Annotated in this window: 56 protein-coding genes and 2 other RNA genes (2 of these 58 running past the window's edge); 44 read left to right on the plus strand and 14 right to left on the minus strand. The window is 66.4% G+C overall.

From position 1 onward, the window contains the following. Positions 1–65: the beginning of an excinuclease ABC subunit UvrB gene (gene uvrB, locus AC2EBS_RS05165; RefSeq protein WP_484727290.1), read on the minus strand. The gene continues 2,059 nt to the left of window position 1, outside the view; only the first 65 of its 2,124 coding nucleotides appear in the window; the start codon lies at positions 63–65; its stop codon lies beyond the left edge, outside the window. 149 nt (positions 66–214) lie between these two features. Between uvrB and AC2EBS_RS05170 the strand changes: the two genes are divergently transcribed. The 9 genes from AC2EBS_RS05170 (at position 215) to AC2EBS_RS05210 (ending at position 6,336) form a co-directional block, all read left to right on the plus strand. After that, entirely contained in the window at positions 215–1,417 is a 1,203-nt protein-coding gene (locus AC2EBS_RS05170; RefSeq protein ID WP_484727291.1) for an amino acid aminotransferase, read from the plus strand. A 132-nt stretch (positions 1,418–1,549) separates the two neighbouring features. Next, positions 1,550–2,857 carry a polyhydroxyalkanoate depolymerase gene (locus AC2EBS_RS05175; RefSeq protein ID WP_484727292.1) on the plus strand — a complete coding sequence of 436 codons (1,308 nt, stop codon included), beginning with the start codon at positions 1,550–1,552 and terminating at the stop codon, positions 2,855–2,857. After that, a complete protein-coding gene (gene rsxB, locus AC2EBS_RS05180) occupies positions 2,854–3,528 on the plus strand; it encodes an electron transport complex subunit RsxB (RefSeq protein WP_484727293.1) in 675 nt (224 codons plus the stop codon). Before AC2EBS_RS05175 ends, rsxB begins: the two co-directional genes overlap by 4 nt. 43 nt (positions 3,529–3,571) lie before the next feature. Then, entirely contained in the window at positions 3,572–4,210 is a 639-nt protein-coding gene (nth, locus tag AC2EBS_RS05185; RefSeq protein ID WP_484727294.1) for an endonuclease III, read from the plus strand. A 73-nt stretch (positions 4,211–4,283) separates the two neighbouring features. Next, positions 4,284–4,505, plus strand: a complete 222-nt coding sequence (zapB, locus tag AC2EBS_RS05190; protein WP_484727295.1) for a cell division protein ZapB — start codon at positions 4,284–4,286, stop codon at positions 4,503–4,505. Beyond that, complete coding sequence (locus AC2EBS_RS05195) at positions 4,502–4,810, plus strand: cell division protein ZapA (RefSeq protein ID WP_484727296.1); 309 nt, start codon at positions 4,502–4,504, stop codon at positions 4,808–4,810. The genes zapB and AC2EBS_RS05195 overlap by 4 nt, the downstream gene beginning before the upstream one ends. A 27-nt stretch (positions 4,811–4,837) precedes the next feature. Beyond that, a non-coding RNA gene (gene ssrS / locus AC2EBS_RS05200) (6S RNA) lies at positions 4,838–5,022 on the plus strand. Next, positions 5,012–5,524, plus strand: a complete 513-nt coding sequence (locus AC2EBS_RS05205; RefSeq protein ID WP_484727297.1) for an EVE domain-containing protein — start codon at positions 5,012–5,014, stop codon at positions 5,522–5,524. The genes ssrS and AC2EBS_RS05205 overlap by 11 nt, the downstream gene beginning before the upstream one ends. Further along, positions 5,521–6,336, plus strand: a complete 816-nt coding sequence (locus tag AC2EBS_RS05210) for a sulfite exporter TauE/SafE family protein (protein WP_484727298.1) — start codon at positions 5,521–5,523, stop codon at positions 6,334–6,336. The genes AC2EBS_RS05205 and AC2EBS_RS05210 overlap by 4 nt, the downstream gene beginning before the upstream one ends. Positions 6,337–6,352: 16 nt before the next feature. Here AC2EBS_RS05210 and AC2EBS_RS05215 read toward each other — a convergent pair whose 3' ends face one another. After that, positions 6,353–7,270 carry a GGDEF domain-containing protein gene (locus AC2EBS_RS05215; protein WP_484727299.1) on the minus strand — a complete coding sequence of 306 codons (918 nt, stop codon included), beginning with the start codon at positions 7,268–7,270 and terminating at the stop codon, positions 6,353–6,355. Positions 7,271–7,634: 364 nt separating this feature from the next. Here AC2EBS_RS05215 and AC2EBS_RS05220 point away from each other — a divergent pair, with 364 nt between their 5' ends. From AC2EBS_RS05220 to AC2EBS_RS05245, 6 genes are all read left to right on the plus strand, one after another. Next, positions 7,635–8,081, plus strand: a complete 447-nt coding sequence (locus tag AC2EBS_RS05220; RefSeq protein ID WP_484727300.1) for an OsmC family protein — start codon at positions 7,635–7,637, stop codon at positions 8,079–8,081. A gap of 25 nt (positions 8,082–8,106) precedes the next feature. Further along, the gene (locus AC2EBS_RS05225; RefSeq protein WP_484727301.1) at positions 8,107–9,312 is read left to right on the plus strand and encodes a BaiN/RdsA family NAD(P)/FAD-dependent oxidoreductase; all 1,206 of its coding nucleotides are present in this window, start codon (positions 8,107–8,109) and stop codon (positions 9,310–9,312) included. 191 nt (positions 9,313–9,503) lie between these two features. Next, a complete protein-coding gene (gene rpsU, locus AC2EBS_RS05230; protein WP_007833691.1) occupies positions 9,504–9,716 on the plus strand; it encodes a 30S ribosomal protein S21 in 213 nt (70 codons plus the stop codon). A 142-nt stretch (positions 9,717–9,858) separates the two neighbouring features. Then, complete coding sequence (locus AC2EBS_RS05235; RefSeq protein ID WP_484727302.1) at positions 9,859–10,305, plus strand: GatB/YqeY domain-containing protein; 447 nt, start codon at positions 9,859–9,861, stop codon at positions 10,303–10,305. Between the two features lie 266 nt (positions 10,306–10,571). Beyond that, entirely contained in the window at positions 10,572–11,186 is a 615-nt protein-coding gene (locus AC2EBS_RS05240; RefSeq protein ID WP_484727303.1) for a TRAP transporter small permease subunit, read from the plus strand. A 9-nt stretch (positions 11,187–11,195) separates the two neighbouring features. Further along, complete coding sequence (locus AC2EBS_RS05245; RefSeq protein ID WP_484727304.1) at positions 11,196–13,025, plus strand: TRAP transporter large permease; 1,830 nt, start codon at positions 11,196–11,198, stop codon at positions 13,023–13,025. A gap of 98 nt (positions 13,026–13,123) precedes the next feature. Here the strand turns inward: AC2EBS_RS05245 and AC2EBS_RS05250 are convergent, their stop codons facing one another. Then, positions 13,124–14,203, minus strand: coding sequence for a TRAP transporter substrate-binding protein (locus AC2EBS_RS05250; protein WP_484727305.1), 1,080 nt, complete (start codon positions 14,201–14,203; stop codon positions 13,124–13,126). 215 nt (positions 14,204–14,418) lie between these two features. Next, the gene (pmbA, locus tag AC2EBS_RS05255; RefSeq protein WP_484727306.1) at positions 14,419–15,816 is read right to left on the minus strand and encodes a metalloprotease PmbA; all 1,398 of its coding nucleotides are present in this window, start codon (positions 15,814–15,816) and stop codon (positions 14,419–14,421) included. Positions 15,817–15,918: 102 nt separating this feature from the next. Between pmbA and yjgA the strand changes: the two genes are divergently transcribed. The 3 genes from yjgA to AC2EBS_RS05270 are packed head-to-tail and all read left to right on the plus strand — an operon-like array spanning position 15,919 to position 17,556. Continuing rightward, the gene (gene yjgA / locus AC2EBS_RS05260; RefSeq protein WP_484727307.1) at positions 15,919–16,467 is read left to right on the plus strand and encodes a ribosome biogenesis factor YjgA; all 549 of its coding nucleotides are present in this window, start codon (positions 15,919–15,921) and stop codon (positions 16,465–16,467) included. Continuing rightward, positions 16,460–17,068: a molybdopterin adenylyltransferase gene (gene mog / locus AC2EBS_RS05265; protein ID WP_484727308.1), complete on the plus strand. Its 609-nt coding sequence runs from the start codon at positions 16,460–16,462 to the stop codon at positions 17,066–17,068. Before yjgA ends, mog begins: the two co-directional genes overlap by 8 nt. 8 nt (positions 17,069–17,076) lie before the next feature. Further along, a complete protein-coding gene (locus AC2EBS_RS05270; RefSeq protein WP_484727309.1) occupies positions 17,077–17,556 on the plus strand; it encodes an FKBP-type peptidyl-prolyl cis-trans isomerase in 480 nt (159 codons plus the stop codon). A gap of 131 nt (positions 17,557–17,687) precedes the next feature. On the opposite strand, the gene cysE is transcribed toward AC2EBS_RS05270, so the two are convergent. Both cysE and AC2EBS_RS05280 read right to left on the minus strand, forming a co-directional pair. Beyond that, positions 17,688–18,464: a serine O-acetyltransferase gene (gene cysE, locus AC2EBS_RS05275; protein ID WP_484727310.1), complete on the minus strand. Its 777-nt coding sequence runs from the start codon at positions 18,462–18,464 to the stop codon at positions 17,688–17,690. A 64-nt stretch (positions 18,465–18,528) separates the two neighbouring features. Then, positions 18,529–19,260: an RNA methyltransferase gene (locus AC2EBS_RS05280; RefSeq protein WP_484727311.1), complete on the minus strand. Its 732-nt coding sequence runs from the start codon at positions 19,258–19,260 to the stop codon at positions 18,529–18,531. Positions 19,261–19,417: 157 nt separating this feature from the next. Here AC2EBS_RS05280 and AC2EBS_RS05285 point away from each other — a divergent pair, with 157 nt between their 5' ends. Then, positions 19,418–20,383, plus strand: a complete 966-nt coding sequence (locus tag AC2EBS_RS05285; RefSeq protein ID WP_484727312.1) for an inositol monophosphatase family protein — start codon at positions 19,418–19,420, stop codon at positions 20,381–20,383. Positions 20,384–20,457: 74 nt separating this feature from the next. Here the strand turns inward: AC2EBS_RS05285 and AC2EBS_RS05290 are convergent, their stop codons facing one another. Beyond that, positions 20,458–21,537 (minus strand): hypothetical protein, encoded by a 1,080-nt coding sequence (locus AC2EBS_RS05290; protein ID WP_484727313.1) that lies wholly within the window; start codon positions 21,535–21,537, stop codon positions 20,458–20,460. Positions 21,538–21,631: 94 nt separating this feature from the next. On the opposite strand from AC2EBS_RS05290, the gene mutS reads away from it, so the two are divergent. From mutS to AC2EBS_RS05340, 10 genes are all read left to right on the plus strand, one after another. Next, positions 21,632–24,250: a DNA mismatch repair protein MutS gene (gene mutS, locus AC2EBS_RS05295; protein ID WP_484727314.1), complete on the plus strand. Its 2,619-nt coding sequence runs from the start codon at positions 21,632–21,634 to the stop codon at positions 24,248–24,250. Beyond that, positions 24,247–25,101 (plus strand): alpha/beta hydrolase, encoded by an 855-nt coding sequence (locus tag AC2EBS_RS05300; protein WP_484727315.1) that lies wholly within the window; start codon positions 24,247–24,249, stop codon positions 25,099–25,101. Before mutS ends, AC2EBS_RS05300 begins: the two co-directional genes overlap by 4 nt. Before the next feature lie 62 nt (positions 25,102–25,163). Continuing rightward, positions 25,164–26,807, plus strand: a complete 1,644-nt coding sequence (gene pyrG / locus AC2EBS_RS05305; RefSeq protein ID WP_484727316.1) for a CTP synthase — start codon at positions 25,164–25,166, stop codon at positions 26,805–26,807. Positions 26,808–26,823: 16 nt separating this feature from the next. Then, entirely contained in the window at positions 26,824–27,681 is an 858-nt protein-coding gene (gene kdsA / locus AC2EBS_RS05310) for a 3-deoxy-8-phosphooctulonate synthase (RefSeq protein WP_484727317.1), read from the plus strand. A gap of 63 nt (positions 27,682–27,744) precedes the next feature. After that, positions 27,745–28,032 (plus strand): DUF1330 domain-containing protein, encoded by a 288-nt coding sequence (locus AC2EBS_RS05315; RefSeq protein WP_484727318.1) that lies wholly within the window; start codon positions 27,745–27,747, stop codon positions 28,030–28,032. Positions 28,033–28,082: 50 nt separating this feature from the next. Further along, on the plus strand, positions 28,083–29,369 hold the full coding sequence (gene eno, locus AC2EBS_RS05320) for a phosphopyruvate hydratase (protein WP_484727319.1): 1,287 nt from the start codon (positions 28,083–28,085) through the stop codon (positions 29,367–29,369). 148 nt (positions 29,370–29,517) lie between these two features. Beyond that, positions 29,518–29,787: a cell division protein FtsB gene (gene ftsB / locus AC2EBS_RS05325; RefSeq protein WP_484727320.1), complete on the plus strand. Its 270-nt coding sequence runs from the start codon at positions 29,518–29,520 to the stop codon at positions 29,785–29,787. Positions 29,788–29,810: 23 nt separating this feature from the next. Then, entirely contained in the window at positions 29,811–30,446 is a 636-nt protein-coding gene (gene pnuC / locus AC2EBS_RS05330; protein WP_484727321.1) for a nicotinamide riboside transporter PnuC, read from the plus strand. Positions 30,447–30,450: 4 nt separating this feature from the next. Further along, on the plus strand, positions 30,451–31,134 hold the full coding sequence (locus AC2EBS_RS05335; protein ID WP_484727322.1) for an AAA family ATPase: 684 nt from the start codon (positions 30,451–30,453) through the stop codon (positions 31,132–31,134). Between the two features lie 84 nt (positions 31,135–31,218). Next, positions 31,219–32,907: a bifunctional metallophosphatase/5'-nucleotidase gene (locus tag AC2EBS_RS05340; protein WP_484727323.1), complete on the plus strand. Its 1,689-nt coding sequence runs from the start codon at positions 31,219–31,221 to the stop codon at positions 32,905–32,907. Between the two features lie 36 nt (positions 32,908–32,943). Here the strand turns inward: AC2EBS_RS05340 and hslO are convergent, their stop codons facing one another. Together hslO and AC2EBS_RS05350 are read right to left on the minus strand one after the other, a co-directional pair. Next, positions 32,944–33,900: an Hsp33 family molecular chaperone HslO gene (hslO, locus tag AC2EBS_RS05345; RefSeq protein WP_484727324.1), complete on the minus strand. Its 957-nt coding sequence runs from the start codon at positions 33,898–33,900 to the stop codon at positions 32,944–32,946. Positions 33,901–33,907: 7 nt separating this feature from the next. After that, positions 33,908–34,432: a gamma carbonic anhydrase family protein gene (locus tag AC2EBS_RS05350; protein ID WP_484727325.1), complete on the minus strand. Its 525-nt coding sequence runs from the start codon at positions 34,430–34,432 to the stop codon at positions 33,908–33,910. Positions 34,433–34,508: 76 nt separating this feature from the next. Here AC2EBS_RS05350 and AC2EBS_RS05355 point away from each other — a divergent pair, with 76 nt between their 5' ends. Beyond that, positions 34,509–35,303 carry a ferritin-like domain-containing protein gene (locus AC2EBS_RS05355; RefSeq protein WP_484727326.1) on the plus strand — a complete coding sequence of 265 codons (795 nt, stop codon included), beginning with the start codon at positions 34,509–34,511 and terminating at the stop codon, positions 35,301–35,303. Positions 35,304–35,405: 102 nt separating this feature from the next. Continuing rightward, on the plus strand, positions 35,406–36,305 hold the full coding sequence (locus tag AC2EBS_RS05360; RefSeq protein WP_484727327.1) for a DMT family transporter: 900 nt from the start codon (positions 35,406–35,408) through the stop codon (positions 36,303–36,305). Between the two features lie 185 nt (positions 36,306–36,490). Here AC2EBS_RS05360 and AC2EBS_RS05365 read toward each other — a convergent pair whose 3' ends face one another. Next, positions 36,491–36,961, minus strand: coding sequence for an Lrp/AsnC family transcriptional regulator (locus AC2EBS_RS05365; protein ID WP_484727328.1), 471 nt, complete (start codon positions 36,959–36,961; stop codon positions 36,491–36,493). 172 nt (positions 36,962–37,133) lie between these two features. Here AC2EBS_RS05365 and aptA point away from each other — a divergent pair, with 172 nt between their 5' ends. The 13 genes from aptA to chrA all read left to right on the plus strand — a co-directional run bounded on the left by aptA (position 37,134) and on the right by chrA (position 53,534). Next, a complete protein-coding gene (aptA, locus tag AC2EBS_RS05370) occupies positions 37,134–38,453 on the plus strand; it encodes an omega-aminotransferase AptA (protein WP_484727329.1) in 1,320 nt (439 codons plus the stop codon). A gap of 59 nt (positions 38,454–38,512) precedes the next feature. After that, complete coding sequence (locus AC2EBS_RS05375; protein WP_484727330.1) at positions 38,513–39,823, plus strand: NAD(P)/FAD-dependent oxidoreductase; 1,311 nt, start codon at positions 38,513–38,515, stop codon at positions 39,821–39,823. Further along, a complete protein-coding gene (locus AC2EBS_RS05380) occupies positions 39,820–40,617 on the plus strand; it encodes a gamma-glutamyl-gamma-aminobutyrate hydrolase family protein (protein ID WP_484727331.1) in 798 nt (265 codons plus the stop codon). The genes AC2EBS_RS05375 and AC2EBS_RS05380 overlap by 4 nt, the downstream gene beginning before the upstream one ends. Before the next feature lie 87 nt (positions 40,618–40,704). After that, positions 40,705–42,072: a glutamine synthetase family protein gene (locus tag AC2EBS_RS05385; RefSeq protein WP_484727332.1), complete on the plus strand. Its 1,368-nt coding sequence runs from the start codon at positions 40,705–40,707 to the stop codon at positions 42,070–42,072. A gap of 20 nt (positions 42,073–42,092) precedes the next feature. Next, on the plus strand, positions 42,093–43,505 hold the full coding sequence (locus AC2EBS_RS05390) for an aspartate aminotransferase family protein (RefSeq protein WP_484727333.1): 1,413 nt from the start codon (positions 42,093–42,095) through the stop codon (positions 43,503–43,505). A gap of 118 nt (positions 43,506–43,623) precedes the next feature. Beyond that, positions 43,624–44,754 (plus strand): polyamine ABC transporter substrate-binding protein, encoded by a 1,131-nt coding sequence (locus AC2EBS_RS05395; protein ID WP_484727334.1) that lies wholly within the window; start codon positions 43,624–43,626, stop codon positions 44,752–44,754. A gap of 40 nt (positions 44,755–44,794) precedes the next feature. Continuing rightward, positions 44,795–45,904, plus strand: a complete 1,110-nt coding sequence (locus AC2EBS_RS05400; protein WP_484727335.1) for an ABC transporter ATP-binding protein — start codon at positions 44,795–44,797, stop codon at positions 45,902–45,904. Positions 45,905–45,925: 21 nt separating this feature from the next. Continuing rightward, the gene (locus AC2EBS_RS05405; protein ID WP_484727336.1) at positions 45,926–46,888 is read left to right on the plus strand and encodes an ABC transporter permease subunit; all 963 of its coding nucleotides are present in this window, start codon (positions 45,926–45,928) and stop codon (positions 46,886–46,888) included. Further along, the gene (locus tag AC2EBS_RS05410; RefSeq protein ID WP_484727337.1) at positions 46,885–47,736 is read left to right on the plus strand and encodes an ABC transporter permease; all 852 of its coding nucleotides are present in this window, start codon (positions 46,885–46,887) and stop codon (positions 47,734–47,736) included. The genes AC2EBS_RS05405 and AC2EBS_RS05410 overlap by 4 nt, the downstream gene beginning before the upstream one ends. 61 nt (positions 47,737–47,797) lie before the next feature. Next, positions 47,798–49,177 (plus strand): DUF3138 family protein, encoded by a 1,380-nt coding sequence (locus tag AC2EBS_RS05415; protein WP_484727338.1) that lies wholly within the window; start codon positions 47,798–47,800, stop codon positions 49,175–49,177. A 7-nt stretch (positions 49,178–49,184) separates the two neighbouring features. After that, on the plus strand, positions 49,185–50,699 hold the full coding sequence (locus AC2EBS_RS05420) for an aldehyde dehydrogenase (RefSeq protein WP_484727339.1): 1,515 nt from the start codon (positions 49,185–49,187) through the stop codon (positions 50,697–50,699). Between the two features lie 150 nt (positions 50,700–50,849). Then, complete coding sequence (gene glnT, locus AC2EBS_RS05425) at positions 50,850–52,175, plus strand: type III glutamate--ammonia ligase (protein WP_484727340.1); 1,326 nt, start codon at positions 50,850–50,852, stop codon at positions 52,173–52,175. Between the two features lie 153 nt (positions 52,176–52,328). Then, positions 52,329–53,534 (plus strand): chromate efflux transporter, encoded by a 1,206-nt coding sequence (gene chrA, locus AC2EBS_RS05430; RefSeq protein ID WP_484727341.1) that lies wholly within the window; start codon positions 52,329–52,331, stop codon positions 53,532–53,534. A 64-nt stretch (positions 53,535–53,598) separates the two neighbouring features. Here chrA and ssrA read toward each other — a convergent pair. From ssrA to ompA, 4 genes are all read right to left on the minus strand, one after another. Beyond that, positions 53,599–53,967, minus strand: a transfer-messenger RNA (tmRNA) gene (gene ssrA, locus AC2EBS_RS05435). Between the two features lie 13 nt (positions 53,968–53,980). Then, entirely contained in the window at positions 53,981–54,625 is a 645-nt protein-coding gene (gene gph / locus AC2EBS_RS05440; RefSeq protein ID WP_484727342.1) for a phosphoglycolate phosphatase, read from the minus strand. Between the two features lie 69 nt (positions 54,626–54,694). Continuing rightward, positions 54,695–55,405, minus strand: coding sequence for a bifunctional 2-polyprenyl-6-hydroxyphenol methylase/3-demethylubiquinol 3-O-methyltransferase UbiG (ubiG, locus tag AC2EBS_RS05445; RefSeq protein WP_484727343.1), 711 nt, complete (start codon positions 55,403–55,405; stop codon positions 54,695–54,697). A gap of 84 nt (positions 55,406–55,489) precedes the next feature. Continuing rightward, on the minus strand, positions 55,490–56,065 hold the 3' portion of the coding sequence (ompA, locus tag AC2EBS_RS05450) for an outer membrane protein OmpA (protein WP_484727572.1). It continues 78 nt past the right edge of the window; only the last 576 of its 654 coding nucleotides appear in the window; its start codon lies beyond the right edge, outside the window; the stop codon is at positions 55,490–55,492.

The following is a 56,065-nucleotide window of genomic DNA, read 5'->3' on the forward strand; positions in this document are numbered from 1 at the left end:
TCGCCTTGAGGCGCGTCCTGAGCTGCGTCGGATGAGGTGGCAACAGAGACGGGAACAGCTGGCATGCGGGGCAACCCTTAGACGGTGGCGCGAACCACCCTAAAATCACGACCTGTCCTGCGCAGGCTGCGAACCCTACAGCGTAGCGCAGGCGCTCACGGCGAGCCGCGAAGGGCCGCCACCGCTCATGCCAACGTCCTGTCAGGAAACATCCATGTCCTTGTTTGCCGCCGTCGAAATGGCCCCCCGCGACCCGATCCTGGGCCTGAACGAGCAGTTCGCCGCCGATACCAACCCCGCCAAGGTGAACCTGGGCGTGGGCGTGTACTACGACGAGAACGGCAAGCTGCCGCTGCTGAAGTGCGTGGCCAAGGCCGAGGCACAGATGCAAGCCGACCCCAAGGCCCGTGGCTACCTGCCGATCGACGGTATCGCCGCCTACGACAAGGCCGTGCAAGGCCTGGTCTTCGGCGCCGACAGCAAGGTGCTGGCCGACAAGCGCGTCGCCACCGTGCAGGCCCTGGGCGGCACCGGCGGCCTGAAGATCGGCGCAGATTTCCTCAAGCGCCTGAACCCCGGCGCCAAGGTGTTGATCTCCGACCCGAGCTGGGAGAACCACCGCGCGCTGTTCACCAACGCCGGCTTCCCGGTCGAGACCTACCCCTACTACGACGCCGCCAAGCTGGGCATCAACTTCGACGGCATGCTGGCCACGCTGAACGCCGCGCCGGCCGGCACCGTGGTCGTGCTGCACGCCTGCTGCCACAACCCCACCGGCTATGACCTGACGCCCGAGCAGTGGACCCAGGTGGTCGCCGCGGTGAAGGCGCGCAATCTGGTCGCCTTCCTGGACATGGCCTACCAGGGCTTCGGCGAAGGCATCGCCGAGGACGGTGCCGTGGTGCAGCAGTTCGTCGCCGCCGGGCTGGACTTCTTCGTCTCGACCAGCTTCTCGAAGAGCTTCTCGCTCTACGGCGAGCGCGTCGGCGCGCTGAGCGTGGTCTGCGAGTCGGCTGAAGAAGCTTCGCGCGTGCTGTCGCAGCTGAAGATCGTCATCCGCACCAACTATTCCAACCCGCCGACGCACGGCGCCCAGGTGGTGGCCACCGTGCTGTCCACGCCCGAGCTGCGCCAGCTGTGGGAGGACGAGCTGGCCGGCATGCGTCTGCGCATCCGCGCGATGCGCCAGGCCCTGGTCGATGCGCTGAAGGCCGCCGGCGTCAGCGCCGACCTGAGCTTCGTGACCCGCCAGAAGGGCATGTTCAGCTACTCGGGCCTCTCCGCTGCCCAGATGCAGCGCCTGCGCAGCGAATTCGGCGTCTATGGCGTCGATTCGGGCCGCATCTGCGTGGCGGCGCTCAACGAGAAGAACCTGCCGGCTGTCGCGAAGGCGATGGCCACGGTGATGCGCGGCTGAGACAGTCGGCCTCGCTGAGGAGTTTTGCCGGGTTTGCCAAGCGGCGAACCCGGCGTATGCTGCAATGCACAAATTCTGGCACTATGGTTGCCGCAAGCAGCCCTGCCCCACATCAGACTCCGAGGTCCGCCCATGCTGTACCAGCTCTATGAAACCCAGCGCGCGCTGCTGAGCCCGTTCGCCGAGTTCGCCAGCGCGTCGGCCAAGCTCTACAGCCATCCGCTGTCGCCGTTCGCGCACACGCCGCTGTCGCCCCGCATGTCGGCAGGACTCGACCTGTTCCACCGCCTGGCCAAGGAATACGAGAAGCCCGAGTTCGGCATCCGCGGCATCGAGGTCGATGGCGTCGAGGTCGCCGTGCAGGAGCTGGTGCCGATGGAGAAGCCCTTCTGCCGGCTGCTGCGCTTCAAGCGCTACACCGACGATCAGAAGGTGCTGGCCAAGATGAAGACGCAGCCCACCGTGCTGGTGGTCGCTCCGCTGTCGGGTCATCACAGCACGCTGTTGCGCGACACGGTCAAGCAGCTGCTCAAGGACCACAAGGTCTTCATCACCGACTGGACCGACGCGCGCATGGTGCCGCTGGAAGTCGGCCCCTTCCATCTGGACGACTACATCGCCTATGTGCAGGAGTTCATCCGCTTCATCGGCAGCGACTGTCATGTGATCTCGGTCTGCCAGCCGACGGTGCCGGTTTTGGCTGCGATCTCGCTGATGGCCAGCAAGGGCGAGACCACGCCGCGCTCGATGACGATGATGGGCGGCCCGATCGACGCCAGCAAGAGCCCGACGGCGGTGAACAACCTGGCGATGAACCGCAGCTTCAGCTGGTTCGAGACCAACGTCATCTACCGCGTGCCGACCAACTTCCCCGGCGCCGGCCGCCGCGTCTACCCGGGCTTCCTGCAACACACCGGCTTCGTGGCGATGAACCCCGACCGCCACGCCAACTCGCATTACGACTACTTCCTCGATCTGGTGCAGGGCGACGACGAAGGGGCGGAAGCGCACCGCCAGTTCTACGACGAGTACAACGCCGTGCTGGACATGCCCGCCGAGTACTACCTGGACACGATCAAGACCGTGTTCCAGGACTTCGCGCTGATCAATGGCACCTGGGTGGTCGACGGCCAGCTGGTGCGCCCGCAGGACATCAAGGGCACTGCGCTGCTCACCGTCGAGGGCGAGCTGGACGACATCTCCGGCGCCGGCCAGACGCGCGCCGCGCATGACTTGTGCAAGAACATCGGCCCCGAGCATCAGTACCACTATGTCGCCGAGGGTGCCGGCCATTACGGCATCTTCTCGGGTCGGCGCTGGCGCGAGCGTGTCTATCCGCAGGTGCGTGACTTCATCGCCAAGTACGACCATCCGGGCGCAGCCGTCAACGCACTCGGCACAGCCTCCGCCGCACGCAAGCGCGGCGGCCGCCGCGCTTGAGCGAGGCAGCGGTCGCGACAGCGACGCTGGTCGAAGCGATCGACCGCGTCCTGCCGCAGACGCAATGCACGCGCTGCGGCTACCCGGACTGCCGCAGCTATGCGCAGGCGATTGCCGACGGCGAAGCCGAGATCAACCAATGCCCGCCGGGCGGCGCCGAAGGCGTGGCGCGGCTGGCTGCCGTCACCGGCCGCCCGGCCCTGGCACTGAACGATGAATGCGGCAGCGAAGGCCCGCTGACGCTGGCGGTCATCGACGAGGACTGGTGCATAGGCTGCACGCTGTGCATCAAGGCCTGCCCGGTGGACTGCATCGTCGGTGCGCCCAAGGCCATGCATGTGGTCGTGGCCGCGCAGTGCACCGGCTGCGAGCTCTGCATCCCCGCCTGCCCGGTGGACTGCATCAGCATGCGCCCGGTCAGCGGCACTGCGACAGGCTGGGCAGCCTGGAGCGCGGCGCAGGCCGACGAGGCGCGCGAACGCTACCAGTGGCGCAGCGTGCGCCTGGCGCGCGACAAGCGCGAGAACGACGAGCGCTTGCGCCTCGAGGCCGAGGCCAAGCTCGCCAACCTGCCAGCCGTCTCGCACATCACCGACCCACAGCAGCTGGACCGCAAGCGCCAGATGATCGAGGCAGCACTGGCCCGCGCCCGCGCGCAGCGCAAGACCTGAACCTCGGCGCCCCGGCGCTGCTGCTTGGGCACAATCGCCGCCCATGAACAAGCAAGAGATCCAGGGCTTCTTCGCGACGCTGAAGGCGGCCAATCCCTCACCGCAGACCGAGCTGGAATATGCCAGCGTGTTCGAGCTGCTCACCGCGGTGCTGCTCTCGGCCCAAGCGACCGATGTCAGCGTCAACAAGGCCACGCGCAAGCTCTTCGTCGTCGCGAACACGCCGCAGAAGATCCTCGCCCTCGGTGAGGACGGCCTGTGCGAGTACATCCGCACCATCGGCCTGTACCGCAGCAAGGCCCGACATCTGCTGCAGACCTGCCGCATCCTCGTCGAGCAGCATGGCGGCGAGGTGCCGGGCACGCGCGAAGCGCTCGAGGCCCTGCCTGGCGTCGGCCGCAAGACCGCCAATGTGGTGCTGAATGTCGCCTTCGGCGAGCCGACCATGGCGGTGGACACGCATATCTTCCGCCTCGGCAATCGCACCGGCCTGGCCCCCGGCAAGACGCCGCTGGCCGTCGAACAGGGCCTGCTCGAGCGCGTGCCTGCCGAGTACCTCGTCGATGCCCACCACTGGCTGATCCTGCATGGCCGCTACGTCTGCCAGGCGCGCAAGCCGCAGTGCGGCGTCTGCGCCGTGCGCAGCTATTGCGACCACGGCAAGCAGCACGGGAAGGGCTGAGCGCTCGCCCTACAATGCCGGCAAAAATCGGCAACCAAGCAGCGCCGCACCGATCCACCCCATCTAGGAAGCCATGCCAAGCATCACCGCGCTCGTCGACCGGGTTGAACGGCTGCTGCTGCGCCACGCCGAGCTGCGCCGCACCAATGAGCTGCTGGAGCAGCAAGTGCAGGCCCTGACACAGGAGCGCGACAGTCTGCGCTCGCGCCTGGCCGCAGCGCGCCAGCGCATCGACGCCCTGCTCGACCGGCTGCCGGTCGAGGGCACGGAACCCGGGAAGAGCAACGAGTCATGAAGCAGATGGAAGTCACCATCATGGGCCAGAGCTACCTGCTCGGCTGCCCAGAGGGCGGTGAAGCCGCGCTGAGCCGCGCCGTCGCCCAGGTGGACCGGGAGATGTGCGCCATCCGCGACGCCGGCCGCATCAAGGCGCGCGAACGCATCGCCGTGCTGGCAGCACTGAACCTGGCCTACCAGTTGGCCGAGCAGCCCGTGGTTGCCGGTACGAACGCCGATGCGAGTGCCCCCAGCACGGCCGAGTTGGCGGCACTGATCGACCGGCTGGACGCAGCATTGGGCGTGGACGGCCAGTTGCTCTGAGGGAATCGGCCCGCGGGCTTAGAATCCGCTCGTCCATTGCGTTCGCGTGGGTCCTATATTTCCTTGAACCGATGCTCTTGCGAGCACGGGCTTGGAACATCGCCTGACTGGTGTGATCGTCTCGCGTCAGATGAACCCGAAGTCTCGCTGACCTCGCCCACCTGAATCCCCTGGGTTCAGGAATGCGGCCCACGGCTCGCGATGGACACCCTCCCTTCGACGCCCGCCGCCAGCCATCTCCCCTTGAACTACTGGTTGATGAAGTCCGAGCCCGACGAGTGCTCGATCGACGACCTCGCTGCTGCGCCGGGCGCTCGCGTGCCTTGGACAGGCGTGCGCAACTACCAGGCGCGCAATTTCATGCGCGATGCGATGCGTATCGGCGACGGCGTGCTGTTCTACCACTCGTCCTGCCCGCAACCGGGCATCGCTGGCCTGGCTGAAGTTGCCAGCGATGCCTATCCGGACGCCAGTCAGTTCGACCCGCAAAGCCCCTACTTCGACACCAAGTCCAAGCCCGAGTCGCCGCGCTGGCTGCATGTCGACGTGCGCCTGCGCCGCAAGACCCGCCTGTTGGGCCTGGCCGAGATGCGCGCCGATCCGGCGCTTGCCACGATGCAGGTGCTCAAGGCGGGCAACCGTCTCTCGATCACGCCGGTGACGCCCGAGGAGTGGCATCACATCGTCTCGCTACTGGACGCACATCCACGATGAACCTCGACCTCACGCTTCTCGCCGAACTGCTCGCGCTGGGCATCTGTGCCGGCTATCTCGCCGGCCTGCTGGGCATAGGCGGCGGCATGCTGATGGTGCCGTTCCTCACCTGGATCCTGTCGCAGCGCGGCGTCGATGCCGGCATGGCAGTGAAGATGGCCGTCGCCACGTCAATGGCCACCATCATGTTCACCTCGATCTCCAGCGTGCGCGCGCATCACAAGCGTGGCGCAGTGCGCTGGGATCTGGTCGCAGGCCTGGCGCCGGGCATCGTGCTCGGCGGACTGATCGCCGGCGCCGGCATCTTTGCGCTGCTCAAGGGCACGGCACTGGCGCTCTTCTTCGCGGCATTCGTCGGCTTCTCGGCCATGCAGATGCTGCGCAACAAGAAGCCCAAGCCGAGCCGCCAGATGCCCGGTACCGCCGGCCAGATCGGCGCCGGCACAGGCATCGGACTGCTATCCGGCCTGGTCGGCGCCGGGGGCGGCTTCGTCTCGGTGCCCTTCATGACATGGTGCAACGTGCCCATGCACAATGCCGTGGCCACCAGCGCAGCCCTGGGCTTTCCGATCGCGCTGGCCAACACCGTCGGGTATGTGATCGGCGGTTGGAACCTCCCTCCCGCCTTGCCCGGCGCCTTTGGCTATCTGTTCCTGCCTGCACTCGTGGTCATTGCCGCAGCCAGCGTAACCATGGCCCCGCTGGGTGCACGTTCGGCCCACGCGCTGAATGTGGTTCAGCTCAAGCGGGCCTTCGCCTTCCTGCTGTTCTCGCTGGCTGCCTATATGCTCTACAAGGGCCTGACCGGCTGAGGCATCAAGCTTCAGCTCAGCCCAAGCCGAAGGGGATAGGCGCCAGCACGACCTGATTGCCGCCGCGGCGCTGTGCCTCGTGCACCGCCTTGTCCACCGCGGCGAGCAACTCGTCCTGCTTGGACGCGGTGTGCGGGAAACTCGCCACACCCATAGACAGCGACATGCCGAGGTCAGCGCCGTTGAGCACCACGATCTGCGAGGCACATTGGCGGCGCAGCTGCTCCATGCGAGCGTGCGCGGTCGCAAGGCCGACGCCAGAAAGCAGCACCGCGAAAGTCTGCTCGCCGATACGACAGGCTGCATCCATGGCGCGTGTGTTGGCGCGCAGCATGCGGCCCAGGCCCTCGAGCAAGCGTTGGTGAGCCTCGTCACCCAGCGCACGCCCAGATTCGGGCATAGGATCGAGCGCGATCAACACCAGCGCGAACTCGCGATGCTCGCGGGTGGACAGGTCGATCTCGCGCAAGAGCTGATCCTCGAACTGCGCACGCAGGTAGAGGCCGGAGAGCTCATCGCGACCAGTGCCGCGCTCCATCTCCCTACGCATCTGCTCCAGCGCGCGCTGTTGCTGCTCCAACTGGCCCAGCGCGCGTTGCAGATGGACTTCGCGCTGGCGCTCTTCGGTACGCTCCTGCCACATCGCCAGGATGTGGTCACCGCCCAAAGCGGAACGCGTCACCGTGAACTCCCGCCGCCGGCCATGCAGCTCCAGCCTGTGCTCGCTGACCACCACAGTGCGCTGCGCCATCACCGACTGCTCGATCCGCCGCATCGCGACCACCTCGTCTGGTCGCATCAGCTCGGCATCGCTGGAGCCGGTGATGCCCAACTCGCCGCGATCGAATAGCGCCGCCATGCCCGGACTCGCGTGGACATAGCGCCCTGTGGCCAGCGACTTCACCGCTACCAGCACACCGAGCGGTTCTGCCATGGATACGAGCAGCCCGGCGGCCTCGCCGGCCGAAATGCCCGCAAGGCCAAGCCACTGACCGGCGCTGCTGGCTGCGCCTGCGCTAAGTTGTTCGGCAGAAGAAACCATCTGGATCTGTTTGCTGGAATAGTGGCTCGCCAGGCACGCGACATGCGATGCCTGAGTGCCGACCAATCTTCAGGGCTGGCGAGCTGCAGGGCAAGCGCCCGGTATCCCTTGTTCTAACGGTGCCACCCGCGGCGCTGCGCATCGTAACCAAGAAGCGACACACCCAACATCTCGCGGCGCCTGCTCCCCCCCGGAACAGGCACCCGTGCGCAGCGCTTGTGCCCCCCTAGAATTCGGCCACACTCTGGGAGACGCAATGTCGGCAGATTTGGTCAAGGTGGTGCTGGCACAACGCAGCGACTACCAGTTCGAGAATGAATTCGGCGACGGCACGCCAATGCTGCTGACCGACGAACCCGCACCGCTAGGTCAGGGTCTCGGTCCGTCGCCAATGCAACTGCTTGCTGCTGCAGTGGGGAACTGCCTGAGCGATTCGCTGCTCTTCGCGCTGCGGAAGTTCAAACAGCAGCCTGAGCCGATTCGCTGCGAAGTGCTGGCGCGTACCGGTCGAAACGAAGCCGGCCGGTTGCGGGTTCAGAGCATTGAGGCCAAGCTGACTCTGGGTGTGGCCGCCGCGCGACTCGATCATCTGGATCGGGTGCTGGCGCAGTTCGAGGATTTCTGCACCGTCACGCAAAGTGTCGGCCAGGGACTGTCAGTCACCGTGAGCGTCTTCGATGCCGACGGGAGGCAGCTGAAGTGAGCAGCGAACCGCCCTGCGCGCACTGATGCGGCATTTCGATCTTGTCGTCGTCGGCGCGGGCGCCGCGGGCCTGTTCTGCGCCAGTGTCGCCGGCCAGCGCGGGCTCAAGGTGCTGGTGATCGACCATGCCAGCAAGCTCGCCGAGAAGATTCGCATCTCCGGCGGCGGCCGCTGCAACTTCACGAACCGGGACGCCGGACCAGCGCACTACCTTTCCGAAAACCCTGCGTTCTGCCGCTCGGCACTGGCGCGCTACACCGCGCAAGACTTCATCGCGCTGGTCAAGCGTCATGGCATCGCCTTTCACGAGAAGCACAAAGGCCAGCTGTTTTGCGACAACTCGAGCGAACAGATCATCGAGATGCTGGTGCGCGAGTGCGCGGTCGGGGGCGTGGAGCGCTGGCAGCCTTGCAGCGTTGCAGACCTGCGTCCCGTGGACGGTGGCTTCGAGCTTGAAACCAGCCGAGGCCTGCTGCGCTGCACGCGCGCGGTGGTTGCGACAGGCGGCCTGTCGATTCCTAAGATCGGCGCCAGCGACTGGGGCCTTCGGCTGGCCGCACGGCTGGGCCATCGAATCGTGACACCTCGGCCTGCCCTGGTGCCGCTGACCTTCGATCCGGAGCTATGGGCACCATTCGCCGATCTGGCCGGCCTGTCCTTGCCGGCGATTGTCACGACTGGCAGCGGCAAGCAACGCGGCCAATTCTCCGAGGATCTGCTCTTCACGCATCGCGGGCTCAGCGGGCCCGCCATCTTGCAGATCTCGAGTTACTGGCAGGAAGGACAGCCGCTGGTGATCGACCTCGCCGCCGGCCACGACCTTGGCGAGCAGCTCCGTGAAGCCAAGAATGGATCGAAGCGCCAACTCGGCACCGAGCTGGCGCAGCGCCTGCCGGCGCGCCTGGCCCAGACCTGGCTGACCCGCCTTGGCCTGGACTCAGCACGGCCGATGGCGGAGTGCAAGGACAAGGACCTCGCGCAGGTGAGCAACCAGCTGCAGCAGTGGCAACTGCTGCCCAGCGGCACCGAAGGTTGGCGCAAGGCCGAGGTGATGCGCGGCGGTGTTGATACCCGGGAGCTGAGCTCGCAGTCGATGGAGAGCCGGCTTGTGCCTGGCCTGCATTTCATTGGCGAGGTGGTCGACGTGACCGGTTGGCTTGGCGGCTACAACTTCCAGTGGGCCTGGTCCAGCGCCGTCGCTTGCGCCCAGGCTATCCCGCCACCGACCTGAAGTCTGGCCGGCGCACATACTGTGCACCTGAGTATTCTGTGGCTATAATCCGCGTCTTTGCTGGCAAACCCTGCGCGTCGATTCGCATTGGCAACGATGGCGGACTCCGGATACTCCGCCGCAGCGTTGGCGATCCAGATGGATCAACAACCTGGCGAACACCGAGCGCATACTGAAGGAACCCCTTTTTCATGACCACCATTCGCGTCAAAGAGAACGAGCCGTTCGACGTGGCCCTGCGCCGCTTCAAGCGCACCATTGAAAAACTCGGCCTGCTGACCGACTTGCGCGCTCGCGAGTTCTACGAGAAGCCCACGGCCGAGCGCAAGCGCAAGAAGGCAGCCGCCGTGAAGCGCCACTACAAGCGCGTGCGCAGCATGCAGCTGCCGAAGAAGCTGTACTGATCCTCTCCGGAACAGCTCGGTGATTGCTGGCCTGTAGGCCAGCAATACCCACAGCGAACAAGCCCGCGCAGGACGCTGCAGCGGGCTTTTTCATTTCTGCAATCGAACCTCCCTACGCATCGTTCGCCGACAAGGAATCCACATGAGCCTCAAGGAACGCATCACCGAAGACATGAAGAGCGCGATGCGCGCCAAGGACAGCGAGCGGCTGTCCACCATCCGCATGCTGCTGGCTGCCGTCAAGCAGAAAGAAGTCGACGAGCGCATCGAAGTGGATGACGTCACTCTGGTGGCCATCGTCGACAAGCTGATCAAGCAACGCAAGGATGCCATCACCCAGTTCGCCGCTGCCGGGCGTGACGACCTCGTCGCCAAGGAGAGCGCCGAAGTCCAGGTGCTCGAAGCCTACCTGCCGCAGCGGCTGCGTGCCGACGAAGTGGCTGCAGAAGTGAAGCTCCTCGTCGCAGAGTTGGGTGCCAGCGGACCGGCCGACATGGGCAAGGTGATGGCCGCAGCCAAAGCCAAGCTCGTCGGCAAGGCCGAGATGGCTGTCGTCTCTGCAGCGGTCAAGGCCGCACTGACGAACTGAGACCCCTCCCCGCGCGAGGACACGACGCCACAAGGCCTCGCACGAGGAAAAAAAACTAGCTGACGCCTCAGGGCATCCATCAGCCAGCGGTCAGTTTGGACGCCTATAGTGCCGCGCCCGCCCCCACAGCATGCAAGCGATGGGGGATTCACGTACTCGAACGGACCGACGCACTTCTAGAATGCCGCGTCCGCAGCCAGCCGCCGGGACGCGCGCGCCATCAGGCCCTAGACCGCGTCAACACCACATAGAGACAAGAGGATTCCGTGCAAGCCCTGTTAGCCCTCTCGAAAGCCATCGACCGCATCGGCGAGTTGGTGGGATCCCTGATCCGTTGGCTGGTGCTGGCTGCAGTGCTGATCAGCGCCGGCAATGCCATTGTTCGCAAGGCCTTCGACATCAGCTCCAATGCCTACCTGGAGATCCAGTGGTATCTCTTCGCGGCAGTCTTCATGCTTGGCGCCGGCTATGTCTTTCTGAAGAATGCGCACGTGCGCATCGACTTCATCTCCTCGCGGCTTTCGGTGCGCACCAACACCATCATCGACATCTTCGGCATCGTGCTGATCGTGTTTCCGCTGTGCTGGCTGATGGTCGATCTGGGCTGGCCGCTGTTCCATCGCGCCTGGGTCTCTGGCGAAGTCAGCTCGAATGCCGGCGGTCTGATCCGCTGGCCGGTGCTGCTGCTGCTGCCTTTGGGTTTCGCGCTGCTGGCACTGCAAAGCATCTCTGAACTGATCAAGCGCGTCGCCTATCTGACCGGTCATCGCAGCGAGCCCTTCCCGCTCGAACACGAAAAGACCGCCGAGGAAAAACTGGTCGAGGAATTGCAGGCTCAGGCCGCAGCCGAGCAAGCAGCCCAAACCAAGCCCGCCCGCTGAGAGCCCCAGATGACCGCCTTTATCGCCCAGAATTTCGTACCGCTGCTATTTGCCGGTCTACTCGTCCTTCTGCTGCTCGGCATCCCGGTCGCTTTCGGCCTGGCCGCGACTGGACTGCTGTTCGGCGTCATCGGCATCGAGGTCGGACTGTTCCCGGCCAATATGTTCGGTGCCCTGCCCTTGCGTGTGTTCAACATCATGTCGAACGACACCTTGCTGGCGATTCCCTTCTTCACGCTGATGGGCATCATCCTTGAGAGATCAGGGATGGCCGAGGACCTGCTGGAAACCGTCGGCCAGGTGTTCGGACCGCTGCGCGGCGGCCTCGCGATCGCGGTGATCCTGGTTGGCGCTCTGCTCGCCGCCACCACCGGCGTGGTCGCTGCCGCTGTGATCTCGATGGGTCTGATCTCGCTGCCCATCATGCTGCGCTATGGCTACAACCGCACCATCGCGACAGGAGCCATCACCGCTTCCGGCACACTGGCGCAGGCGATCCCGCCATCGTTGGTGCTGATCGTGCTGGCGGACCAGCTGGGCCGCTCGGTGGGTGATATGTATGCCGGCGCCTTGCTGCCGGGTCTGCTACTGGTCGGTCTGTACCTGGCCTTCATCGTCGCTGTCGCGATCATCAAGCCTGACTGGGTGCCGGCACTCCCCGAGGAAGCGCGCATCTACCGCGAAAGCAGCGGCGCCAGTGGCCACAAGTCGCTGCTGGTGTTGATGCTGATCGCAGGCGCTGCAGGCTGGATCTGGTCGACCGTTCACGACAGCGTCTTCAAGCAGCTCATCGAGCGCCCCAACGCCGCGCCGGGAGACGAGATCTTCATCATGTCGATGACGGTCGCTTCCTTCCTGGCGCTGGGTCTGGCCACGATCAACAAGCTCACCGGCATGGGCCTGCTGTCCAAGCTGGCTGAACGCGTCACCTTTGTGCTGATCCCGCCGCTGGTGCTGATCTTCCTGGTGCTGGGCACGATCTTCCTGGGCGTCGCGACGCCCACGGAAGGCGGCGCGATGGGCGCGGTCGGCGCGCTGCTGATGGCGCTCGCGCGGCGCCGCATGCCCTTGAAGCAGTTGACCCAGGCGCTCGACAGCACCGCACGGCTGTCCTGCTTCGTGCTCTTCATCCTGATCGGCTCGACCGTCTTCAGCTTCACCTTCAATGCCGCAGACGGCCACTTCTGGGTGGAGAACCTGTTCAAATCGCTGCCCGGCGGCGCGCTGGGTTTCCTGATCGTCGTGAACACGCTGATCTTCATCCTTGGCATGTTCATCGACTTCTTCGAGATCGCCTTCATCGTGATCCCGATGCTGGCCCCGGTGGCCGAGAAGCTGCTGCCTGCCCTGCTGCCCGGCGTGCCCGTCGACGCAGTGATGATCTGGTTCGGCGTCATCGTGGCGATGAACCTGCAGACCTCCTTCCTGACGCCGCCCTTCGGCTTCGCGCTGTTCTATCTGCGCAGCGTCGCGCCGAAGAAGGACTACAAGGACCGCATCACCGGCAAGACGATTCCCGCCGTCACCACCGCGCAGATCTACAAGGGTTCAATCGCCTTCATCATCCTGCAGGTGATCATGGTGGCGGTGATCATCGCCAAGCCGGACCTGGTGATCGGCGGCATTGCACAGACGCAGAAGCTCGACGACGCGGCAGTGCTTGAGCAATTGCAGGGGCTGGGCGGCCGCGACGAGCACAGCGACGAGGCCCAGCCGGCAGCCGACGCCGCCAGCGACCCGCTGGCTGCTCCGGCCGCACCGGCGCCGGCAGCCAGCGAGTTCGACCCGATGGCCGGCCTGCTCGACGCCGTCAAGAAGGACGAGGCAGCGAAGAAGTAAGCGCCGGGCGCATCCCGCCCCAAAAGAAACGGCCCCGCGTTGCGGGGCCGTTTTATTTGGCGGCCCGCCTGAAGTGCGGGCCGCGGCGGCAAGGGCGCTTACAGGCGCTGCTGCTGCATGAAGTCGTCAAAGCCGGCTTCGGCGAAGCGGAACCAGAGGTTGGAATCGCGACGGAAGGCTGCGTAGTCGTCGTAGATCTTCTTCCAGGCCGGATTCTTGCTGCTCAGATCGGCATAGGTCGCCTGCGACTCCTTGAAGGCCGCATCCAGCATGTCCTTGGGGAAGCGGAACAGCTTGGTGCCACCAGCAACCAGACGCTTGAGCGCCGCGGGATTGCGAGCATCGTAGCGAGCCTGCATCACCGTCGCAGCCTCGAGCGACGCCGCCTCGATCATGGCCTTGTACTCGGAAGACAGCGAGTTGTAGGCCTTGGTGTTGACGTAGAAGTCAAGCTGCGGGCCACCTTCCCAGAAGCCGGGATAGCCATAGAACGGCGCCACCTTGTTGAAGCCCAGCTTCTCGTCGTCGTAAGGACCGACCCACTCGGCCGCATCGATGGTGCCCTTCTCGAGCGCCTGGTAGATCTCGCCGCCCGGAATGCTCTGCGCGACAGCGCCCAGCCGGCCGAAGATCACGCCGCTGAAGCCACCGGTGCGGAACTTCAGACCCTTGATGTCCGCGAGCGACTTGATTTCCTTGCGCCACCAGCCGCCCATCTGGGCGCCGGTGTTGCCGCCGACGAAGTTGATGATGTTGTAGTTCGCGAGGAACTCGCGCATCAGCTTCAGGCCATTGCCCTCGATCATCCATGCGCTCATCTGGCGGCTGTTCAGGCCGAAGGGAATCGCGCAGCCCAGGGCAAACGTCGGGTCCTTGCCGAAGTAGTAATACGGCGCGGTGTGTGCCATCTCGACGGTGCCGTTCTGCAGCGCATCGACCTGACCGAAACCGCCAACCAGTTCGCCCGACGGATGGACCGAGATCTGGAACTTGCCGCCGCTCATGTCATGGATGGACTTGGCGAAGGTATCGGCAGCACCGAAGATGGTGTCCAGCGCCTTGGGAAAGGCGGAAGTCAGGCGCCAGCGGATGGTGGCCTGAGCGTGCACGGCCGGTGCGACACCGGCAGCAAGCACGCCAGCCAAGCCGGCTTGGCGAACGAAGGAACGACGTTCCATGGAGGGTCTCCTTGTTGGTTGAGGGTACGGTGGCCCGCGCGATTCTAGGAGTCGCGTTTGCCGGTGCCTGACGGGAAAAACCCGCGCGATCTTGCGTCGGCCTGCTCCCGGCAAGGCAGGGCCGCAAGCCTAGCAAAGGCAGGCGCGAAATGGCTTGCACGACGCTGACAACAGGGCCAATTGCGCCCAACTGAGCGGCCCCAGCCGCGCCGCACTTAGCTGCCGGCCAGCTTCATGCGCGCGATCAGCACCGAGCCCACGGTCTTGGTGCCCATCGTGTAGGCGTCGGTGCCAATGCCGACGATGTCCTGGAACATCTGGCGCAGATTGCCGGCGATGGTCACCTCGTGCACCGGATAGGCGATCTCGCCGTTCTCGACCCAGTAGCCGCTGGCGCCACGTGAGTAGTCGCCGGTGACGTAGTTGACGCCCTGGCCCATCAGCTCGGTGACGAAGAGGCCACGGCCCAGGCGGCGCAGCATGGTCTTCAGATCGTCGCCTGGCGCGGTGAGGCGGCTCGTCATGCGCAGGTTGTGCGAACCGCCGGCGTGGCCGGTGGTGCGCATGCCCAGCTTGCGCGCCGAATAGGTGGACAGGAAATAGCCCTGCAGCACGCCGGCCTCAACCACGCTGCGCGGCCGTGTGACCACGCCCTCGTCGTCGAAGGGTGCACTGCCCTTGCCCTTGCGCTCGTGCGGATCCTCGTTCACGTCGATGTGAGAAGCCAGCACCGGCGTGCCCAGGCTGTCGACCAGGAAGCTGGCGCGACGGTACAGCGCGCCACCGCTGGTGGCCTGCACCAGCGAACCGAGCAGGCCGGCGGCCAGCGTGTTCTCGAACAGCACCGGCACCTCGGCCGTCGGCACCTTGCGGCCCTTCAGGCGCGACAGCGCCCGCTCCGCCGCATAGCGACCCACCGCCTCCGGCGAGGCCAGATCGGCCGCATCGCGCATCGAGCTGTACCAGGCGTCACGCTGCATGTCGGCGCCGCGCCCGGCGATGGGCGCCACGGAGATCGAGTGGCGCGAGCTGGCATAGCCGCCGCGGAAGCCGCGGCTGTTGCCGGCGAAGAAGTGCGACTGCTGCGCCGAGACGGCGCCGCCTTCGGAATTGGTGATGCGACGGTCGGTGGCGAATGCCGCGTCCTCGCAGCGCATCGCCAGCTGCGCCGCCTGCTCGGCATCGACGGCCCAGGGGTGGAAGAGGTCGAGCTCGGGCCGCGCCGAGGCATCGAGCGACAGGTCCTCGACATCGGGCAGGCCGGCCACCGGGTCCTCGGCGGTGAAGCGCGCGATATCGAAGGCGGCGCGCACCGTGTCCTTCAGCGCCTGCGCCGAGAAGTCCGAGGTGCTGGCATTGCCGCGGCGCTGGCCCACGTAGACCGAGATGCCCAGCGACTTGTCGCGGTTGCGCTCGACGTTCTCCAGCTTGCCGCGGCGCACCGAGACCGACAGGCCGCAACCTTCGGAGACCTCGGCTCCCGCGTCGCTGGCGCCGAGGCGCCTAGCCTCGGCGAGCACCTCCTCCACCAGCTCGCGGAAGCGCTCCTGGCTGTAGGCGAAACCGTTGCTGCCGGCTTCGGCATGGGGGGCGGAGGACGAAGACAGAGTCATGGAATCGGCAGGCCTGATGGCCGGAATACGGATGTGGGCGACAATCATACGGGCCGCGCGATGCCCCCTGTCGGTAGTGCGCGCCGCCCTTCAGAACCAGCGATGAACCATCAGCACGACTTCCAAGACGAAGGCGAGGACGACGTCTTCGACCGCCCCAGCAAGAGCCAGAAGAAGCGCGACATGCACGAGCTGCAGTCGCTCGGCGAGGATCTGCTCACCCTGCCCTGGGATCGCATCGAGCCCCTGGGCCTGCCCGAAATATTGATGGACGCGCTGCGCGCGGCCAAGAAGATCACCGCCCATGAAGGCCGGCGCCGGCAGATGCAGTACATCGGCAAGCTGATGCGCCAGGTCGATGCGGAGCCGGTGCGCGAGGCGGTGGCCGCCTTCAAGCTGGGCCATGCCAAGGACAGCCTGGCGCTGCACGAGAGCGAACGCTGGCGCGCCGAGCTGATCGCGGGCGACGAGGCGCTGCAGCGCTTCATCGCCGAGCATGCGGGCTGCGACGTGCAGCAGCTGCGCAGCCTGGTGCGTGCCGCGCGCAAGGATGCCGCCGGCGCACCCGAGCAGCGCAATGGCCGCGCCTTCCGCGAGCTGTTCCAGTTCATCAAGGCCGAGCAGCTGCGCACGGGGAGCGACGATGAGTGAGCAGGCCTTCGAGCCGGTGCGCATCGGCATCGTCTCGATCAGCGACCGCGCCTCCAGCGGCGTCTACGAAGACAAGGGCCTGCCCGCGCTGCAGGACTGGCTGACGCGCGCGCTGCACAACCCCATCGCCTTCGAGCCGCGCCTGATCCCCGACGAGCGGCCGCTGATCGCGCAGACCCTGCGCGAGCTGGTCGACGAAGCGAGATGCGATCTGGTGCTGACCACCGGTGGCACCGGCCCGGCGCTGCGCGACGTGACACCCGAGGCCACGCTGGACGTCGCCGACAAGGAGATGCCCGGCTTCGGCGAACAGATGCGCCAGATCTCGCTGCGCTTCGTGCCCACCGCGATCCTGTCGCGCCAGGTGGCGGTGATCCGCGGCAAGGCGCTGATCATCAACCTGCCCGGCCAGCCCAAGTCCATCGCCGAGACGCTGGAAGGCCTGAAAGGCCCGAACGGCGAATCCATTGTCAGCGGCATCTTCGCCGCCGTGCCCTACTGCATCGACCTGATCGGCGGCCCTTACCTCGAGACCCGCGAGGAGCTGGTCAAGGCCTTCCGTCCCAAATCGGCCCAGCGCCCCAGCCCTAACAAGACCTGATCAACAAGATGAAGATCCAGAAAGACACCATCGTCACGCTGCAGCTCAAGGTGGCCGATGGCCAGGGGCGCCTGATCGAAGCCTCCAAGGAGCCCGCCGCCGTGCTGATCGGCGGCTACGGCAACACGCTGCCTGCCATCGAGGCGGCGCTGGAAGGCCAGGAGGCCGGATTCCAGGCCACGCTGAACCTCAGCCCCGAGCAGGCCTTCGGCCCGCGCGACGAAAGCCTGCTGCGCAGCATCGACAAGAAGGACTTCCCTCCCGGCGTGAAGGTCGGCGGCCAGCTGGAGATCCGTGACGACGCGAGCGGCGAGTTCAAGCTCTACCACGTCGCCAAGATCAAGGGCCCGCAGGTGCTGCTCGACGGCAACCATCCCCTGGCCGGCATGAGCCTGAAGGTCAGCCTCAAAGTGCTGTCGGTGCGCTCTGCCAGCGCCGAAGAAATCGCCCACGGCCACGCCCACGGCGACCACGGGCATCATCACTGAGCAAGGACCGAGGACAAGCCCTGCGGCTTGTCCGACGCCTTGCGAAGGACTGTCCCTGTCTCGCAGGGACAGGCTGAGCCCACCCGAGGACAAGCCCTTCGGCTTGTCTCAGCCAGCGAAAAGCGGACCGGCTACTTGACCAGCCGGCTCAACTCCGCCGCATCGAACTTCTCGCTCTGCTGCGCATCGACCGGCACACAGTCGCCCACCGGCTGGCTCCCTGCCGCCGAGAGCTTGCATACCGCCTGCCAGAGCAGCGCGATCTGGTGCTCGTGGCCGGCGGCGCTGTCGATCAGGCCCTTCATCGCCTGCGCCACTGGATCGTCGCCCTGGGTGACACCGTAGGCCGAGAAGCCCATGCGCGCCGCTGCTTCCTCGCGCTGCGCATCAAGCTTGGCCTCGATGATGCGCGCGGGGTTGCCCACCGCGGTGGCGCCCGGCGGCACCGGCTTGGTCACCACCGCGCCCGAGCCCACCTTGGCGCCGGCGCCGACGGTGAAGCCACCCAGCACGCAGGCATTGGCACCGATCACCACGCCGCGCTCCAGCGTCGGGTGCCGCTTGGCGCCCTTCACCAGCGAGGTGCCGCCCAGCGTCACGCCCTGGTAGATCGTGCACTCGTCGCCGATCTCGGCCATTTCGCCGATCACCACACCCATGCCGTGATCGATGAAGACACGGCGGCCGATCTTGGCGCCCGGGTGGATCTCGATGCCGGTGAGCCAGCGCGTCAGGTGCGAGATGAAGCGACCCAACCACTTCAGCCCATGCGTCCAGCACCAGTGCGCGCGCCGGTGCAGCACCAGCGCATGCAGCCCCGGATAACACGTCAGCACCTCCCAAGCCGACCGGGCAGCCGGGTCGCGCTCGAGGATGCAGGCGATGTCTTCGTGGAGGCGCTTGAACATGGGTTGAAGGATCTTGTTGTTGGAATTCGTGGGCGAACACTGCAGTGCAGTCTAGCCGTGGCCCTCAGTCCTTGCCCACGCTGGCGGACTTGACCATGGCCCGCGCGATGCCGCGCAGGATGTGCACCTCCTCGGCGGTCAGCTGCGCGCGGTTGAAAAGCTGGTTCAGTCGCGGCATCAGTTTCTTGGGCGAGGCCGGATCCAGATAGCCGATCGCCTCCAGCCCCTGCTGCAGATGCGCGAGCAGCCCCTGCACCGCCTGTGCGTCAGCCAGTCGCGGGTCCGCCGTGCGTGGCTGCACCGCGAAACCGCCCAGGGCCTGCCGCCAGTCGTAGGCCAGCAGCTGCACCGCCTGCGCCAGGTTCAGCGAACCGTAGTCGGGATGGGTGGGAATCGACAGCACCGCATGGCAGCGGTAGACGTCCTCGTTGCTCATGCCATAGCGCTCGGAGCCAAACACCAGTGCCAGCTTGTGCTTCTGCTGCTGCGCCAGTTCGGCGAACAGCGCGCGCGGCTCACGCGTCGGCGGGCCGAAGTCGCGCGGCGTCATCGCGGTGGCACAGGCGAAGGTCACGCCGTCCAGTGCCTGCTCCAGCGTGTCGACGATGCGCGCGCGCGCCAGGATGTCGGCCGCGCCGCTGGCCATCGCCACCGTTTCCTCCTGGCACAGCACATCGGCAAAGCGCGGCTGCACCAGCACCAGTTCGGAGAAGCCCATCACCTTCATCGCGCGCGCGGTGGCACCCACATTGCCGGGGTGGCTGGTCTGGATCAGGACGAAGCGTGTGGAATCCACAGATGGAACAGCGGCCAAGGCGCGCCGGCTCGGCTAAAATCCGCGATTATCGGGGGCCGGCATGGCCGATCAGAGTTCGATGCAGCTCAGCCCCAACGCTCTTTCCCTCCGCCAGCCACCTCATACAGCCTTCACTCACGCAGGGCCGATATCTGCCATGACGCAAGCCGCACTTCATCCCATGCTCAACGTCGCCATCAAGGCGGCACGCGCTGCCGGCGCCATCATCAACCGCGCCTCGCTGGACCTTGACCTGCTGAAGATCAACGCGAAGTCGCCCAACGACTTCGTCACCGAGGTGGACCACGCGGCCGAGGAAGCGATCATCGACACGCTGCTGCAGGCCTATCCCGACCACGGCATCCTGGCCGAGGAGTCGGGCCGCACGCGTGGCAACAAGCATTCCGAGTTCGTCTGGATCATCGATCCGCTGGACGGCACGACCAACTTCATCCACGGCTTCCCGGTCTATGCGGTGTCGATCGCGCTGGCGCACCGCGGCGTGATCCAGCAAGCCGTCGTCTACGACCCCAGCCGCAACGACCTCTTCTACGCGACCAAGGGCCGCGGCGCCTTCCTCAACGACAAGCGCCTGCGCGTCTCCAAGCGCACCCGCATGAGCGACGCGCTGATCGGCACCGGCTTCCCCTTCCGCCGCGGTGACAACTTCAAGCGCTATGTGAAGATGTTCGAGGAGGTGATGACCCAGTGCGCCGGCCTGCGCCGCCCCGGAGCCGCTGCACTCGACCTCTGCTACGTGGCCGCCGGCTACTACGACGCCTTCTTCGAGACCGGCCTGAACCCCTGGGACGTGGCCGCAGGTTCGCTGATCATCACCGAGGCCGGCGGCCTGATCGGTAACTTCACCGGCGAGGCCGACTTCCTGAACCAGCGCGAAGTGGTCGCCGGCAGCCCGAAGATCTACGGTCAGCTGGTGCAGATCCTCGCGCCCTACACCCGCGTGATCAAGGCCGAGGAGGCCGGTGCCGAAGGCGCCGACAACGCCAAGCCGGATGCCGCTGCCGCCGTGGCTGAAGCTGCCGCCAAGGGCGAACCAACCAAGAAGCGCGGCCCGGTGCGCATCAAGAAGGCGGATATCGCCGGCGACGACGCGCCGGTCTGAGCCACGACGCCCGAACGCTTGCTTCAGAGCCCTCTTCGGAGGGCTCTGCTGTTTGCGTCATCGACGACTTGACGTCAGCGCTGACCATCGACGCTGATGGACCTCAGGCCCGCCCGCTCGCGCTGCACGCGGAAACCGGCGAAGGGCTCGAGCCGGCCATCTGCGGCTGCGTTGTAGAGCCCGAGCAAGGTCACATTGCTCTCGCGCCAGCCAACGCCGGCATGGCCGAGCAGCGCCACAAACCAACGGCCGTCCAACTGCAGCGCAAAACGCTGCAGGTCCGCATTGGAAAAGCCCGCGGTGAAGACATCGGCTGTGGATTGCCTCGCCTCTGCCGCAGGAAACTCGGGCGGTGACATCAGATTCACACCGGCGAGCGCGGCCAGCGTAGCCGTATCGGGCCGGTGCGCCGGCTCTGGTGGTTCAAAGCGGCCTGCATGGGCCCGGGATCGGTCGTAACGTTCACCCAAGCTCAAGCCCGCTGCTGCTGCCCGTTCGCAGAAAGCCTGCGTTCCCCGACAGCTCATGCCATCCAGCCGATAGGACTTGCGAAAGGCGACGTGCAAGCTGCAGGCTCGCCCCCACTGCGCACCGTCCCATACCGACACCTGGTATAGCTCGTCATCACTGAGCTGGCTCTCTCCACCATGGACGAGGAACACGGGCCGGCCCATCAGCTCGGCCAGCGAACCCGCCCGCGTCCAGCAGGGATGTGCGTCACCGTCGAGAACCGGCGGCCGTGGCAATTGGCGCCAACGCCCCATCCGATCCAGTTCGACGAACAGCGAGCTCTGGCAGCGCGCCGTGCCCTGGACTGAATACAGATGCACCAGCGACTGCCCAGGCAGCCGCTCGAGGCTGACGGGCGCGCGCGGACCGACCGCCAGTGCATCGCGCAGAGCGGAGTCGGCCAGCAGCGCCTGCTCGATGGAGCCATTCGCCGACCAAGCCGCGCGCCCCCCAGCCAGTTCCTCGGCCAGCCTCAGCCGCTGCCGAATCGGTCCGGGCGGCTTGAGCCAGTCCGCCTCCGGCAGACCACGAACCTCGTCCGCCAAGCGCCTGCACAAGGATGCGTCAGCTGCGTGGACCGACGCACCCGCGAGCAGCAGCGCCGCCAGCAGCAGGCGCCACGCGCCGCGTTTAAAACTGCACATCCTCCGGACCTCCCTGAGCCCTGTTGCGTCAAGCTTAAACTCACGCCTGCACGCAAAGCCCTCGCCCGAGGGCTTTGTTCATGTTGATCGCCCGATGAGCCAGCAGCCCCCACAAGACTTCGCCGACCACACGCCGATGATGCAGCAGTACCTGCGCATCAAGGCCGAGCATCCGGACATCCTGGTCTTCTACCGCATGGGGGACTTCTACGAGGTCTTCTTCGACGATGCGCGCAAGTGCCATGCGCTGCTAGACATCACGCTGACGCAGCGCGGCCAGAGCGCCGGCCAGCCGGTGGTGATGGCCGGGGTGCCGGTGCATGCGCTGGAGAGTTATCTGGCCAAGCTGATCAAGCTGGGCGAGGCGGTGGCGATCGCCGAACAGGTGGGCGATGTGGCCACGGCCAAGGGCCCGGTGGAGCGCAAGGTGGTGCGCGTGGTCACGCCGGGCACGGTTACCGATACCGAGTTGCTGGCCGACAAGCAGGACTCGATCCTGCTGGCCGTCGCGGCGCAGGGCAAGACGCTGGGCCTGGCCTGGCTGTCGCTGACCAAGGGCGAGCTGGGCCTGTCGGAATGCGGCGAGCGCGAGCTGCCCTCCTTCCTGGCCCGCATGAGCCCGGCCGAGGTGCTGGTCGACCGCGAGCGCCAGCCGCAGGCGGTGCTGGCCGCGCGACTGCCGATCACCAACCGGCCGAGCTGGCAGTTCGACACGCAGCTTGGCATGCGCAAGCTCTGCGAGCAGCTGGGCGTCGCCAGCCTGCAGGGTTTCAATGCGCAGGACCTGGGCGCCGCGCACGCCGCGGCGGCTGCGCTCTTGAGCTATGCCGAGCACACGCAGGGCCGCGCGCTGGCGCATGTGAAGAGCCTGCAGGTGCAGCGCAGCTCCGAGCTGCTCGATCTGCCGCCAGCCACGCAGCGCAATCTGGAACTGACGCAGACCCTGCGCGGCGAGAGCTCGCCGACGCTGCTGTCGCTGCTGGACAGCTGCCGCTCCGGCATGGGCAGCCGCATGCTGCGGCACTGGCTGCTGCATCCGAAGCGCGAGCGCAGCGAAGCGCTGGCGCGTCATGCCGCGATCGCCGCGCTGATCGAGGGCGGCTTCGAGCCGCTGCGCGAGGCGCTGCGCCATGTCTCCGATGTGGAGCGCATCGCCGCGCGCATCGCGCTGCGCCAGGCCCGGCCGCGCGAGCTGACCGGCCTGCGCGCCACGCTGCAGAGCCTTCCCGAGCTGTGCCGCACGCTGCCGACAGGGGACAAGGGAAGCGCCCTGATCAACGCACTGGCCGGCAGCCTGACGCCCTCGCCGCATATCGAGGAGCTGCTGCGCCGTGCCATCGCCGAGGAGCCGGCGGTGCTGCTGCGCGACGGCGGCGTGATCGCCGGCGGCTTCGACGAGCAACTCGACGAGCTGCGCGGCATCGCGCAGAACTGCGACGCCTTCCTGCTCGATCTGGAGGCGCGCGAGCGCGCCCGCACCGGCATCGCCAATCTGCGCGTGCAGTACAACAAGGTGCACGGCTTCTACATCGAGGTCACGCAGGGCCAGGTGGACAAGGTGCCGATGGACTACCAGCGCCGCCAGACGCTGAAGAACGCCGAGCGCTACATCACCCCCGAGCTGAAGGCCTTCGAGGACAAGGCACTGTCCGCGCAGGAGCGTTCGCTGGCGCGCGAGAAGCTGCTGTTCGAGATGGTCATCGACCAGCTGGTCGAAGAGCTGCCGGCGCTGACCGCGCTGGGCCGCGCGCTGGCCAGCCTGGATGCGCTGGCCGCGCTGGCCGAGCGCGCCGCAACGCTGAACTGGTGCCAGCCCGAGTTCGTCAACCAGCCGGCGATCGACATCGCGGCCGGCCGCCATCCGGTGGTCGAGGCGCGGCTGCGCGAGACCGGTGCCGGCGAGTTCATGGCCAATGACTGCCGGCTCGATGCGCGCACGCGCATGCTGGTGATCACCGGCCCGAACATGGGCGGCAAGAGCACCTTCATGCGCCAGGTGGCGCTGATCTGCCTGCTCGCGGCGATCGGCTCCTATGTGCCGGCGACGAGCTGCCGGCTCGGGCCCATGGACGCGATCCACACCCGCATCGGCGCGGCGGACGACCTGGCCAATGCGCAGTCCACCTTCATGCTGGAGATGACCGAGGCCGCCGCCATCCTGCACAGCGCCAGCGAGCAGTCACTGGTGCTGATGGACGAGATCGGGCGCGGCACCTCGACCTTCGACGGCCTGGCGCTGGCCGGCGCCATCGCCAGCCATCTGCACGACAGGACGCGCGCCTTCACGCTGTTTGCCACGCACTATTTCGAGCTGACCGAATTCCCTGCCAGGCATGCGCAGGCGCTGAACTGCCATGTCGCCGCAGTGGAGAGCGGTGAGGACATCGTCTTCCTGCACGAGATCCAGCCCGGCCCGGCCAGCCGCAGCTATGGCGTGCAGGTGGCGCGCCTGGCCGGCATGCCGACCAGCCTGGTGCGCCAGGCGCGCGCCACGCTTGAGGCGCTGGAGAGCAAAGCAAGCGAGAGCCAGGCGCAGATCGACCTCTTCGCCGCGCCGCCTGAGCCTGAGCCCACGGCCGAAGCGGCCGCCACTGTCACTGCCGAGACCGCAGCGTTGCTCAAGGCGCTGCATGATCTGGACCCCGACGCGCTGAGCCCGCGCGAGGCGCTGGACGCGCTGTACCGACTGAAGACCCTGAGCACCAAGACATGAGCCCCACCGCGACGCCGCTGCCAAAGACCCTGGTGTTCTCGCATGCCAACGGCTTCGGCGCCGGCTGCTACCGCGTGCTGTTCGAGATCTGGCGCGCCGCCGGCTGGGAGGTCTTCGCGCTACCGCAATACGGCCACAACCCTGCCTACCCGGTGACGAGCAACTGGCCGCACACGCGCGACGAGCTGATCCACTTCATCGAGCGCGAGGTGCAGCCGCGCATGGCCCGCCCGGGGCCGGTGATGCTGGCCGGCCATTCGCTGGGCGGCATCCTCAGCCTGCTTGCCGCGACGCGCCGGCCCGATCTGGCGCAGGGCGTGGTGATGCTCGATTCACCCATCGTCAGCGGCTGGCGCGCGCAGAGCATCCGCGTCGCCAAGGCCACCCGGCTGATCGAGCGCATCTCGCCGGGCAAGGTCTCACGCCAGCGCCGCCACGAATGGCCCTCGCGCGAGGCGGTGCATGCGCATTTCGCCGAGAAGCACAAGTTCGCGCGCTGGGATCCACGCGTGCTGGCGGACTATGTAGCCAGCGGCTTCGAAGAGCGCAGCGACGGCAAGACGCACATGCTGTTCCGCCGCGAAATCGAGACCAAGTTCTACAACACCCTGCCCCACCATCTGGACCGGCTGCTGGCGCGTCGCCCGCTGCGCTGCCCGGTCGCCTTCGTCGGCGCCACACAGTCCGAGGAGCTTCGCCAGGCCGGCGCGGCAGCGTCCAAGGCGCTGGCGCGCAAGCATTTCGTCTGGTTCGAGGGCAGCCACCTCTTCCCCTTCGAGCGGCCGGAAGACACCGCCGCGCTGGTGCTGCAACTGCTGCAAGCCCTGAGGGCCGAGCACGGGGTGGTCTGAAGCGCATCGCTATAATCGCGCTTTACCACCACAGCGTTCCTGCATCGGGGGCGCTGCAAGACATGACCAAGTACGTCTTCGTCACCGGCGGCGTGGTGTCCTCACTCGGCAAGGGCATCGCTTCGGCCTCTCTGGCTGCCATCCTCGAATCGCGCGGCCTCAAAGTCACCCTCATCAAGCTGGACCCGTACATCAACGTGGATCCGGGCACGATGTCGCCCTTCCAGCACGGCGAGGTCTTCGTCACCGACGACGGCGCTGAAACCGACCTGGACCTCGGCCACTACGAACGCTTCATCACCACGCGGATGAAGCGCAGCAACAACTTCACCACCGGCCAGATCTACAAGTCGGTGCTGGAGAAGGAGCGGCGCGGCGACTACCTGGGCAAGACGGTGCAGGTGATCCCGCACATCACCAACGAGATCCAGGACTTCATCAAGCGCGGCGCCGGCGCCGGCACGCCTGACGCAGTCGATGTGGCCATCGTCGAGATCGGCGGCACCGTGGGCGACATCGAGTCGCTGCCCTTCCTGGAAGCGGTGCGCCAGATGAGCCTGAAGCTCGGCCCGACCAACACCGCCTTTGTGCACCTGACCTATGTGCCGTGGATCGCCGCGGCCGGCGAGCTCAAGACCAAGCCGACGCAGCACACGGTGCAGAAGCTGCGCGAGATCGGCATCCAGCCTGACGCGCTGCTGTGCCGCGCCGACCGCCGCATCCCGGACGACGAGCGCGAGAAGATCTCGCTGTTCACCAATGTCCCCGAGTACGGCGTGATTTCGATGTGGGACGTGAACACCATCTACAAGGTGCCGCGCGTGCTGCATGAGCAGGGCCTGGATCAGCTGATCTGCACCAAGCTGCAGCTCAACACCAAGAGCACCGACCTGAAGCGCTGGGACACCCTGGTGCACGAGGTCGAGAACCCGGCCAAGCAGGTCACCATCGCGATGTGCGGCAAGTACACCGACCTGAGCGACTCCTACAAGTCGCTCAACGAGGCGCTGCGCCACGCCGGCATTCACAACCACGCCGGCGTGAAGATCGAGTACGTCGATTCCGAGATGCTGACCCAGGACAACGTCGAGCAGCTGGCGCAGTTCGACGCCATCCTGGTACCCGGCGGCTTCGGCAAGCGCGGCGTCGAGGGCAAGATCCTCGCCGCCCAGTACGCCCGCGAGCACAAGCTGCCCTACCTGGGCATCTGCCTGGGCATGCAGGTCGCCACCATCGAGTACGCCCGCCACATGGCCGGGCTGGAAGGCGCGAACTCCACCGAGTTCGACCCCGAGACCAAGCATCCGGTGATCGCGCTGATCGACGAGTGGCAGGACGCCGACGGTTCGATCCAGAAGCGCGACGCGAACTCGGACCTCGGCGGCACGATGCGCTTGGGCGCGCAGAGCTCGGACGTCAAGCCCGGCACGCTGGCCTATGACATCTACGGTCCGGTGGTCACCGAGCGTCACCGCCACCGCTACGAGGCCAACGAGCATTACCTGGACCGCCTGCAGCAGGCCGGCCTGGTGATCTCGGCCATCACGCAGCGCGAGAAGCTCACCGAGATCGTCGAGCTGCCGCGCGAGGTGCATCCCTGGTTCGTCGGCGTGCAGTTCCACCCGGAATTCAAGTCCACGCCCTGGGACGGCCACCCGCTGTTCATTGCCTTCATCAAGGCAGCGCTGGATCACAAACAGGCCTGAGAGGAAGTCTTTGCCCATGAAGCTGTGCAATTTTGAGGTCGGCATCGACCGCCCCTTCTTCCTGATCGCCGGCACCTGCTCGATCGAGGGTCTGGAGATGTCGCTGGAAGTTGCGGGCCAGCTCAAGGAAGCCTGCACGGCGCTGGGCATCCCGCTGATCTACAAGGGCTCTTTCGACAAGGCCAACCGCTCCTCCGGCAGCAGCAAGCGCGGTGTGGGCATGGCCGCTGGCCTGAAGATCCTCGACGAGGTGCGCCGCCAGCTGCAGCTGCCCATCATCACCGACGTGCACGATGAGTCGCAGGTCGCCGAGGTCGCCAGCGTGGTCGACGTGCTGCAAACGCCGGCATTCCTGTGCCGCCAGACGGATTTCATCCGCGCGGTGGCCAAGTCGGGCAAGCCGGTCAATATCAAGAAGGGCCAGTTCCTCGCGCCCTGGGACATGAAGAATGTCATCGACAAGGCACGCGAGGCCGCGCGCGAAGCGGGCCTGTCGGAAGACCGCTTCCTGGCCTGCGAGCGCGGCGTCAGCTTCGGCTACAACAATCTGGTGGCCGATATGTGCAGCCTAGCCGAGATGCGCAAGTCCGGCGCGCCGGTGGTGTTCGACGTGACCCACTCGGTGCAGAAGCCCGGCGGTCAGGGCACGACCAGCGGCGGTGCCCGCGAGATGGTGCCGGTGCTGGCCCGTGCCGGCGTGGGCGCCGGCGTGGCGGGTCTGTTCATGGAAACCCACCCGCGTCCGGCCGAGGCCTGGTCCGACGGCCCCAATGCCGTGCCGCTCAAGCACATGAAGGCACTGCTCACGCAGTTGGTGGCACTGGACCGCGTGGTCAAGTCCCAGCCGCTGCTCGAGAACGACTTCAACGCCTGAGTTGAAGTCATTTCGCCAGAACGACTTCGCCGGCTGAACCCCACACTGAAGACCCCGCAGACCATGGCCGCCTACATCATTGCCGACGTCACCGTCACCGATCCCGAGCAGATGGCCAAGTACCGCGAATGGTCCACCAAGGCCATGCAGGAGCATGGCGCCGAGGTGCTGGTGCGTGGCGGCGAGTTCGAGGTGCTGGAAGGCCCCTGGACGCCCAGCCGCCTGGTGCTGCTGAAGTTCCGCGACCGCGCGCACGCCAAGGCCTTCTATGAATCGCAGACCTACCAGCACGCCAAGTCGCTGCGCGAGAACGCCGGCGTGATGCGCATGGTGGTCGTGGACGGTGTCTAGCCGCGTCGCCAGCCAACGCAAAGAATTCCCAACCTTTCGGAGACCCAAGAATGAGTGCCATTGTTGACATCGTCGGCCGCGAGATCCTCGACAGCCGCGGCAACCCCACCGTCGAGTGCGACGTGCTGCTGGAGTCCGGCGTGATGGGCCGCGCCGCCGTGCCGAGCGGCGCTTCCACCGGCTCGCGCGAAGCCATCGAGCTGCGCGACGGCGACAAGGGCCGCTACCTGGGCAAGGGCGTGCTGAAGGCCGTCGAGCACGTCAACACCGAGATCTCCGAGGCCGTGTTGGGCCTGGACGCGTCCGAGCAGGCTTTCCTGGACAAGACCCTGATCGACCTGGACGGCACCGAGAACAAGAGCCGCCTGGGCGCCAACGCGATGCTGGCCGTCTCGATGGCCGTGGCCCGCGCCGCCGCAGAAGAAAGCGGCCTGCCGCTGTACCGCTATTTCGGCGGCATGGGCGGCGTGCAGCTGCCGGTGCCGATGATGAACGTCATCAACGGCGGTGCCCACGCGAACAACTCGCTGGACCTGCAAGAGCTGATGATCGTGCCCGTGGGCGCGAGCAGCTTCCGCGAAGCGCTGCGCTGGGGCGCCGAGGTCTTCCACGCGCTGAAGAAGATCCTGCACGACAAGGGCATCTCCACCGCCGTCGGCGACGAAGGCGGCTTCGCCCCCAGCGTCGAGAGCCACGAGGCCGCGCTGCAGATGCTACTGGAAGCCATCGACAAGGCCGGCTACACCGCCGGCGAGCAGATCGCGCTGGCGCTGGACTGCGCCGCCAGCGAGTTCTACAAGGACGGCAAGTACGTGCTCGAGGGCGAAGGCGGCATGCAGCTGACCGCCTCCGAGTGGACCGACATGCTGGCCACCTGGTGCGACAAGTACCCGATCATCTCGATCGAAGACGGCATGGCCGAGGGCGACTGGGACGGCTGGAAGATCCTCACCGATCGTCTGGGCAAGAAGGTGCAGCTGGTCGGCGACGACCTGTTCGTCACCAACACCAAGATCCTGAAGGAAGGCATCGAGAAGGGCATCGCCAACTCCATCCTCATCAAGATCAACCAGATCGGCACGCTGACCGAGACCTTCGCCGCCATCGAGATGGCCAAGCGCGCGGGCTACACCGCGGTGATCTCGCACCGTTCTGGCGAGACCGAGGACTCGACCATCGCCGACATCGCCGTGGGCCTGAACGCCGGCCAGATCAAGACCGGTTCGCTGAGCCGCTCGGACCGCATGGCCAAGTACAACCAGCTGCTGCGCATCGAGGAAGACCTCGGTGACATCGCCGTCTACCCGGGCCGCGCTGCGTTCTACAACCTCCGTTGACGCCCCTCCCCCTGCTCGCTTCGCTCGCCCCCTCAAGGGGGCACGCCCGCAGGCCCGGCAAAGCCGGATCCTCGGGCGTCGCGCGGTCAATGCCGTTCGTGGTGAATAGCCGGAGAGCATCCATTCGGACCGCCGCTACACTCCAAGCGTGAGAGTCCTCAGCCTGATCCTGACCGCCTTCCTGGTCGTCATCCAAGCCCAGCTCTGGTTCGGCAAGGGCGGTTTCGCCCGTGTCGTGCAGCTGCGTGGCGAGGTCTCCGCGCAGCAGGCTGCCAACGAGCAGGCGCGCGCGCGCAATGCGCAGCTCAGCGCCGAGCTGCGCGACCTGCGCGAGGGCCTGGAGATGGTCGAAGAGAAGGCGCGGCTCGAACTGGGCTTGGTCAAACCCGACGAGATCTTCGTGCAGCTGCGACGCTGAGTTCACTGCCCACGCAACGCTCCATGGACGCGCTGCTGCAGTCCCTCGCCCCGCTGTTCGCCCCGGCGTTTGTCGCCTTCGGCAGCCCGATCAGCTGGACCGAACTCATCGCCTTCGTGCTGGCGGTGTGGATGGTGATCTGCAATATGCGCGTGCATGTACTGGCCTGGCCCCTGGCGCTGATCAGCTCGCTGCTCTACTTCCTGCTGTTCTGGAGCGGCAAGCTCTATGGCGAAGCCGCCCTGCAGATCGTCTTCGCCACGCTCGCGCTATGGGGCTGGTGGCAATGGCTACGCGGGCGCGATGAGCACGGCCACGCCCTGAAGGTGCGCATGATGAGTACACGCGCGCGCTGGGCTGCGCTGCTGCTGGTGCTCGCCGCCTGGCCGATGCTGGGCCTCTTCCTGGACAGCCAGACCGACTCGCCGGTGCCCTACTGGGATGCGCTGCCCACGGTAGCCAGTCTGCTCGGGCAATACCTGCTGGGCCGCAAGTACCAGGAGAACTGGGGCGTGTGGGTTCTGGTGAATGCTGTCAGCGTGACGCTGTTCGCCTACAAGGGCTACTGGCTCACGGTACTGCTCTACGCTGCCTTCATTCCGATGTCCATCGCCGGCTGGCGCGCCTGGCAGCGCCATTTGCTGCCTCGGCAGGCCTGAGGCCATGGCGGACCAGGCGCTGCGCATCGCCATCGTCGGCGCGGAGAGCACCGGCAAGAGCACGCTCGCCCAGGACCTGGCCCTGCGCCTGAAGGCGGACACCGGGCTGAGCTGCGCGTATGTCGGCGAGCAGCTGCGCGACTGGTGCGAGCGAGCCGCCCGTACGCCGCGCGCCGACGAGCAGGCGGCCATCGCCGGCGCGCAGGCGGCCGCCATCGACGCTGCGGCCGCCATGCACGATCTGGTCATCTGCGACACCACCCCGCTGATGACCGCCATCTACAGCGAGCTGCTGTTCGCCGACCTGAGTCTTCACGACAGCGCTCTCGCCTACCAGCGGCATTGCGCACTCACCTTGCTCACGGCGCTGGATCTACCCTGGGTGGCTGACGGACTGCAGCGCGACGGCCCGCATGTACGGCAGCCGGTCGATCGCGCGCTGCGCAGGGCGCTGTCCGGCGCCGGACTGGCCTGGTCCGTGGTCGCCGGCTCCGGACCCGCCCGCCTCGAAGCCGCGCTGAACGCCATCACGCCCTTGCTGCAGCACAGGCAAAGCCCGCGCCGCGGCCTGTTCACAAGGCTGCAACAGCGTCAGCAGAGCATGCCCGAGCTGGCCTGGTTCTGCCAGGACTGCGATGTGCCCGAGTGCGAGCACCTGAGCCTGCGTCGCCATCAGCGCGTGGGCTGAACGCCTCTACGCTTGACCCTGAACCCTGCGCCGAGCACACTGCGCCCGCCACCAAGCGCCAACGTTTGCCACTGGAGCCAATCGATGATCCGCCGCCTTCGCCTGCCAACCTTCCTGCCGCTGCTGGCTGCCGGCCTGCTGGCCGCCTGCGCGCCGCTGCAGCCCACTCAGGCACCTGTGACGCCGCTGGCGCTCAAGGTGCTGGCCATCAACGATTTCCACGGCAACCTCAAACCTTTCCCGGGCGGCATCCGCATCCGGGACGAACAGGACGCGAGCAAGAGCGTGACCGTCCCCGCTGGCGGTGCCGAACACCTGGCCACCGCCGTGGCCGAGCTGCGCAAGCGCAATCCCAACCATGTCTTCGTCGCCGCTGGCGACCTGATCGGCGCCAGCCCGCTGCTGTCTGCGCTCTTCCACGACGAACCCACCATCGAATCGCTGAGCCTGATGGGGCTGGACCTCAGTGCGGTGGGCAACCATGAGTTCGATGCCGGCCGCGACGAGTTGCTGCGTCGCCAGTACGGCGGCTGCCATCCCCTGCAGGGTTGCAAAGGCCCGACGGAGTTCAAGGGCGCGCGCTTCAAGTATCTGGCCGCCAGCACCTGGGACGAGCGCACCGGCAAGACGCTGCTGCCGGCCTACGACGTGCGCCACTTCGAGGGCATACCGGTCGGCTTCATCGGCTTGACGCTCAAGGACACGCCGCAGCTCGTCACACCGGCTGGCGTGGCCGGCCTGCGCTTCGACGACGAAGCCGAAACCGTCAATAAGCTGGTGCCCGAACTGCGCGCCCAGGGCATCGAATCCATCGTCGTGCTGATCCACGAAGGCGGCTACCCCACTGGCGACTACAACGAGTGCCCGGGCATCTCCGGCCCCATCGTCGACATCGTGAAGAAGCTCGACAAGGCGGTGGACCTCGTCGTCACCGGCCACACACACCGCGCCTATCAGTGCCAGATCGATGGCCGCCTGGTCACCAGCGGCGACAAGTACGGCACCATCGTCAGCGAGATCGATCTGCAGATCGACCGCAAGACCCGCGACGTGCTCAGCGCCAAGGCCAACAACGTGATCGTCCGCACCGCACAGTTCGCCAAGGACCCGGCGCAGACGCAGCTGATCGCCGCCTACGAGAAGCTGGCCGATCCGCTAGCGCGACGGGTGATCGGCCGCATCGACGCCAGTTTCACGCGTGAGAGCAGCCCGGCCGGCAGTACGGCCCTGGGTCAACTGATAGCCGACGCCCAGCTGGCCGCCACCGCCGCGCCGGCCGACGGCGGCGCCGTGGTCGCCTTCACCAACGCTGGCGGCGTTCGCGCCGACCTGCAGCGCAGCGCCACCGGCGAAGTCAGCTATGCCGAAGCCTACGCGGTGCAGCCCTTCACCAATATGCTGGTGACGATGACGCTCAGCGGCGAACAGATCGCAACGCTGCTCGAGCAGCAGTGGCGCGCCAGCGACGGACGCAGCATCTCGCCGCTGCAGGTTTCCAAGGGTTTCAGCTACGCCTGGGACAACAATCGCCCGGTTGGCAGCCGCGTCGTGCCCGGCAGCATCCGCCTCGACGGCAAGCCGCTGGACCCCAAAGCCGACTACCGCGTCACGGTGAACAGCTTCATGGCCAGCGGCGGCGATGGCTACCGGGTGCTCAACGAGGGGCGTGACCGCCGTACCGGCCTGATCGACCTGGAAGCCTTGGAACGCTACCTGAGCAGCCAAACCAGCCTGCGCCCGTCCGCCCTGGACCGCGTCACGCGCCTGAACTGAACGCCGAACGCCGGCGCGCTGCCGGCGCAATGGCGATCATTGCAGCGTGCGGTGATCGGGCTGCGCGGGCTTGCCGCTGAACAAGCCCGCAACATCGACGGCATCGAAGCGGTAATGCTTGCCGCAGAAGTCGCAGCCGACCTCGACATCGCCGCGCTCGACGATGATGCCGTCGACCTCTTCGCGGCCCAGGCTGACCAGCATCGCGCCGACGCGCTCGCGCGAGCATGAGCAGGCAAAGCGCGGACGCTGCGGTTCGAAGCGCTGCACGCGCTCCTGCCAGAACAGGCGGTGCAGCACCGTGTCCGCATCAAGCTGCAGCAGCTCCTCGCGCTGCAGGCTGCCCGCGAGGATGGAGACGCGGTTGAAGGCATCAGCCAGCTCCTCGCTCAACTCCGCATGGGTGCTGCCGCCCAGATTGGCCTCGCCCTGCACCGGCAGATGCTGGATCAGCATGCCGGCGGCGACCTGGTCGTCGGCGGCAAGCACCAGCTTGGTCTGCAGCTGCTCGCTCTGCAGCATGTAGTGCTCGATGACCTCGGCCATGTGCTGCAGCGGTCGGCCGTTCTCATCCTGCAGCGGCACGATGCCCTGGTAGGGCTGCTGGCCGGGCAGCTTGTCCTTGGGGTCCAGCGTGATCGCGCAACGACCCTGGCCGTGCACATTGAGCAGCTGCTGCAGGCCGGCGCCCTCGGCAACCTCGCCCACCACCTTGGCGGTGGCGCGATAGCTCAGGTCCTGCTGCACCTCGACGACGGCCAGCTTCACCGGTCCGTCGCCCATGATCTGCAGCACCAGCGCGCCGTTGAACTTGATGTTCGACTGCATCAAGACGGCAGCAGCGGCCATTTCGCCCAGCAGACGACGCACCTCGGCCGGGTAATGCTGATCCGGCTCGCGACGGCTCTGCAACTCGGTCCAGCTGTCGGTCAGGCGCACCAGCATGCCGCGCACCGGCAGGCCTTCGAAAAGAAACTTGTGCAATTCGCTCATCGAGGGCTCAGCCGATCTTCTTCAGTTCGGCTGCGTAGCGCTGGCCGTTGTTCACGTAATGCAGCGCGCTGAGCTTCAGCGCAGCCATCTGTTCCTGCGTCAGCTCGCGCACCGCCTTGGCCGGGCTGCCGATGATCAGCGAGCCGTCGGGAAACTCCTTGCCTTCGGTGACCAGCGCGCCGGCGCCGACCAAGCAGTTCTTGCCGATGCGTGCGCCGTTGAGCACGATGGCGCCGATGCCGATCAGCGAGTTCTCGCCGACGGTGCAGCCGTGCAGCATGACCTGGTGGCCGACGGTGACGTTCTCACCCAGCTGCAGCGGAAAGCCCGTGTCGGCATGCAGCACCGAGCCGTCCTGGATATTGCTGCCGGCGCCGATGTTCAGCGCATCGCTGTCACCGCGCAGCACGGCGTTGAACCAGATGCTGACATCCTCGCCCAGGGTGACGCGCCCGATCACCTGGGCACTGTCGGCCACCCAGGCCGACGCGGGGACGACGGGCGTGTGTACGCCCAATTGATAGACAGCCATCGAGTTCTCTCTTGCGGGGCGCGGCCCCAGGCGATGCGACAAGGCCGATCGCTCGGCCAAAGGGATAATTGTAAGAATGGAAGTCCGTCACCGTGCGCTGCAGGTCTTGTGCATAGCTCCGCCCGCCGAGAAGGCGGCCGCGGCACGGGCGCTCTACGAGGATCTGCTGGCCGGGCGCGCGCCGCTGGACCCGGCGGCCATCTATGCGCGACCCGAGGGCGTGCCAGGCCGTCCGGAGCGGCCTCGCCTGGTGCCCACGCTGCAGGTGCCCAAGCGCTCGCCCTTCACGACCGAAGGCCGCGCCGCGCTGCTGCACGCCATCGCCCACATCGAGTTCAACGCGATCAACCTCGCGCTCGATGCGGCATGGCGTTTCGCCGGCATGCCGCCTGAGTACTACCGCGACTGGCTGCGCGTAGCTTCCGAGGAAGCCCTGCATTTCAGCCTGCTGCAGGAGCACCTGCAGAGTCTGGGCCATGTCTACGGCGATTTCGACGCCCACGACGGCCTGTGGTCCATGGCCGAGCGCACCGCAGGCGACGTGCTCGCGCGCATGGCCCTGGTGCCGCGCACGCTGGAAGCCCGCGGCCTGGACGCCACGCCGCCGCTGCAGGCCAAGTTCGCGCGGGCCGGCGACCAGCGCGCGGTGGAGATCCTCGACGTGATCCTGCGCGACGAGATCGGCCATGTGGAGATCGGCAACCGCTGGTACCGGCAGCTGTGCCGCGAGCGCGGCCTGGACCCGGTGGCGATCTACCCGGGCCTGGTCAAGCAGTACGAGGCGCCGCGGCTGCGTCCGCCCTTCAATCTGCGCGCCCGCGGCGCCGCCGGCTTCAGCGAGGAAGAACTCGCCTATCTGCAGGCCGGCTGAGGCCGGGCCCGGCAGGCCTGCGCCACGACGCCACTGACGACAGCGGTTGCGCCCCGGAGCAGCCCTTCCTCCACCCAAGACATCCATTTCTCCGCCTCTCCCGTGTCCCGCATCCAAGCCAATCTGCTGCTCACCTTCATCGCCCTGATCTGGGGCTCGGCCTTCGTCGCGCAAAGCCATGGCATGGCCGATATCGGACCGATGGCCTTCACCGGCGTGCGCTTCCTGATCGGCACGCTGGTGGTTGCGCCGCTGATGTGGCGCGAATGGCGCTCGCTGGGCCGACAGCAGCGCACGCTCGAACGCGGCGACGCCGCCAAGATCGCCGGCCTGGGCGCGCTGCTGCTGCTGGGCGCCGCGATGCAGCAGATCGGCATCGTCAGCACCACCGTCACCAACGCCGGCTTCCTCACGGCCCTTTATGTGCCACTGGTGCCGCTGCTGGGCTGGCTGCTGCTGCGACATCTGCCGCACTGGAGCGTCTGGCCGGCCGCGCTGGCCTGCCTGATGGGGGCCTTCCTTCTCTCTGGCGCGCATGAGCTGAACATCGGCACCGGCGACCTCTGGGTGATCGCCTCGTCCCTGCCCTGGGCCCTGCATGTGCTGCTGGTCGGCCGCGTGGCCGACCGCATGGCCGCGCCCTTCCTGGTGGCGGGCGGTCAGTTCTTCGTCTGCGGCCTGCTCGCCCTCGTCTGGTCCCTCTTCTACGAGCCCTTCGGCTGGGCCTCGCTGCAGGCAGCGGCGCTGCCCATCCTCTACACCGGCATCCTGTCCGTCGGCGTGGCCTTCACCGCCCAGGTGGTGGCGCAGCGCTATGCGCATGCCGCCGACGCGGCGATCATCCTCTCGTCCGAAACGCTGTTCGCCGCACTGTTCGGCTATCTGCTGATGGGCGACCGGCTCAGCGCCGCCGGCCTGCTGGGCTGCGCGCTGATCCTGGCCAGCATGCTGGCCATCCAGCTCGCGCCGCTGCTGCGGCTGCGGCGCAGCAGTCTGTCATAGGGTTTTCACCAAGCACTGCCAGACTTCAGGCCATGCCATCGCTCCAGATGGAACCAGGGAGATAGAGCATGAGCCGCCTGCAGCAGATCCTCGCCGTGACCCGCCAGTACCTTGGCCTGCCCGACAAGCCGCTGCGCCGCCAGCCGATCGCGCTGCGCTGAAGCGCCCGCCCGGGCTACGCAGGCTCAGAGTTCGAATGCCGTCGTGCGCTTGATGGTGCGCAGCACCAGCATCGAGTTGGACCGCGCGACCTCGGGCAGTTGCATCAACACCTGCGTGTGGAAGCGCTCCAGGTCCTCGGCGTCCTTGTAGGCGAAGCGGATCAGGTAGTCGTTGGTGCCGGCGACGTAGAAGCAGTCCAGCACCTCGGGGCTGTCGCGCACCGCCTGCTCGAAGGCATCGAGGGCCGCCGTGGTCATGCGTTCCAGGTTGATGATCGAATAGCAGGTGCCCTGCTTGCCGACCGCCTTGGGATTGAGCAGCGCCACATAGCCGGCGATCACGCCGGCCTCCTCAAGCGCCTTGACCCGGCGCAGACAGGCCGATGGCGACAGATGCACCCGCTGCGCCAACTCCACGTTGGAGAGTCGGCCATCGTGCTGCAGTTCGTTCAGGATGACGCGGTCGATCGCATCCAGTTGCACTTCTGAGCTCATGTTTTGAATGTTGTGCGGCTTGACGGTCATCCTACCGCACGAAATTGCATAAGCTGGGGTTTGCCCAGGCCCAAGGCGCCCGCACATTGCGCGGCGGCCTGACTAGACTCTTCGCTCATTGGGCAGGCGCATACTGAGGGCCTGCCCCACCGTATCCCGGAGTTAGCGATCCATGAGTCTCACACCGCCCAACGCGCTCGACGCGTACTGGATGCCGTTCACGGCGAACCGCCAGTTCAAGAAATCGCCCCGCCTGCTGACGCGCGCCGACGGCATGTATTTCCAGGACGACAAGGGGCGGCAGGTGCTCGATGGCATCGCCGGACTGTGGTGCGTCAATGCCGGCCACAACCGCCCGAAGATCGTCGAGGCGATCCAGAAGCAGGCAGCCGAGCTGGACTTCGCGCCGCCCTTCCAGATGGCCCACCCCAAGGCCTTCGAACTGGCCGAGCGCCTGGCGCAGATCACGCCGGCAGGTCTGAACAAAGTCTTCTATACCAATTCGGGCTCCGAGTCGGTCGAGACCGCGCTGAAGATGGCGATCGCCTACCACCGCGTGCGCGGTGAAGGTGCGCGCACCCGCCTGATCGGCCGCGAGCGCGGCTACCACGGCGTCAACTTCGGCGGCATCTCGGTCGGCGGCATCGTCGCCAACCGCAAGATGTTCGGCACCATGCTGGCCGGCGTCGACCACATCCGCCATACGCATGACCCGGCGCGCAATGCCTTCTCGGTGGGCCAGCCGGCCCATGGCGCCGAGTTCGCCGACGACCTGGAGAAGCTCATCGCGCTGCACGACGCCAGCACCATCGCCGCGGTGATCGTCGAGCCGGTGGCTGGCTCCACCGGTGTGCTGATTCCGCCGCAGGGCTATCTGCAACGCCTGCGCGAGATCTGCGACAAGCACGGCATCCTCTTGATCTTCGACGAGGTCATCACCGGCTTCGGCCGCACCGGCAATCCCTTCGCGGCGCAGACCTTCGGCGTCACGCCCGACCTGATGACGGTGGCCAAGGGCCTGACCAATGGCTGCGTGCCCATGGGCGCGGTGTTCGCCAAGCAAGGCATCTACGACGCCTTCATGAACGGCCCCGAGCACCTGATCGAGTTCTTCCACGGCTACACCTACTCGGCCCACCCGTTGGCCTGCGCTGCCGCTCTGGGCACGCTGGACACCTATGCCGAGGAAGGCCTGCTGACCCGCGCCAGCGAGATGCAGGACTACTTCGCCAAGGCGCTGCATTCGCTCAAGGGCGAGCCGCATGTGATCGACGTGCGCAATATGGGCCTGGTCGGCGGCATCGAGCTGGCCTCGCTGCCGGGCGAGCCGGCCAAGCGCGCTTTCAACGTCTTCCTGGACTGCTGGGAGCAAGGCGTGCTGATCCGCACCACGGGCGACACCGTCGCGCTGTCACCGCCGCTGATCATCGAGCACGCGCACATCGATCGCATCATCGACACGGTGCGCACCGCGCTGCGCCGCGTCGCCTGAAGCGACCCCATCCATCGACCCACGCCGCACCCCGAGGGACTGCCTAGCGCCTACGCATCATGAGCCTGCTGAACATCGACCGCGAGCTGACGCGCGATTCCTACTACGTGGCCACCGCGCTGCGCACGCAGGACTTCCCGCCACTGCAAGGGACACAGCAGGCCGATGTGGCCATCGTCGGCGGCGGGCTCGCCGGCCTCTCGGCAGCGCTGGAGCTGAGCCGTCGCGGCATGAGCGTGGCGCTGCTCGAGGCCGGCCAGGTGGGCGGCGGTGCCTCGGGCCGCAATGGTGGCCAGGCCATCCACGGCCTGGCCTGCGACCAGAGCACCATCGAGGATCAACTGGGACTCGACGAAGCCAAGCGCATCTGGGCGATGAGCCTGGAGGCGCTGGACCTGATCCGCGAGCGCTGCGCCGAGTTCGCGATCGACTGCGAATGGCAGGACGGCTACCTGGGCCTGGCCACCAGCGAGCGCAAGGCGCGCGAGCTGCGCGACTGGGCCGACCGCATCGCCAACGTCTACGGCTATCCCTTGCGCTGGATCGACCATGCCGAGATCCGCAGCTGGATAGACAGCCCGCGCTTCCATGCCGGGGTGCACGATGCGCGCTCCGGACATCTGCATCCGCTCAAGTACAGCCTGGGGCTGGCGCGCGCCGCTAGCAGCCTGGGTGCGCGCGTGTTCGAGCACAGCCCGGTTACCGCGCTGGAGCACGGCGACACCGTGACGCTGCGCACCGCCCAGGGCCAGCTGCGCGCCAAGCAGGTGCTGCTGGCCGGCAATGTCTACCTGCCCGAGATCGCACCCGACATCGCGGCACAGATCGGTGCGCTCATCATGCCGGTTGGCACCTACATCGTCTGCAGCGATCCGATCGACGAGGAGCGGCTGCGCGCACTGATCCCCAGCCGCAGCGCGGTGTGCGACACCAACTTCGTGCTCGACTACTTCCGCCCCACCGCCGACGCGCGGCTGCTCTACGGCGGCCGGGTCAGCTACAGCACGGTGACGCCACGCTCGCTGATGGACAGCATGCGCAAGCGCCTGCTGCTGTCCTTCCCGCAGTTGCAGGACGTGGGCATGCAATATGCGTGGGGTGGTTTCGTGGATATCTCGATGAACCGCGCCCCCGACTTCGGCCGCCTCGGGCCTGAGCGCAACGTCTACTACCTGCAAGGCTTCTCCGGCCACGGCCTGGCGCTGACCGGCCTGGCCGGCCGTATCGTCGCCGAAGCCATGCACGGCGATGCCAGCCGCTTCGATACCTTTGCCAAGCTGCGCCACCGCCCCTTCCCGGGCGGCCGCCTGCTGCGCACGCCAGCCCTGGTGCTGGGCATGGCGTACTACCGACTGAAGGACATGCTGTGAGCAGCACCTCCAAACAGAAACCCGTCGTGCTCGTGCCGGCCTGCAACCGCATGATGGGCGATCACCCCTTTCACATGGCCGGCAAGAAGTACATCGATGCGGTGCGCCTGGCCGGCTGCCTGCCGCTGATCGTGCCGTCCTCGACACCCGAGGAGCTCGACGGACTGCTGGACCTGGCCGATGGCGTGCTGCTCACCGGCTCGCAGTCGAATGTGCACCCCAGCCACTTCGACGAAGAGGTGCACAACCCGGCGCTGCCGCTGGACCCGACGCGCGACCAGTGGACGCTGCCCTTGATCCCCAAGGCCATCCTGCGCGGCATGCCGCTGTTCGCGATCTGCCGCGGCTTCCAGGAAGCCAACGTCGCCTTGGGCGGCTCGCTGCACCAGGCCGTGCAGGAGCAGCCCGGTCTGGCCGACCACCGCGCTCCGCCCGAGCAGCCGCCGGAGATCGCCTATGCCGAGCAGCATGCGATCCAGGTGCTGCCCGGCGGCGCGCTGGAGAAGCTGCTGGGCCATCGCCAGGTGCAGGTGAATTCGCTGCACGGCCAGGGCGTGAAGACGCTGGCGCCGGGTCTGCGCATCGAGGCGGTGGCGCCCGATGGACTGGTCGAGGCCTTCACCGTCGAGGCCGCGCGCGGCTTCACGATGTGCGTGCAATGGCACCCGGAATGGCAGGCGGCGAGCAACCCCGTCTCGATGACCCTGTTCCAGGCCTTCGGCAAGGCCTGCCGCGACTACCACGAACAGCTCAAGGAACCGCGGCACGACTACAAGCGCGATCCCGAGACCTAGTGCCGCCATCCCCTCCCCCGCGCTAGCAATCCCCAACCCGGTCAAGCAGTCCGGGCCAAGACCAGAAGACGACGAAAGAGGTGAAACATGGTGGACAGAAACGAATTCACGTTCAGCGAACTCGAACAGTGGTTCCGCGAGCATCGCGTGACCGAGATCGAGTGCCTGGTGCCGGACCTGACCGGTGTGGCCCGCGGCAAGATCCTGCCGCGCGAGAAATTCACCGAGGACCGCGGCATGCGGCTGCCCGAGGCCGTGGTGGCCATGGGCGTGACCGGCGAGTTCCCCGAGGAAGGGCCGTACTACGACGTCATCAGCCCGACCGACCACGACATGCATCTGCGCCCCGACCCGACGACGGCGCGCATCGTGCCCTGGGCGGTGGACCCGACCGCGCAGATCATCCACGACTGCTTCGACCGCCACGGCAATCTGGTGCCCTTCGCGCCGCGCTCGGTGCTGCGACGCGTCTGCGAGCTCTACGCCGCCGAGGGCTGGGACCCGGTGGTCGCGCCCGAGCTCGAGTTCTATCTGGTCGCCCGCAACACCGACCCCGACATGCCGCTGAAGCCGCCGATCGGCCGCAGCGGCCGCGCCGAGACCTCGCGCCAGGCCTACTCGATCGACGCGGTCAACGAGTTCGACCCGCTGTTCGAGGACGTCTATGCCTACTGCGAGAAGATGGAGCTCAACGTCGACACGCTGATCCACGAGATCGGCGCCGGCCAGATGGAGATCAACTTCTTCCACGCCCATCCGCTGGGCCTGGCCGACGAGGTGTTCTTCTTCAAGCGCACCGTGCGCGAGGCCGCGCTGCGCCACGACATGTTCGCCACCTTCATGGCCAAGCCGATCGCCGGCGAGCCGGGCAGCGCGATGCATGTGCACCAGAGCGTGGTTGACCAGCGCACCGGGCGCAACCTGTTCAGCAACGAGGATGGCAGCGCGTCCAAGGAGTTCTACTGGTACATCGGCGGGCTGCAGAAATACATTCCGGCCGCGATGGCGCTGTTCGCCCCCTATGTGAACAGCTACCGCCGCCTGGCGCGCTTCACCGCCGCGCCGATCAACATCCAGTGGGGCACCGACAACCGCACGGTGGGCATCCGCTCGCCGGTGGCGCCGCCGGCAGCGCGGCGCATCGAGAACCGCGTCATCGGCGCCGACGCCAACCCCTATGTGGCGCTGGCCGCGACGCTGGCCTGCGGCTACCTGGGCATCAAGAACCGCGTCGAGCCCACGCCCGAGTGCAAGGGCGACGCCTACCTGGGCGACTACCAGCTGCCGCGCAGCCTGGGCGAGGCGCTGGAGAAGCTGCGCGCCGAGAAGGACCTCGCGGCCGTACTGGGCGAGGCCTTCGTCACCGTCTACAGCGAGGTCAAAGAGATCGAGCACGCCGAGTTCATGAAGGTGATCTCGCCGTGGGAACGTGAGCATCTGCTGCTGCACGTCTGAGCAAAGGAATCGAGCAAGCCATGAGCACCGTGATCAACGAAGTCCGCCCCGGCCAGCAGGCCGCGGCCCGCAGCACCCAGGCCTGGCAGCAGGCCGACTCCAAGCACTTCATCCACCCCTTCACCGACCATGCCGGTCTGGCCAAGAAGGGTGCGCGCATCATCACCCGCGCCGAGAACATCTATCTGTGGGACAGCGAGGGCCGCAAGATCCTCGACGCGATGAGCGGCCTGTGGTGCGTCAACGTCGGCTACGGCCAGCAGAGCCTGATCGACGCCGCGACGCGCCAGATGAAAGAACTGCCCTTCTACAACGCCTTCTTCCAGACCAGCACCACGCCGGCGATCGAACTGGCCGAGCTGCTGGCCGAGGTCTCGCCGCCGCAGTTCAACAAGGTCTTCTACACGAGCTCCGGCTCGGAAGGAAACGACACCGTGGTGCGTCTCGTGCGCCATTATTGGGCGTCGCTGGGCCAGCCTGAGCGCAAGGTGATCATCAGCCGCATCAACGGCTACCACGGCTCCACGATGGCTGGTGCCTCGCTGGGCGGCATGAGCGGCATGCATGCGCAGGGCGGCCTGCCCATCCCCGATATCGTGCATATCGGCCAGCCGCACTGGTTCGAGTCGGGGCGCGACATGAGCCGCGAGGACTTCGGCATCAAGGCTGCGCGCTGGCTGGAGGACAAGATCCTCGCCGTCGGACCCGAGCGTGTCGCCGCCTTCATCGGCGAGCCGGTGCAAGGTGCCGGCGGCGTGATCGTGCCGCCATCGACCTACTGGCCCGAGATCCAGCGCATCTGCGACAAGTACGGCATCCTGCTGGTCAGCGACGAGGTGATCTGCGGCTTCGGTCGCACCGGCAACTGGTTCGGCTGCGAAACCATGGGCTCCAAGCCCGACCTGATGACCTTCGCCAAGGGCGTCACCTCGGGCTACATCCCGCTGGGCGGCGTGATGGTGTCGGACCGGGTGGCCGACGTGATCACCACCCACGGCGAGTTCGCGCATGGCTTCACCTACTCCGGCCATCCGGCGGCTTGCGCGGTGGCGGTGGCCAATCTGCGCCTGATCCAGCAACTCAACCTGGTCAGCCACGTCAAGCACAACATCGGCCCGCACCTGGCGCAGCGCTTCGCCGAGCTGGCGGACCATCCGCTGGTCGGCGAGGTGCAGACCTGCGGAATGATGGGCGCGGTGCAGCTGGTCAAGGACAAGGCTTCGGGCACGCAGTTTGCAAGCGATCTCGAGGTCGGCATGCTCTGCCGCGCCCACTGCTTCGGCAACGGGCTGATCATGCGCGCCGTCGGCGACCGCATGATCGTCGCCCCGCCGTTGGTGATGACCCGCGAGCAGGTCGACGAGATGGCAGCCCTGATCCGCCGCTGTCTCGACCTGACACTGGCCGAACTGCAGCAAAAGGGCTGGCTGTGAGCAAAGACACAGGGTTTTGGGGCATGCCAACAAGCATCCCGACACCCTAGACTGACCCGAACATTCCCCGTCTCGTCCCCAACCTCGATAACCGCCCACGAACTCTTCGGAGAGCCCCATGACATCCAAGCTTTCGCGTCGCCTGAGCAAGTCCACCCTCGGTCTCGTCGTCGCTGCCTGCGCCACCCTGCTGGGTGGACATGCACAGGCCCAGGAAGAACCCAAGGTGCTCAACATCTACAACTGGAGCGACTACATCGCCGAGGACACGCTGCGCAACTTCGAGAAGGAGACCGGCATCAAGGTCCGCTACGACAACTTCGACAACAACGAAATCGTCCACGCCAAGCTGGTGGCAGGCAAGACCGGCTACGACATCGTCGTGCCCTCGTCCTACTGGGCCAAGCTGCAGGCCGACGGCGGCCTGCTGCGCAAGATCGACAAGAGCCTGCTGCCCAACTACAAGAACCTCGATCCGACGGTGCAGGCCCAGCTGGCCAAGCTGGACCCGGGCAACGAGTACATGGTGAACTGGCTCTGGGGCTTCACCACCGTGGGCATCAACGTCGACAAGGTCAAGGCGGCGCTTGGCAGCATGCCCATGCCCGACAACGCCTGGGACCTGGTCTTCAAGCCCGAGTACATCAGCAAGCTCAAGAGCTGCGGCGTGAGCTTCCTCGATTCCGCCACCGAGGTCATTCCGGCCGCACTGCACTATCTGGGCAAGCCGGCCTACAGCCGCAACCAGGCCGACTACGGCGCCGTGCCTGCGCTGCTCAAGTCCATCCGTCCGCACGTGACGCTGTTCAGCTCCTCGGGCTACATCAACGACATGGCCAACGGTTCGATCTGCGTGGCACTGGGCTGGTCGGGCGACATCAACATCGCCCGTCAGCGCGCCATCGACGGCAAGACCGGACAGAACATCCAGGCGCTGATCCCCAAGACCGGCGGCCTGATCTTCATGGATGTGATGGTGATCCCTGCCGATGCGCCGCACCCCAACAACGCGCACAAGTTCATCAACTACATCCTGCGTCCCGAGGTGCACGCCAGCCTGACCAACAAGGTCTTCTACGCCAATCCGAACAAGGAATCCAAGAAGTTCATCAAGCCCGAGGTGGCCAACAACCCGACGGTGTTCCCCAGCGATGCCGACATGAGCAAGATGGCAGCGCCCGACGCGATCAACAACGATGTGCGGCGCACGATGACGCGCATGTACACCTCGTTCAAGACCGGTCTTTGATCTGCTCGACGAAGAACAGCCGATACGGGAGGGTGGCCGCATGAGCAGCACGGGCGCAACGACGCCGCAGCCATATCTGCAGATCCAGGATGTCGTGAAGGACTTCGGCGGCGGCGCCGTCGCCGTCAATCACGTCAGCCTGGACATCGCCAAGGGCGAGATCTTTGCGCTGCTGGGCTCGTCCGGCTGCGGCAAGACCACCCTGCTGCGCATGCTCGCCGGCTTCGAGACGCCGAGCAGCGGTCGCATCGTGCTCAACGGGCAGGACCTGGCCACCATGCCGGCGCACAACCGGCCGATCAACATGATGTTCCAGAGCTATGCGCTCTTCCCGCATCTCAGCGTGTGGGACAACATCGCCTTCGGTCTGCGCCGCGAGGGCATGGCCAAGGACCTGATCGCCGAGCGGGTCGAGGCCATGCTCAAGCTGGTGCAGCTCGGCAAGTTCGCCAAGCGCAAGCCGCACCAGCTCTCCGGCGGGCAGCAGCAACGGGTGGCCCTGGCGCGCAGCCTGGCCAAGCGCCCGCAGCTGCTGCTGCTGGACGAGCCGCTGGGCGCACTGGACAAGAAGCTGCGCGAGGAAACGCAGATCGAGCTGGTCAACATCATCGAGGAAGTCGGCGTCACCTGCGTGATGGTCACCCACGATCAGGAAGAGGCGATGACCATGGCCTCGCGCATCGCGGTGATGAGCGAGGGACGCATCCTGCAGGTGGGCGCACCGTCGGAGATCTACGAAACACCGGCGACGCGCTTCGTGGCCGACTTCATCGGCAACGTCAATCTGATGGACGGCAGCCTGACCGTGGACCAGCCCGATCACGTCGTCATCGACTGCGCCGACTGCCGCCACTATGTGGGCCACGGCATCACCGGCACGCAAGGCATGCCGGTGACGGTGGCGCTGCGGCCGGAGAAGATCCATCTCTCGCGCAGCAAACCTGCGGACGAGTTCAACACCGTGAAGGGCGTGGTCCAGGATCTGTCCTATTTCGGCAGCTACACCGTCTATCACCTCAAGCTCGCCAGCGGCGCGCTGCTCAAGGTGTCGATGAGCAATGTGCAGCGGCATCGCGAAGACGAGATCAGCTGGGGCGACGAGGCCTGGGCGCACTGGTCTCGCAACGCCCATGTGGTGCTGACTCAGTAGGCCCGCGAAGCGACCCTCACCATGGCAGCCACACCCTCGAACCACGGCAAGCGCAGCAGCTGGCTGCAGCGACTGCGCGGTCTGGCCAGCGGCCGCAGCGCAGTGATCGCCATCCCCTACGGATGGCTCCTGCTCTTCTTCGCCCTGCCCTTCCTGATCGTGCTGAAGATCAGCGTCTCCGAGATGGAGACGGTGCACTTCAAGGATCTGGTGCGTTACGCCGACGGCCTGCTGCAGGTGACGATCAAGCTGAGCAACTACGTCTTCATCACCCAGGATGACCTGTACTTCAAGGCCTATCTGACCAGCCTGAAGTTCGCCGCCTACACCACGCTGGGCTGTCTTTTCATCGGCTACCCCTTTGCCTACTTCATGGCCCGGGCCAAGCCGGGCCTGCAGCCCGCCTTGCTGATGCTGGTGATGCTGCCGTTTTGGACGTCCTTTCTGCTGCGCGTCTATGCCTGGAAAGGGCTGCTCTCGGAGCACGGCTGGGCGGCCGAGGTGATCGTCGCGCTGGGTCTGGACAAGCTGCTGCTGGCCAGCGGCCTGATCAGCTCGCCCGGCATGCTGATGAACACGCCCTTCTCGCTGCTGCTGGGCATGATCTACACCTACCTGCCCTTCATGATCCTGCCGCTGTACGCCAACCTGTCCAAGATGGACATGCGGCTACTCGAGGCGGCAGCGGACCTGGGGGCCACACCCTGGGTCGCGTTCTGGAAGATCACCGTGCCGCTGTCCAAGGCCGGCATCATCGCCGGCTCGATGCTGGTCTTCATCCCTTGCGTCGGCGAGTTCGTCATCCCCGAGCTGCTCGGCGGCCCGCAGACGCTGATGATCGGCCGCGTGCTCTGGGACGAGTTCTTCAGCAACAACGACTGGCCCATGGCGTCGTCTGTGGCGGTGGTGATGATCCTGCTGATCCTCGTGCCACTGGCGCTGTTCAACAAGTACCAGGCCGAGGCTCAGGGAGGTCGCTCATGAGCGGCACCACCTCGACCGCGATGACGCGCTGGTTCAGCCGCGGCTGGCTCGCGGCCGGCTTTGCCTTCCTGTACCTGCCCATCCTGGCGCTGATCGTCTACTCCTTCAACGATTCGGTCGTGCCTTCGAAGTGGGGCGGCTTCACACTGAAGTGGTATGCGCAGCTGGCCAGCGATCGCGAGATGCTCGCCGGTCTGTGGCTGTCCTTGAAGATCGCCTTCTTCACCGCCTGTGCCTCGGTGGTGCTGGGCACCTTCGCGGCATTTGCACTGGTCAAGTACAAGCGCTTCAAGGGCCGCACACTCTTCGCCGGCATGGTCAACGCGCCGCTGGTGATGCCGGAAGTCATCGTCGGCCTGTCGCTGCTGCTGATGCTGGTCTCGATGCAGCGCGCACTGGGCTTCCCGGAGCGCGGCATGCTGACCATCTGGATGGGTCATCTGCTGCTGGGCATGGCCTATGCCACGGTGGTGGTGCAGGCGCGACTGTCTGAGCTCAACCCGCAGCTCGAGGAGGCTGCGCTGGACCTGGGCGCCCGCCCGCATCAGGTCTTCTATCTCGTCACGCTGCCCATGATCGCGCAGGCGCTGATGTCGGCCTGGCTGCTGACCTTCACGCTCTCGCTGGACGACGTCGTGCTCTCCGCCTTCTTGTCCGGCCCCGGCGCCACCACCATGCCGCTGGTGATCTTCTCGCGCGCCAGGCTGGGCCTGTCGCCCAGCATCAATGCGGTGGCCACGCTGATCATCGTCACCGTCTCGATCGGCGTCATCGTCGCCAGCTACATGATTGCCCGCGCCGAGCGGCGCCGCGCGCAGGACATGGCCGCGGCGCAGCGCGGCGGCTGAACACTGCAGTCCCCTTCAATCAACGACACACCGGCACAACATCAACCCAGAGGAGTTCCGCATGAAAGCCCCCCAGCTCGCCGCCCTGACCCTCGCCCTTGCAGCTGCCTTCGGCGGCAGCGCGCAAGCCCAGAGCAATGAGGATCTGCTCAAGGAACTGCGCGCACTGCGCGACCGCGTCTCGCAGCTCGAGAACAAGCTGAAGGCCGCTGAGGCCGCCAAGCCTGCAGCCACGCAGCCGCAGTGGGGCATGACACCCGACCAGGTGCGCGAATTCAACCGCATCGCGGTGAAGACCGAGGCGCTCGAGGATGCGCAGGAGGCGATGGGCCAGAAGGGTCTGAAGATCAGCGGCTACATGGAGCCGAGCTATATCTACAACCGTGCGCAGAACCGCGCCGGCTTCCAGTTCCTCAACAACGTCGGCGACGATGGCTACAACTACGACAACAGCTACTTCGGCACCGCAGCCATCGAGTTCCTCAAGGAAACCGAATCGGGCACACGCTTCAAGCTGACGCTGAGCCCGAACCGCGGCACCGACAGCGTGATCGGCAACGGCGGCATCGTGCAGGAAGCCAGCGTCTCCATTCCCCTGGGCGACCTGCAGACCCGCGCGATCGCCGGCCATTTGCCCGACTGGTCCGGCTACGAGTACCAGCAGCCCACGCTGAACAAGCTGATCACCCACAACCTGCTGTTCGATTTCACGCTGCCGACCACCTACACCGGCGCCGGCATCGAGCTGACACGCGGCAAGTGGCTGACCAAGGCCGTGCTCGCCAACATGAACGCGTCGAAGAACGGCGCCGGCGAAAAGGCACCGGTGTTTGCCTATCGCGTCGACTACGCGCGCGGCGAGTTCCAGGGCTTCGGCTTCGCCGGTGTGCACGGCAAGGCCGCGAATCTGGTCGGCGGCACCGCCAATACGGCGCTCAACCTGTTCGAGTTCGATGCCTACTTCATCCGCGGCGATTGGACCGTGCAGGGGCAGATCAGCGTTGGCCAGCAGAAGAAGGCCTCGATCACGCCTGATCCGGTCACCGGCGAGCTGCGCGACGCGAAGTGGTTGGGCCTGTCGGCGCTGGCAGCCTACAAGTTCACGCCGCAGCTCGAGGGCATCGTGCGTGCCGATTACCTGAAGAATGACAAGAACGGCGGCGGCCTGCTCGGCTATGGCGCGGACAACCGCAACGGCATCGGCCCCGAAGTGCTGGGCTACGACGCGCTGACTGGCGACCTGCTCTACGGCGACACCGAGAAGGGAGCCAACCGCACCGCGATCTCCTTCGGCCTCGGCTACGCCTACAACCTGGCCACCAGCTTCAAGCTGGAGTACCGCCTGGATCGCGCCAACGTTCCGGTGTTCGCGCATGTGAAGGACGGCAGCTTCCGCAAGAGCAACAGCCTGTTCGGCGCGTCGGTGGTGGTGAAGTTCTGAGGTCGCTATGAGCAGTGGCAGCACCAGCAGTAGCGCCATCGACTGGCACGCGCGGGCCGCGCAGTTGCGCATCGACGGCCGCGCGCTGATCGCCGGCAGGCGCGTGGACGCCGTGGCCGGAGCGCAGTTCGACTGCATCTCGCCCATAGACGGCCGCAACATCGGCCGCATCGCGCGCGGCCAGGCGGCCGACATCGATGCGGCAGTCGCCGCGGCGCGCGCCGCCTTTGCCGACGGACGGTGGGCATCGCGACCGCCCGCAGCACGCAAGAAGGTGCTGCAACGCTTCGCCGAGCTGATCCTGGCCGCCAAGGACGAGCTGGCGCTGCTGGAGACGCTGGACATGGGCAAGCCCATCCAGTACGCGCTGAAGGTGGACGTTCCGGCCACCGCGCGCTGCATCGCCTGGTATGCCGAGGCCATCGACAAGGTCTACGACGAGATCGCACCCACCGGCCACGACGCGCTGGCACTGATCCAGCGCGAGGCCATGGGCGTGATCGGCGCCATCGTGCCCTGGAACTACCCGATGATCATGGCCTCGTGGAAGCTGGGACCGGCGCTGGCAGCAGGCAACTCGGTGGTACTCAAGCCCAGCGAGAAGTCGCCGCTGACCGCGCTGCGCCTGGCCGAAATCGCGCTGGAAGCCGGCATCCCCGAAGGCGTGTTCAACGTCGTGCCCGGCTACGGCCACGAGGCGGGCGAGGCGCTGGCGCTGCACATGGATGTGGACGCGGTCGGCTTCACCGGCTCGACGCGCGTGGGCCGCAAGATGCTCGAGTACGCGGGCCGCTCCAACCTCAAGCGCGTCTACAACGAGCTCGGCGGCAAATCGGCCTTCGTCGTCTTCCCCGACTACGAGGACATCGCACTGGCGGCCAAGACCGTGGCCGGCAGCATGTTCTTCAACCAGGGCGAGAGCTGCAATGCACCCTCGCGCGTGTTCGTGCACGAGAGCATTGCCGACGACTTCGTCGCCACGCTCAAAGCCGAGGCGCCCAGGTACCAGCCTGCCGATCCGCTCGATGCGAAGACGGTGATGGGTGCCCTGGTCGACGACGGTCAGCTGCGCACCGTGATGAGCTACATCGAGGCCGGCCTGAACGAAGGCGCCACGGCGGTGACCGGTGCCCGCCAGGCCAGGGCAGAAACCGGCGGCTACTACGTCGAGCCCACGGTGTTCGCCAGCGCGAGCAACCAGATGAGGATCGCCCGCGAAGAGATCTTCGGGCCGGTGATGACGGTGATCCGTTTCAAGGACGAGGCCGAGGCGGTGGCCATGGCCAACGATTCCAGCTACGGTCTGCAGGCAAGCGTCTGGAGCAGCAACATCGACCGCGCTCACCGCGTCGCCCGCCAGCTGCGCGCCGGTACCGTGCATGTCAACCAGTACGACGAGGACGACATCACCGTGCCCTTCGGCGGCTACAAGCAGAGCGGCAACGGTCGCGACAAGTCGCTGCATGCTTTCGACAAGTACACCGAGCTCAAGACCACCTGGATCAAGATCCGCACCGCCTGAACGTTTTCTGCTGCGCCACCGCCAGGCGTCGTTGGCCGGTGCTGGGACTCCTAACGTACAAGAAGTACGTTCCGGTTCCTGCGCGCCGTCCGCCTAGCCTGGCAGCGGCTCGCAACGGAAACGCCCAGGCGCAAGAAGCCGAGGACCCCCGTGCAAGAACTGCAAGACCGACTGCGCGCCGCTGGCGTGCACACGCTGCTGGCGCAGTTCACCGACATCCACGGCGTGGCGCGCGGCAAGTACCTGCCGCTGCATCAGCTGGATGTGCTGCTCGCGGACGGTGCTGGCTTCTCCGGCCCGTCGATCTGGGGCACGGGACTGGCGCGCACCGGCGCGCGCAGCGAGTACTGGGGCCGAGGCGACGCGGCCACCGCGCAGCCGCTGCCCTGGATGCCCGGCTACGCGCGCCTGGCCTGCGACGGCTTCGTCGACGGCCAGCCCTTCGACGCCTGCCCGCGACAGGTGCTGCGCCGCGCCGAAGCCAGGCTTGCTGAACGGGGCTGGCAGCTTCGCACCGGCATAGAGCCTGAGTTCTTTCTGCTCAAGCGAGATGCGCAGCGCGGATTCGTCCCCCTGGACGATGCCGACCGTCTGGACAAGCCCTCCTACGACCTCAAATCGCTGCCGCGTCAGGCCGCGCTGCTGCACGAACTGCGCTGCGCGCTCGAGGACTGTGGCCTGAGCGTGCTGCAGATCGACCATGAAGACGCGCACAGCCAGTACGAGCTGAATTTCGTCTACGACAGGGCCCTGGTCAGCGCCGATCGCCTGATGCTGTTCAAGCTGGCCGCACAGGCGATCGCCGAGCAGCATGGCGCGCTGTTCTCGATGATGCCCAAGCCTTTCGCCGACCAGCCCGGCAGCGGCATGCATTTCCATGTTTCGCTGTGGGCGGGCGAAGGCACGGATGCGCGATGCCTGTTCGCCGGCAGCGAGGGCCAGACCCTGATGCGCCAGTTCATCGCGGGCGTGCTCGACCATGCGCCGGCGCTGTGCGCGCTGGCAGCGCCGACTGTGAACAGCTACAAGCGCCTGACGGTCGGCGAGTCGATCTCCGGCACCACCTGGGCGCCAGCCTATGTCGCCCACGGCCCCAACAACCGCACGGCGCTCGTGCGTACGCTGCCGGGCCGCTTCGAATGGCGGCTACCCGATGCCTCAGCCAACCCCTATCTCGCCACCGCTGCCTTGATCGCCGCCGGCCTGGACGGCATCGACCGCGGCTTGCTGCCGCCGCAGGCCTGCGAGGACGATCTGTTCGCACTCTCGCTGGCAGAGATCCGCGAGCGTGGCATCTCGCTACTCCCGCAGAGCCTGAGCGAAGCGCTCGACGCGCTGGAGGGCGACACCGTCGTGCGCGCGGCCCTGGGCCAGTCGCTGAGCAGCCAGTTTCTCGCCATCAAGCGCGACGAATGGCTGGCCTACGCCCGCCATGTCAGCGATTGGGAGCTCCAGCGCTACGCGACAGCGTTCTGACGCTGCAGCGGGCCGGCGCCGGGGCGGCTGGCTGACGCGGCGACGGAGTCGCCATGCGCATGCCTATGCAGGCGTGAGCGGCGGCTGCGGCTACCATCCCCCGCGCCGTGCCCTCCATCGCCAGACCCGCACTGACCGAGATCGAGCTGCAACATGACCGCTGCTGACCAGACCGACCGCAGTCCCTGGTCGGTTTTTCTGATCTTCCTTCGGCTCGGCCTGACCTCCTTTGGAGGCCCGATCGCCCACCTTGGCTACTTCCGCGATGAGTTCGTGACGCGACGGCGGTGGCTGAGCGAGGGCAGCTATGCGGAACTGGTCGCCCTCTGCCAGTTCCTGCCTGGACCGGCCAGCAGCCAGGTCGGCATCGCGCTCGGGCTCTCGCGATCGGGCTATGCCGGTGCCTTGGCCGCGTGGGCCGGCTTCACGCTGCCCTCGGCCATCGCGCTGATGCTGTTCGCAATCGGCCTGGCCAATCACGCCGACGCCCTACCGTCCGGCGCACTGCACGGATTGAAGGTGGTGGCCGTGGCCGTGGTCGCACAAGCCGTGTGGGGAATGGCGCGCGCCCTCTGCCCAGACGTGCCGCGCATCACCATCATGGCGGCGGCAACCTGCTTCCTGCTGCTGGTACCCACTGCCTGGGGGCAGATGGCAGTTATCGCCCTGTCAGCGATCCTCGGCCTGCTGCTGTTCAAGCCCCAGCAGCAGACCACGCATGAGTTCTTGCCGATCACGATACGGCGTCGCGTCGGCCTGCTCTGGCTGGCGCTGTTCCTCGCCTTGCTGATCGGCCTGCCCGTGCTGGCAAGCCGGCTCCCGAGTCAGACGCTGTCGATGGTGGAGGCCTTCTATCGCGTCGGCGCACTGGTCTTCGGCGGCGGCCATGTGGTGCTGCCACTGCTGCAAGCGGAACTCGTACCGATTGGCTGGGTCGACCAAGACACCTTCCTGGCCGGCTATGGTGCGGCCCAGGCCATCCCTGGCCCCTTGTTCACCTTCGCGGCCTTTCTCGGCGCATCGATGCAGCAGTCGCCCACCGGCTGGACAGGCGGCTTGATCTGCCTGCTGGCGATCTTTGCCCCTGCCTTCCTGCTCGTCGCGGGCACGCTGCCGTTCTGGGACAGCTTGCGACGCCACACCCGGACGCAGGCAGCCTTGCTGGGCGTCAACGCTGCCGTGGTCGGTGTCCTGCTCGCGGCGCTCTACCAGCCGGTGTGGACCACTGCCGTCCAGGCACCGCAGGACTTCGGCTTGGCTCTGCTGGCGCTTGTCGCATTGATGTTTTGGAAGCTGCCGCCATGGCTCGTCGTGCTCGGCAGCGGCCTAGCCGGGTGGCTGTTGGCCCTGGTTCACTGAGCGATACGCCGGCCCCGAGTGGGCAAAAAAAAACCAACCGGGTACGGTTGGTTCTTTCAGTTCGTGGTGGAGCCGGCGGGAATTGAACCCGCGTCCGCAAGCCATCACCGGGCAGTTCTACATGTTTAGCCCTCTGATTTGAGTCTCACGCCGTCGTCGCGCAGGGGCACGCTACGAACAACGCCAGTCACTTGATCTCACACCAGACTGTGTGACACAGCCAGATGCCAGCCGATGTGAATGACCTCTCAGCCTAGCCTTGCGGCATCGACCCGGCCCATCGGCCAACCGTTGAGAGGCTCACCGGTGTTTAAGCGGCGAGGGCAAACTTTTCGTCGTTTGCAGTTACTTTGTTCCAGTGGATTTACGAGCGGACTGGTGCTCGACATGCCCTACTCCGGATCCGCACCCACGTCGAAACCAGGTCGGCCCCAGAACTTCGCATTTTAGGCCAGCCGCAGCCATTTCAAGAGCTGATCAGGCGAATCGACGACGATATCTGCGCCCCAGTCCTCAACCGCAGGCCCCAACCCCAGATAACCCCAGGCAGCAGCGACCGTTCGCATTCCTGCGGCTCGACCGGCCTGGATATCGCGCTCGTCGTCGCCGACATAGATGCAGTGGCAGGGATCCGCGCCGATACGCCGCGCCGCTTCCAGCAAGGGGGCCGGATGCGGTTTGGCGTGCGGCGTGGTATCGCCGCCAATGACGGCCGCTGCTCTTTGGTGCAGACCCAGGCCAGTGGTCACCGGCAAGGCAAAGCGCTCGGCCTTGTTCGTCACGATGCCCCAGGGCAGGCCGCGACGCTCGAACACCTCGAGCAGCGCCGGGATGCCAGGGAAGACCGCTGTAAGACGAAGCATGCGCGCCTCGTAGCGGGCAAGAAACTCACCGCGCATGGTCTCGAAGTCGGTGTCCGAGGGCCCAATGGAGAAGCCGGCCGACAGCATGCCGCGCGCACCGGCGCCGACCATCGCACGCAAGCCGGGGTATGGCAGCTCTGGCAGCCCGCGCTCCAGGCGCATCTCGTTGACAGTGCCGGCCAGATCCGGCGCGCTGTCTATCAGGGTACCGTCCAGATCGAACAGCACAGCGCCAAGGGAAAGCTGTCCCTGCGCAGCAAGGTTCATCGTTTGCACGCTCACAAGGGAGAGAGCCAATCAGGCGGGACGGCGACAGGACATGAAGTAGTTGACGTCCGCATTACCGCCTGTCGCATATCGCTGGGTCAGCGGGTTGTAGTGCATGCCAGTGATCGCGGCCAACTCCAGGCCGGCATCGCGACAGCCCTGGGCCAATTCAGCCGGGCGGATGAAGCGGGCATATTCATGCGTGCCGGCCGGGATCATCTTGAGCAGGTACTCAGCCCCCACCACGGCAAGCAGGAAAGACTTGATGTTGCGATTCAGCGTGGACAGGAACACCCATCCCCCTGGCTTGACCAGGGTGGCACAGGCCTTGAGCACGGAACCAGAATCGGGCACATGCTCGAGCATCTCCATGCAAGTGACCACGTCGAAGCCGCCGGGCTGCTCTGCGGCAAGTTCCTCCACGGCAATCTCGCGGTAGTCGACGCCCTCGGTGCCCGCCTCCATCGCATGCAGTCGCGCCACCTTCAGCGCCCGGCCAGCCAGGTCTATGCCCAGCACGCTGGCGCCCCGGCGGGCCATCGAGTCGCTCAGGATGCCACCGCCGCAGCCCACATCCAGCACTCGCTTGCCTACCAGCGGGCACTGCGATTCGATCCAGGCCAGCCGAATCGGATTGATCTGATGCAAAGGCTTGAATTCGCTGTCCTGATCCCACCAGCGGTGGGCCAGTTCACCGAATTTCTCGAGTTCCTGTGGATCGGCGTTCGTCATGACGGCCATGGTAGCGAATCGAGTTCGGACCAAAAGAAAAAAGCCCCGCCGCGGCGGGGCTCGTCGGGTCGGGCCCAGGGCCCGACGCGCTGATTACTTCAGGTTGCGAGTACCGACCACTTCGATCTCGACGCGGCGGTTCTTGGCACGACCTTCGGCGGTCTTGTTGTCGGCGACAGGCTGCTTCTCGCCCTTGCCTTCGGTGTAGACGCGGTTCTTCTCGACGCCCTTCGAGACCAGATAGGCCTTCACGGCTTCAGAACGACGCACCGACAGCTTCTGGTTGTAGGCATCCGTACCGACGCTGTCGGTGTGGCCAACGGCGATGATCACTTCGAGATTGATGCCGCCGGTCTTGCTGACCAGGTCATCCAGCTTGGCCTTGGCTTCGGGCTTCAGCACAGCCTTGTCGAAGTCAAAGAATGCGTCGGCAGCGAAGGTCACCTTCTCGCTGACGGGCTTCGGCGGAGCGGGAGGAGCTGCGGGCTTGGCCGGAGCCGGAGCCGGGGCCGGAGCCGGGGCAGCCTTGGGCGGTTCAGCCTTCGGGGCGGGCTTGAGGGCGCCGTCGCAGTCGGCAGCAGCCGTGGCCGGCGTCCAGCTCGCATCACGCCAGCACAGTTCGTTGGTACCGTTCTTCCACACGGTACCGTCGCTCGCACGCCAGTTGTC

Source organism: Roseateles sp. T103, from assembly GCF_057219915.1.

Coding starts and splice junctions, on each gene's coding strand:
- mutS (WP_484727314.1), top strand. CDS start 21,632: ATGAGCCAGCAGCCCCCACAAGACTTCGCCGACCACACGCCGATGATG.
- pmbA (WP_484727306.1), bottom strand. CDS start 15,816: ATGACTCTGTCTTCGTCCTCCGCCCCCCATGCCGAAGCCGGCAGCAAC.
- nth (WP_484727294.1), top strand. CDS start 3,572: ATGAACAAGCAAGAGATCCAGGGCTTCTTCGCGACGCTGAAGGCGGCC.
- cysE (WP_484727310.1), bottom strand. CDS start 18,464: ATGTTCAAGCGCCTCCACGAAGACATCGCCTGCATCCTCGAGCGCGAC.
- AC2EBS_RS05390 (WP_484727333.1), top strand. CDS start 42,093: ATGAGCACCGTGATCAACGAAGTCCGCCCCGGCCAGCAGGCCGCGGCC.
- chrA (WP_484727341.1), top strand. CDS start 52,329: ATGACCGCTGCTGACCAGACCGACCGCAGTCCCTGGTCGGTTTTTCTG.
- AC2EBS_RS05355 (WP_484727326.1), top strand. CDS start 34,509: ATGGAAGTCCGTCACCGTGCGCTGCAGGTCTTGTGCATAGCTCCGCCC.
- kdsA (WP_484727317.1), top strand. CDS start 26,824: ATGAAGCTGTGCAATTTTGAGGTCGGCATCGACCGCCCCTTCTTCCTG.
- AC2EBS_RS05395 (WP_484727334.1), top strand. CDS start 43,624: ATGACATCCAAGCTTTCGCGTCGCCTGAGCAAGTCCACCCTCGGTCTC.
- AC2EBS_RS05215 (WP_484727299.1), bottom strand. CDS start 7,270: ATGGCAGAACCGCTCGGTGTGCTGGTAGCGGTGAAGTCGCTGGCCACA.
- zapB (WP_484727295.1), top strand. CDS start 4,284: ATGCCAAGCATCACCGCGCTCGTCGACCGGGTTGAACGGCTGCTGCTG.
- AC2EBS_RS05220 (WP_484727300.1), top strand. CDS start 7,635: ATGTCGGCAGATTTGGTCAAGGTGGTGCTGGCACAACGCAGCGACTAC.
- AC2EBS_RS05385 (WP_484727332.1), top strand. CDS start 40,705: ATGGTGGACAGAAACGAATTCACGTTCAGCGAACTCGAACAGTGGTTC.
- AC2EBS_RS05415 (WP_484727338.1), top strand. CDS start 47,798: ATGAAAGCCCCCCAGCTCGCCGCCCTGACCCTCGCCCTTGCAGCTGCC.
- AC2EBS_RS05235 (WP_484727302.1), top strand. CDS start 9,859: ATGAGCCTCAAGGAACGCATCACCGAAGACATGAAGAGCGCGATGCGC.
- aptA (WP_484727329.1), top strand. CDS start 37,134: ATGAGTCTCACACCGCCCAACGCGCTCGACGCGTACTGGATGCCGTTC.
- AC2EBS_RS05400 (WP_484727335.1), top strand. CDS start 44,795: ATGAGCAGCACGGGCGCAACGACGCCGCAGCCATATCTGCAGATCCAG.
- AC2EBS_RS05365 (WP_484727328.1), bottom strand. CDS start 36,961: ATGAGCTCAGAAGTGCAACTGGATGCGATCGACCGCGTCATCCTGAAC.
- AC2EBS_RS05410 (WP_484727337.1), top strand. CDS start 46,885: ATGAGCGGCACCACCTCGACCGCGATGACGCGCTGGTTCAGCCGCGGC.
- AC2EBS_RS05175 (WP_484727292.1), top strand. CDS start 1,550: ATGCTGTACCAGCTCTATGAAACCCAGCGCGCGCTGCTGAGCCCGTTC.
- yjgA (WP_484727307.1), top strand. CDS start 15,919: ATGAACCATCAGCACGACTTCCAAGACGAAGGCGAGGACGACGTCTTC.
- AC2EBS_RS05315 (WP_484727318.1), top strand. CDS start 27,745: ATGGCCGCCTACATCATTGCCGACGTCACCGTCACCGATCCCGAGCAG.
- AC2EBS_RS05250 (WP_484727305.1), bottom strand. CDS start 14,203: ATGGAACGTCGTTCCTTCGTTCGCCAAGCCGGCTTGGCTGGCGTGCTT.
- AC2EBS_RS05205 (WP_484727297.1), top strand. CDS start 5,012: ATGGACACCCTCCCTTCGACGCCCGCCGCCAGCCATCTCCCCTTGAAC.
- AC2EBS_RS05270 (WP_484727309.1), top strand. CDS start 17,077: ATGAAGATCCAGAAAGACACCATCGTCACGCTGCAGCTCAAGGTGGCC.
- AC2EBS_RS05300 (WP_484727315.1), top strand. CDS start 24,247: ATGAGCCCCACCGCGACGCCGCTGCCAAAGACCCTGGTGTTCTCGCAT.
- AC2EBS_RS05340 (WP_484727323.1), top strand. CDS start 31,219: ATGATCCGCCGCCTTCGCCTGCCAACCTTCCTGCCGCTGCTGGCTGCC.
- mog (WP_484727308.1), top strand. CDS start 16,460: ATGAGTGAGCAGGCCTTCGAGCCGGTGCGCATCGGCATCGTCTCGATC.
- rpsU (WP_007833691.1), top strand. CDS start 9,504: ATGACCACCATTCGCGTCAAAGAGAACGAGCCGTTCGACGTGGCCCTG.
- AC2EBS_RS05225 (WP_484727301.1), top strand. CDS start 8,107: ATGCGGCATTTCGATCTTGTCGTCGTCGGCGCGGGCGCCGCGGGCCTG.
- AC2EBS_RS05405 (WP_484727336.1), top strand. CDS start 45,926: ATGGCAGCCACACCCTCGAACCACGGCAAGCGCAGCAGCTGGCTGCAG.
- AC2EBS_RS05335 (WP_484727322.1), top strand. CDS start 30,451: ATGGCGGACCAGGCGCTGCGCATCGCCATCGTCGGCGCGGAGAGCACC.
- eno (WP_484727319.1), top strand. CDS start 28,083: ATGAGTGCCATTGTTGACATCGTCGGCCGCGAGATCCTCGACAGCCGC.
- AC2EBS_RS05170 (WP_484727291.1), top strand. CDS start 215: ATGTCCTTGTTTGCCGCCGTCGAAATGGCCCCCCGCGACCCGATCCTG.
- AC2EBS_RS05375 (WP_484727330.1), top strand. CDS start 38,513: ATGAGCCTGCTGAACATCGACCGCGAGCTGACGCGCGATTCCTACTAC.
- pnuC (WP_484727321.1), top strand. CDS start 29,811: ATGGACGCGCTGCTGCAGTCCCTCGCCCCGCTGTTCGCCCCGGCGTTT.
- ubiG (WP_484727343.1), bottom strand. CDS start 55,405: ATGGCCGTCATGACGAACGCCGATCCACAGGAACTCGAGAAATTCGGT.
- AC2EBS_RS05420 (WP_484727339.1), top strand. CDS start 49,185: ATGAGCAGTGGCAGCACCAGCAGTAGCGCCATCGACTGGCACGCGCGG.
- hslO (WP_484727324.1), bottom strand. CDS start 33,900: ATGAGCGAATTGCACAAGTTTCTTTTCGAAGGCCTGCCGGTGCGCGGC.
- AC2EBS_RS05195 (WP_484727296.1), top strand. CDS start 4,502: ATGAAGCAGATGGAAGTCACCATCATGGGCCAGAGCTACCTGCTCGGC.
- AC2EBS_RS05285 (WP_484727312.1), top strand. CDS start 19,418: ATGACGCAAGCCGCACTTCATCCCATGCTCAACGTCGCCATCAAGGCG.
- AC2EBS_RS05210 (WP_484727298.1), top strand. CDS start 5,521: ATGAACCTCGACCTCACGCTTCTCGCCGAACTGCTCGCGCTGGGCATC.
- AC2EBS_RS05350 (WP_484727325.1), bottom strand. CDS start 34,432: ATGGCTGTCTATCAATTGGGCGTACACACGCCCGTCGTCCCCGCGTCG.
- AC2EBS_RS05245 (WP_484727304.1), top strand. CDS start 11,196: ATGACCGCCTTTATCGCCCAGAATTTCGTACCGCTGCTATTTGCCGGT.
- pyrG (WP_484727316.1), top strand. CDS start 25,164: ATGACCAAGTACGTCTTCGTCACCGGCGGCGTGGTGTCCTCACTCGGC.
- AC2EBS_RS05290 (WP_484727313.1), bottom strand. CDS start 21,537: ATGTGCAGTTTTAAACGCGGCGCGTGGCGCCTGCTGCTGGCGGCGCTG.